This window comes from Leeia oryzae DSM 17879 (assembly GCF_000376945.1).
GTDB lineage: Bacteria > Pseudomonadota > Gammaproteobacteria > Burkholderiales > Leeiaceae > Leeia > Leeia oryzae.
Map to the genome: position 1 here is coordinate 1 of NZ_AQXU01000017.1, position 57,671 is coordinate 57,671.

Below are 57,671 nucleotides of genomic sequence, written 5' to 3' on the forward strand. Positions count from 1 at the left end.
AAACTCTTAAGTTCAATCTTTAAAACTGGCTTACGTACACTCAAAAAAATTTCTTTTCTTGACTGTGTAAGCACTTATTTCTTTGCAGACCCGAAGGTCTTTGTCCGAAACAAGCACTCACACTTATCGGTTGTTCGTTTGTTAAAGAGCAGTTGCAACCAACTTCAAACTTTCGTAAACTCAGCGATTAATCGCTTCGTTTCGTCGTCTGCGTCAGCAGCAGAGATGCGAACTATACGCACCATCTCCACAACCGTCAACTCCTTTTGACGACATCTTCTGCAAATTCACTCCAAATTCACAATAAACCACTGTTTATATTGGGAAATTATTTTAGCAGAATTTTAACACCCAAAGCACTGTCACGTGAACCGGGCCCTGCAAATGCAAAAAACCACCCGAAGGTGGCTTTTTGGGTGCAGCATCAAATGCTTGTTTTACTCGTTCAGTTGCCAGACTTGCGCAACCGCCTTCAGGCTTTCATCAGCCCCTCCCCGCCTTACCCCCCTGACAGGGCACGCATCCATATAATCCAGACCGATCGCCAGCTGTACATGGGTTTCCCCCGGACGGTTGCCGTTGCTGATATCAAAGCCGTGCCAGCCGTCCTCGAGACGGACCTCCGCCCAGGCATGCGTTGCGACATGCGAACTATCGTCTACTGCATGGAGGTAGCCACTAATATAACGGGCAGGCAAACCTAACAGACGGCAGACGGTTAAGAACACATGGGTATGATCCTGACAAACACCACTGCCTTTGGCCAGAGCTTCGCTTGCGGAGGTGGCAACATCCGTCACACCAGACTGATATGGCATATATTCCAGAATGCGGGCGGACAATTGCTCCAGTCCCATTTGATGATTCTGGCTGATTACACCTGCAAATTCTTCCGCAAGCTCTCGAAGCGCATTATCCGGACAAGTCAGTGCAGTATCCCGCAGGAACCACCCCAAAGGTAACAGCGGAATATCAGGTTCTGTGGCAAGCCCGTCCCGAACCACATCAACAACACCCTCTGCAACAATGCGGATTTCTGTATGCGGCTTATCAACCGTCAGCACGGCAACCGAATTCTGGAACATGTCTTTGGTGATAAACCAGGGCATTGGCGTTTCCAGCGTCCAGTTACTGACTTGTTGCAAAGGCCCATTCCGGGGCAACAACCGCAGATACTGTGTACTGAGCAGCGCCGGGCTACTGTATGTATATATAGTTTCATGCCGGATCTTGAGCAACATACATTCTCCTTTGAGGATTTGCGTGTCTGGCATGACGCCATGACATGTTATGCCGCATCAAGGTAGGCCACATGGATCAAGTCTCCTATCTCTTGGATATCCTTCAGAAAACGACCGAGCCAGTTCTGCAAACCTTCATCGAATACTTCTTGTATATCGGTATACCCTAATCGAGCACACACTTCAGCAACTTTACGCTTGGCTAGCCGGCCATTTTCACCCTGAATAAACTCGAAAATGGTATGCAGTTCGTTCATGCAGGCAAGCAGCGCACGAGGCATGTCCTTGCGCAAAATAAGTAATTCACTGACGGTTGCCGGGGTAATTTCTTCCCGATAGATTTGCTGATAGGACTCAAAGGCAGAAATGGACTTCAGGAGTGCGCTCCAGTGATAAAAGTCTGGTGCCTTGTTGTAGTCTGCCGGTTGAATAAGGTGTGAATTAACATTCAGAATACGAGCGGTGTTGTCTGCACGCTCGAGGAATGTCCCTAACCGGATAAATGAATAGGCCTGGTTTCGCAAAATGGTGCCGTAGGTGACACCTCGAAACAGATGTGAGCGTTCTTTGACCCATTCAAAAAACTGCCCTGGGTTCTGGGATTGATTGAGTGCGAGCTTTCTGACCTCAAGCCAGGTAGCATTGATGTTCTCCCACATCTCCGAGGTAATCTGCCCCCTGACCGCGTGGGCGTTTTCTCGCGCGTTCTTCAGACAAGACAAAATACTGGCAGGATTGTCTTGATCCCATGCCAGGAAATGCAGCAGAGCCTCCGGGGTGACTGAGCCATGCTTTTCCTGGTACATCGCCAGTGTCCCGGTGGTAGACAGCGGAGCGGAAATTTCCAAAGTGGTATCCCAGCTTTTTTGACGCAGCAGTGATAGCGTAAAACTGACGTCCAGCATGCGCGCGAGGTTCTCTGCCCGTTCAAGATAACGGGACATCCAGAATAAGTGTGATGCAGTTCTACTTAACATGCTTAATCCTCCAGAACCCAAGTATCTTTTGTGCCACCACCTTGTGATGAATTCACCACTAGCGAACCATTTTTCAGTGCCACCCGCGTCAACCCGCCTGCCACCATGGTGATTTCTCTGCCTGTCAGTACAAAAGGCCTTAAATCGATATGACGCGGTGCAATACCGGAATCTACAAACGTTGGACAGCTAGAAAGAGACAATGTGGGCTGAGCGATGTAATTGGACGGATTAGACTTGATCCTTACCCGAAAATCTTCCAGTTCCTGTTTGGAGGCTGTCGGTCCAATGAGCATCCCGTACCCGCCAGCTCCATGCACTTCTTTCACCACCAGCTCCGATAGATGCGCAAGAACGTAGTCCATTTCTTGCGGCTTTCGGCATTGCCATGTAGTGACATTGTTAAGAATGGGCTCTTCACTTAAATAAAAACGAATCATGTCCGGAACATACGGGTAGATGGATTTGTCATCCGCAACACCGGTGCCGATGGCATTGGCTAGCACAACATTGCCATTGCGATACACCGACAATAAGCCCGGCACCCCTAGTAGAGAGTCCGCGCGGAAGGCCAACGGATCCAGAAAGGCATCATCAATCCGCCGGTAAATGACGTCTACCTGTTTGTGCCCTGCTGTCGTCCGCATATAGACACGGTCATTCTTGACGAACAAATCACGCCCTTCGACCAGCTCTACCCCCATTTGCTGAGCAAGAAACGCATGCTCAAAATATGCACTATTAAAGTGCCCCGGCGTTAATACAATGACGGTTGGATCATCCACATGGGTGGCATGTCGCAATGTTTTTAGCAAGAGACTTGGATAATGCTCTACCGGTGCAATGGTGTGACGGGAGAAGAGCTCCGGGAAGAGTCGCATCATCATGCGCCGGTCTTCAATCATGTAAGAGACACCTGACGGTACTCGCAGGTTATCTTCCAGCACATAAAACCCCCCATCATTGTGACGGATGATGTCTACCCCGGTGATATGGGCATAGATCTGATGCGGGAGTGCAACGCCTTGCATAGCCGGCTGGTACTGAGCATTCTGGTACACCTGCTCTTCCGGGATTAGTCCAGCCTTCAGGATATGCTGCTCGTGATAAATATCATGCAAGAATGCATTGATTGCCGACACGCGCTGGCGCAAGCCTGCCTCCAGATGCTGCCACTCAGCGCCCGGAATGATACGGGGGATGGTGTCAAACGGGATCAGGCGTTCGGCACCACTTTCATCACCATAAACCGCAAAGGTAATTCCGACCCGTCGGAACAGCAGATCTGCCTCCTGATGTTTTTGTGCCAATGTTTTGGGGGATTGCTCGTGCAGCCATTGTGCGAATCGCTGGTAATGGGGCCTGACAACGCCACTGGGTAACAGCATTTCATCAAACAGATGTGCAGCGGGTAAAGTTAAAGCATGCATAATCGGTTCCTGTCAGACAAATGTTCTTCTATATGACCTAAGCAATTCACAGCTACTGTATATACGCCTTATGGGCAAGACCCATACCAATAGTCAGATGTACAGAGGGCTATAGGTCAGTAGAAGCAAAAGCCATACCTGACGAGAAAAACCGTACAGGATAATTTTTTATAGGTAATTTTTGAGGGAAAAGCAGGAAAACATGCAGATAGCACTCACACAGCAAGTGCATAGTGCTCAATGAGAATGCGCGATTCGCACCAGAATGGGGCAAGAAGAATGTCAGTCAGGTGGTAACACCAGAGCATCATTGATATAGAAAGAAATAGCGCCGAGATGGGGCATTCCAGCTTGTTCTGGAACAGCCATAGCTAAGGTGTATGGTAGGCTCGCTGAAGTTTTCTAGATTGCTGCGCACTTTCATTCTCACCTACCAAGTCTTGCATACGAGCAGCGAGAAACACCGCGAGCTTTTGCAGCTTCGCGTCAATTTCAGCGATTTGTGATGCAGTCGGTCTATCTGATGCAGGCAGTGCCATGCACTCATCAATTAACTCAGAAAATTCTGGCAGGCGAGAGACCAGCTCATCTCCGGCATTATTCTCGGTCAAAAGATCGAGATCAGCTAGTATTAGCTGTAGCTGATCCCACTTTTTAAGTAACTCAGACATTAGACTTTGCCATAACTAATAGTGGCGGTAGTGTCACCAGAAGACTTTTGCTGCCCCGTCATACCTGATTTGGACAGCTCTTCCCAGGCCCCTCGCAGTTCTGCCAATAACTTATGAGCCTCGTCCAGCAGGGCAGGATCATTCTTCAAATTGGCTTCCATCAGAGTCTTTTCAACATAAAGGTAGAGATCCTGAAGATTCAGGGCCAACTCACCACCTATCTGCAAATTCAAAGCACCTCTTAATGCAACGACAATATTGGTTGCTTTGGAGATCAAAGCAGATTTCGCTGGGAAATTTTTCTGCTCAATCTCACCCTTGGCACGCATGATAGCTGCCATGGCACCATCGTATAGCATCACGATTAGCTCTACAGGAGAAGCAGATAATACAGCCGAGTCAATATTGACATTACGGTATGCATCCAGCGCACGTGACACCATATACTATATTCCTAGCCTTGATGATGAGAACATTATTATAACCTTGAGATATAGCTTGTCATTTGGGTAATTTTTGAAAGCGCTGTCTCCATCGCCGTAAACTGCTTTTTATATCTTGCTTCAACATCTACGAGACGTAACTCCATGGCATCAATGCGATCTTGTGCATCTACCTTCTGCTTATTTAGGCTATTTGTTCGTGTAGCAATCAAGCCATCACTCTTGGTAATGTCAAACGCCGTGTTGTAAATCTTGTTTGCAAATCCACCACTTGCATCCGAAAACAGACCTTGAACCGCTGAAGGGTTGTCATTGATGGCTTTGGATAACACCGTTGAATCCAAAGCTAGAGAACCGTCCTTCTGAAAGGTGATCCCGATCTGAGATAAATAGGTGTAGTTATTACCACTAATTGATGTCGATGAGCCAAATACCGATCTCATCTGATTCATGATGGTCAGGGAGGTATTATCCGCCTCTAGCCGCCCACCTTTGGAATGCATGGTATCGAAATTCCCCTTGAAGGAATTATATGCATCAACCAATGCTTTAACCTTGGCGGTCATGGCTGCTACGTCTTTTGTAATGGCCAATGTAGAGGTTTTTGGGGTAACAAGATCAGCAGATTTCAGTGTAAGCGTTACACCATCAATCACATCAGAAAAAGTATTGGTACTACGCGTAAATGAGATGCCATCAATTTTGAAAGAGGCATCCTGTGCTGCTTGTACGGTGTCATAAGCGCTTTTGGTAGTATCAAAAACATCCAGACCGGCACCGCCTGTGGAGCTGGTATTTGTGACGGAAATACCGGAGGAAGCACCTGACGACTTAGCGGTGAGTGTTAAACGATTGGTTGTGCCATCATTAATGATGGAAGCAACTATAGATGTATTATTGTTATTGGAATTAATAGCATCCCTGATTTGCTCCAGAGATGAATCACTCGCCAACGTAACATCAAAAGCATTGGTCCCTGAACTGAGATGCAAGCTTCCGGCGGTATTAGCAATTGCCACTGAGGTTGAGGCAAAGGGGTTCGCGACCTTTGTAATCAGTTTGTTAGCTTGCGCCAACAGGGACACACTCAGACTATAATTGCCAGTAGCAGCACTTCCCGTGGAGGAGACAGTTGCGACATTAGTATCGCTGCTTGTAGAAGCACTTAAACTCAAGCTGCTACTGTCTTTTAAAGCAGCTGCGGCAGCTTGGATACCAGACACACTACTAGTGATTACGCCTAAAGCAGAAATGGTTGTAGAAAAACTTTTAAGTTTTGCTTGTAATAATAGCTCTGGCTGGCGTTCGACTGACATCAAACTCGACACAAGACTGTTCGTGTCAATACCACTAATAAGCCCAGTAGATGATGAGATACCCATGATATTGTCCTTTACACGCTCAGCCTGTTCGCCCGAGTCAAGCTTTTTGCTTGGTTAGCAAACTTTGAAACTCTTCTATTCTCTTGGCCAAGTCCATCATGTCTTCAGACGGGATCTGGCGAATAACTTCTTTTGTGTCTTTGTCCATTACTTTAAATACTACTGTGCCACTATCATCATCAATTGATAACTCCAGGGATGCGGCCATTTTCTGAATGGTCTTGTTAATCTGCTCAGCAACTTCTTTCATGCTTTGCTGGTTGGGAGCATCTTGCTGTGCATCTTTGCTTTGCTGCCCAGCCTTGGGGTTATCAGCTTGAGATACTGCCTGAGGAGTTTGACCTTGTACACCAGCAGCAGTTGCACCATTCACCTTATCAGGCTGGTTATTTTTGACTGGTGGCACCGTGTTCATTGGAAGAACAGAGGTGAGATTCTTAATGTCCATACTAACTCTCCTAGCACAAACGCCGGAATCGCCTTTTCAGCGATTCCGGCGCTAACTCATTATAACCCTATTGCTTAACGGAGCAAGGACAATGCTTGCTGAGGCACAGAGTTAGCCTGTGACAGAATCGCAGTACCAGCTTGTTGCAGAATCTGGTTACGAGTCAGTTTTGCAGTTTCTTCTGCGAAGTCAGCATCCTGAATACGGCTGCGAGAGGCAGACAGGTTCTCGACATAGTTTTGCAAGTTTGCAATCACGGCTTCAAAACGGTTTTGAATCGCACCGAAGGTTGAACGTGAGTTTGATACGATACCGATGTCGGCATCAATTTGTGCAATCGTTGCAGAAGCTGCACCAGTATTCAGAACACTAATAGTGCCTGTTGCTGTCAGAGAAGTTGCGTATGAGTTCAAGCCACCACTTGTTGCTGTAGTTGAACCACCCAAACCGGAAGCCAGGAACAAATCACCAGATGCAATGGTAACCTGGTTAGTCGCGCTACCATCAGAACCAACCTGGAATGTAAGACCGGCGGCCGCAATACCACTAGCAGCTGCACCAGTTACAAACAAGTGCGTACCGTTAAATTCTGTTGTAGTAACGATACGTGAAATCTCTTGAGTCAGCTGGTCAACCTCTTTTTGAAGCTGCGAGCGGTTGGTATCACTTACTGTACCGTTAGAAGCCTGAACAGCAATCTCACGGATACGTTGCAAGTTATTACCGATTTGACCCAGTGCACCTTCACCAGTTTGAGCCAGAGAAATACCGTCATTGGCATTTCGGATCGCTTGCTGGTCACCACGGACACGTGAATTCAGCCCTTCAACAATCGCCAGACCGGCTGCATCATCTTTTGCACTGTTAATGCGCAAACCTGATGACAGACGCTGCAAGGAAGTGGAAAGTGCTGAGCTGGTAGTAGACAAGTTACGTTGGGCATTCAGCGAGGCAACGTTTGTATTGACGATAAGAGCCATGATTTTTCTCCAGTTTTTCAGCCACCGGCCGAATTTGCTTTACACGAGAGGGGCACTTGCCTCGCTCTTTGAATACTTTATCGACCCGGCTTTGAAAAACTTTAGGAAAATTTTTAACTTTTTTTATCAATCTGCATTTGTTGCTTCAATGCATTGGCAACCCGGTTCATGACATTTCCCCAATCCCCGAAAGATATCTGCCTGAATTGATAAACAGACGAGTACCAGTCACAGTCTGTTCTGTTGTGGCCCCATCTCCAGTCTGAGTCATATCGATTAAGGAGCCACACCGGCACACCGAGCGCCCCTGCAAGATGCACGACAGAGGTGTCGACAGAAATCAGCAAGTCGAGTTGTTGAAGATACGCGGCCGTATCTGCAAAATCTTCAATATTTACCGTTAAATCTACCAGTTGAAGTTGGCGTGCAGCATCAACGTCTGGTGCAATCCCTTTCTGTAGACTATGAAAAGTAACATTGGGGACAGCAGCCAGGGGTGTGAATAAAGAAAGCGGAATGCTTCTGCGGTTATCCAGCCATTCTGAGCGCGCAAAACCTTGGCGGCGGCTACCTTGCCACACTAGTCCAATTTGCACTTGCTGTCTGCCTTTGTAGGGCGCTAACAGATCAGACCATTTTGCCACCTGTGTATCCGGTACCTGCAAGTACGGAATGTCACACAGTGGCTTGGCCCCCCTATCTAGCCACAATGGCAAGTTCATGATAGGGACATGGTATTCGGTTTGCACATCAAATTTGTCTGCAAACTGGACGTTAGGCCATGTCTGTTTGCACAGGGCGTGCAAAGGGTTTGGGATATCCAGGTAAACCGTCGCCCCCTGGCGAAGTAACATTGGCACATAACGAATAAAATGAAGGCAGTCTCCCAGACCCTGCTCTTCGAATACCAAGATCCGTTTGCCATCAAGTGATTCGCCTTGCCAGAGTGCAGATTTCAGCTCTGGCATACGGCCGTTAATTGCAGCCCGCCATCGCCAAGTATACGCTGGCCATGCCTCTGCGTAGTGCCCCATCTCAAGCAAAACTAAACTTCGGTTCCAGTTTGATAACGCATGATCTGGCCGCAGTGCCAGCGCATTGTCAAAAGCGACTAGCGCCTGCTGCAATTTTTGCTGTCCATGCAGGACAATTCCATAATCACACCAGAGCTCGGTGCTGCGTGGGTCCAGCGCCAAGGCTTGTCTTAGCAATCTTGATGCAGAAACCCAGTCATCCAGATAACGGGCTGCAAGGGCTCGAAGCATGAGTGGTTCAGCGGCAACCGAATCTAGTTGACACGCTTGATCTGCAAACTGGCAAGCGTCCTGATATTGCCCTAGTTCAATACATAGCGCAGCCAAACGGCAATACGGAATAATCGACGCTGGATATATTGACAAGGCTTTATGATATGTAGCAAAAGCCAAGTCATATTTCTCTAGCTCACAAAATGATTTTCCCAGTAAAGACAACGCTTCCAGAGACTCAGGCAACTCGGATGGATATGCCCAAAGGCAATCTATAACCCCCTGCCAATCTTCTTTCATAAACAAGAGTTCGGCTAATACCAAGGTCAGTCGATTGCAAGCATCCTTGGGGGCTTGACCAATCAATCCGCGTAATGCCTGCTCATCTTGCTGGCGTTGATATACCAATGCAAGGTTACCCCACGAATCAAGATGATCCGGAGCAATTTTCAGAATCTCCTGATACAGCGCAACTGCCCGCTCCGGCGCAGATGATTGGCATGCAACAGCCTCACTAAACCAGGCTTGTAATGTATTAACGATATCCTGAACATCCATCATTACTTACCGGCAGGTCTTGTCAATGCAGACAGCCATTCCTGGGCATGATCTTCGATCATGTAATGATCATGAACCCACTGCCGGAGCTGATCACCCTTCTGCGCTGTTGCATCTAGATCTGCAATATGAGACCGAATAGCTTCAATCCAGGCAGAAGCATCATTAGGAACACGGCACACGGGGGCATTATTGGTCTGATATGGATATATATCCGTACAGATCACCGGCCAGCCCAAGGCGCCGTACTCAAGCAAACGAAGGTTACTCTTCGCCTCGTTGAAAGCATTGATTTCCAAAGGCGCAATCGCCAGATCAAGATTAAGTGCAGCAATGCCTTGCGGGTATTTATCATATGTCAGCCACTCGGTATTCACTTCTGCAACATACGGGCGAATGTCATCCGGACACATCCCCTGGAAGACCCAATCCACTTCATGACCGGTGGCTTTGACCACGTCGGTCATCAATGCCAAATCACCTGCATGCTGCTGAGCCCCCACCCAACCAACACGGGGCTTCTTGCCTGCCCGACGCTTGGATACCAAATCTCCCCAGACAGATCGCTCTAGCATGTTGGGTACGACAATAATGTCATCAATCATGTCTTCAGCAAATGTTCTCAAGGGTTCTGTACTGACGATCAAACGGTCGCAAAATTTAAGCGATTTGCGCAGTCGTGCTTTCGCATCACGCCAGTTCTTCTGAAAGTGCCGTTTAAAACTGCTGGCATCAGGGATTTCAGTTAGCAAGTCATCAAGCATTTGAATTCTGAAGACGCTGGGCAAATATTTCTTGTACATCTCCAGCATTCGAATAAACTCATCCGCAAGCGCATTCTGAACCACAAATACATCCGGTGCATTTCTGGCCAGCTCGGTTATGGATGGTAATCTAGCCTTTGATGTCATATTAGACAGGACTATTTCAGCCAATGCAGAACGCTCTAATGTTCTGAAAGGCATATTCACGCGATATTCACCACTTCCCCCGACCAAGGCCATACCTTGCAATCGCGGACGCGCTGACGGAATGTCATCCCAAAGCGGTGTATGCGTGCAATCAATTGTCCCATTGCATTCAGATTTATCTAACAAGCGATGATAATAAGGGTCATTGGCGATAATATCCAACCAATGGGAAAGCATATATTCGCGCTCTTGCCGGGTTTGAATGACCATCATCAGATGTTTTTCATGATCTGAATTTGAATTCAGCGTTTTACCCGTATGGTGAACTAACGTTGAGAACGGTGTCCAGACAACTGACTTATGCAACTGCCTGATGCGAAGACATAAATCAACATCACCATAAAGTACGGCCAGATTTTGCTCATTCATTCCGCCTACTTGCTGGTAGAGCGACTTCCGGACCAGCAAACAAGCACCAGTAACTGCAGAATAATTCTGTACTACTTTTGTTCTATTCAGTGATACATCTTTGTCTACAGGAAAGTTCATATAGGGGAACTGGAAAACTTCATCCGGATATTTCCCGCCAAGCACAATACCAGCATGCTGGATTGTCACGGTTTCAGGAAACACCAAGCGGGCACCAACTACACCAACATCATTACGCTGCGCATGCTGCATCATGCGCTCAAGCCAATTTGCCTGAACAATCTCGGTGTCATTATTCAAGAATAGAATAAAGTCACCACGAGCAGATTCTGCACCCAGATTACATTGGGCTGAAAAGTTGAAAGGATTATCATATTGTATAACCTTTACATTATTCGCAAATCTGCTCTCAATCTCTTCATAATAACTTAGCGTATCTGGATCCGTTGATTGGTTATCAACAATAATCACTTCAAACGCAGGGTATTGAGTTACCTTCATTAAGGTCTCAATGCACGGAGCCAAAAATTCATGCTTGTCTTTATTAGGAATAATGATTGAAACAAACGGTTGTTCCGAATGATGGTACTGTACCAGGAAGGTTCCAGTAACATAGCCCTCTTCGATACTGGCAGAAATGTTATTTCTGTGGAGATGCTCTTCGAGCGCCAACTGCATTGCAGCCACACGAAGGGAGTTTTCTGGCTGATTTTCCGGAAAAGTCATCACGGGTTCAGGAAGGTGCTCTATTGTCTGAGGACCATAGTTATCCAGCATCCTGAAACAGGCTTCATATGTTCTGGCACCGGGGAATGAGGCAAATCCTCCAACAGCGGCGAGAGAGTCAGTACGAAAGAATATAGATGATCCAATGTAATCCTGAGATCTCAACATATCAAGATTGAATGCGGGTTTAAGGACAGGGTCCTTAATCATCCCATCATCAGAAACATAGTCATGATCTGTATAAATAACACAAGCACCACCGTTAAGCAGAAGCCGATCACCCACTTTAAGGAGGGCTGTACTTGTAAGCCTTGTACCGACGGGCAGTATAGTGACCCAGTCTGAAGGCACTTCTGCCAAAACCCCATTAAATGCCTGAGTCAACAGATTTTCATCTTCTACAGTCTCAAGCGTTAACCACCCTAGAACTTCATTATTGATAAAACTCTCATCAGGGGCTTCAAAATCAGAAATGACAATCAGTTTCCAGCCAGAATAAAGCTGCTGACAAAAGCTATCGATTGTATTGGCCAGCAGATTTTGCTGGCTTTGCTTAACAACCATCACAATCATAAACTGGTACTGCTTACTCCACTGCAGCATCATTCTTTCTGCAAGAATTTGCACGGCCAGTTCATTAGGCTGCCTAGCATTAACCCAGCCTTGGTATGAGTTCTCGTTTTTAGGAGTAACATCCTGACGGTTTGATAGCGAATTTATCAAGCTTTGCCGATTAGCTAGAATGGACTCGTTTTCAACCGGATGTTTTGCATAGATTTTCTGATGATATGCGAGAAGCTTATCTGCATTTGCACGCAGTGTATGATCATCTCTAGATCTGTCACTTCTAACTTCAACAGTAGTTGCATTGACTTGATAAAATTCAGTGACTTTAGAAGCACGCAACAGAAAATCCCAATCCTCCAGAATTTCCAGAGACTCATCAAAGTCACCAATCGTATCGATCAGTTCTTTGGTGTGCGACCATGTTGGTGTTGGAATAAAATTACTGACCAATAATTGAGCTCTAGAGTAGGATATGCCCGCATATCTACGCTCTCTGCCAAGCTCGATCAGTCGACCTTCTTTTCTTTCTTGAATTAAATATTCACAATTGGTATAGATGAATTTCTCTGACCTGCCCTTGTAGGCATCGACCAGTTTCTCAAGATGGCTATCAAGATAAACATCATCGTCATCCAGATACGCGATAATTCTGCCTTTGGCTAATTTTAGCGCACGATTACGGGATGCAGCAGCGCCACCGGATTGAGATGAACGTACGTAGGAAATTTGTAATTGATCACTAAAGAAATCTACAATGCCACCGATATCACAACCGCCATCATTATGAATGACTACTTCAAAGTCTTTGAATGTTTGATAAGTCAGACTTTCGAGAGCATTGGCCAATAACCCCGGGCGGTTTTTAGTTGGGATGATGACGGATATAACAGGCCCGGCCCCTTTTCTTAGGTAATCCTTTATATTATTTATGCGACTAAGCAAATGTTGAATTTGATTTTCAGGATAACTGGATGCACGATTGTCCAAATGTGCAATTATTTCTTCTTTAGCTTTTAGCAGATACTTAACAGCAACCTTACGATCAATTATGGACTCAACAATACGTATATGATCTTCAAGAGGAGCAGTTGAGGCATAAAAATCAACTGAGTTATTTCCAGAGTGCTGCCTATAGCATACCCCAGGCTGTTTTCGGAAAATAAAAGCAGGTGAAATTTCTGCAATCCTGATCCAGAGATCCCAATCGATCGCACCTTTCAAATGCAGATTCATCGAACCAATGCGATTGAGTGTTTCCCGTCTTATCACGGCAGCTGATGGCGTAATATAGGAATCAAATTTAAGAAGATCTGAAATTTCATCACGCCCGCCAACATAGTCACTCTCTAAATGTCCAGGGTGATTCAACGTACCTAATGGTTGATCATGCTCATTAATCCATAGGCATGGGGTGTAGTAAAGTGATGACGCTGGATTTTCATCTAGCCGCTTTACTGCTTGCTCAAGATGACCAGGAAGTAATAAATCATCCGCTGACAACATAACAACATATCGACCTGTCGCAAGCCAGGTCGCATGATTCCAGTTATGCTGAACACCTATATTCCAGCGATTACGGATAAGCCTGACCTGTGGATAATCTGCAAAAAATTGCAGCTGTGACCAACTGTCATCCGTAGATGCATTATCAAGCACCAGTAATTCAACCGAAACATTTTGATTAAGTGCCGAGGTAATTGCTGATACGACAAAATTTCCGTGATTATAATTAGGCACGACAACGCTTACATCGGTTCGCTCATGCGGGAAAAGACAATCCTGCACAATTGTACGAGTGATGGTGTTAATAAAGGCATCAGCGCTGAAAGGATAGGCCTTCCCTCCCAGAAAGAACTGGCGAATATTCTCCAGATAGTCGGCATGAACTTCTTCAGTCATGCTTATCAGATAGGTATATAACGCATCAGTATCTGGAAACTTGCCACTATCAATAAAGCAATTATCCGGAATCCAGTCTGCAATATTAGGAGCACCACTATAAACAGGGACCACGCCTGCCTTGAAGCAATCTATGATTTTCTCGGTAATATATCCAGGAAGTTCTTTGGCATTTTCATAACAGAGGGAAAAGCGATAGCCTTTTAAAACTTCGAGCTTATCGTCAATCTTACCCTTATAACTAGGGTAGTCACTAGCACTCCAGCCCATACCGTAAAGATCAAAATGTTCAGGGTGATGCGACTCAAACCACCGGATAACTTCGATCCGCTTGCTGTATAGCTCAAATGGATGGGATACCAGTTTATTACCAGAAATATTGCAGATGAGTTTCTTTTGAAGGTACCCCTTTCTCGCTGTTTCTTCAAAAGGAGCAGTCAGACTCTGCGCTGATTCAATCCAGGGCATTAAATCTGTTACATAATTGACTTTAATGTATCTATGGTTATCCACCAGTCCGTCGTGCCATGTGAATATACGGGTAAATAGCTCATGCAGTGATTGCTGCCAGTTATCAGGTTTGATCAACTCACACTCAAGCAGACACAGATATTTCTTGATATCTAGCTGCATGACGCTGGAAACCAGTGGGCTTCTCATGTTTGGTGCATCAAAAAACAATACGGCATCTAATGTAGAAAGATCTGCAACGAGATCTAACGTAACGAACTCAAGATTATGAGCTTGGCCATATTGATACAGCTGATTGAAAGGCTTTAGCAGTTCATGTCCAATGGGCGCATTTTTATTGAGGAAAATATAGTTATTCTGATAGAACTCCTCATAAAAACCCCATACGCCAATCCTCAGTTTTCGGCCGCGAACATCACCACCTGCAATCTGCAACAATGCAGTAGATGTATTTTCGGCTTCTTTCTTACCGTCTCCAGTGACATCTACAACGCGCCATTGTGGTGGATAGCATGGCTGCAAAACTTCGCCGTAAACTTGCAAAAGCCAAGGATCATCCTTCCTGAAAAACTGGGATGGGACAATGGTTAAACCGTCTTGATCAGCAAGCCTTGAGGCCCAAATCGAGAACGTACTATTTGCCACAATACGATGCCTGGCTTTTGACATCAGGATCATGTCGACAAAGCCGTTGTCTATGCCCTGCCCTCTAACCACAACTTTTGGCGCAGGGATATCAAGGTGTGCTTCGACCCAGTCAGGATCATCCGAAAAACAATAAAAGACAGCATCCGGCTGCTGATCAAGCACTAGCTTGATGGCATCGCGATAATATTGCTGAGGTAACAGGAAGCAATTCGGGTTAGTAACATAATCCCCACGGCGAACATGCAAAGCAACCGCATTTGGCGCAGAGAGATTCATCGCCAACGCTTGTTGCTCAGGGGTTAACGGGTCCATCAGTGTAAAGACAGGCTTCAGTTCTCCCCAAACAGATTCAGAATACCGGTAGTCTGCCCAGTAGCCATCAAGATACATACCATCCTTGACAGCACTGACCAGTGAATCGTCAAATCGAAAACTGGTTTCAGTAATCACGCCCATCGATTTGGCATGCTCGATTTCTTCCAATGAGGCGATCGGGGCTGTAATTTCAAAATTATGCAGACCATAAGGCCAGAGTTTATAACTTTCGAATGCGGTTATATCCAGTTTAAAGGGGACACCAAGTCTTTTTGCACATGCATGTGCAAAAGCATATTGCATCATCTGGTTGCCCAGTCCACCGATAATTTTGACGATAATCATTGCGCATCAACCATTCAGGAAAGATGAATTCATCTGGTTTACATTTTTGTTAAGCTGGCACTTTTTTCGGCACGGAATCTGGCCGAAAGACTTGCCTGATAGCCACATCACGTGCAGCATAGCACATGACAAATACTTGCTGCGCAATCAGGACAAACAAGACCTGTCTTTCAAACAATAAAAGGGGACTCAAGCAAATGAAAGCCGTTATTTTGGCAGGTGGACTAGGCACCCGAATCAGTGAGGAAACCCAAAGCCGCCCGAAACCAATGGTTGAAATCGGGGGTAAACCCATTCTGTGGCATATCATGAAAATCTATTCCCACTACGGTATCAATGATTTTGTGATTTGTTGCGGTTTTAAGGGTTATGTAATCAAGGAGTATTTTGCAAACTACTTCCTGCACATGTCGGATATCACGTTTGATATGGCCAATAACAGCATGGAAGTGCATCATATTCATACAGAACCCTGGAAAGTGACGCTGGTTGATACCGGTGAAGATACGATGACCGGTGGCCGTCTAAAACGGGTCAGAGAATATATCGAGCATGAAGATGCCTTCTGTTTTACTTACGGGGATGGTGTTGGCAATATCAATATCAAGGAGTTGGTAGATTTTCACCGGCAACAAGGCGGACTCGCCACGCTAACGGCTACCTACCCTCCTGGGCGTTTCGGCGCCATTGATCTGCAAGCAGATCAGCGGGTTCGGTCATTTGTTGAAAAACCTCGTGGTGATGGTGCTTTAATCAACGCAGGCTTTTTCGTCTTGTCTCCCAAGGTGCTGGACTTGATCACTGATGATGAGACAATCTGGGAACAAGGTCCGCTGGATACGTTAGCACGTCAAAATCAGCTATCTGCTTTCAGGCATAATGATTTTTGGCACCCCATGGATACATTGCGGGATAAAAATCATCTCGAAGACTTGTGGAGATCTGGAACCGCGCCATGGAAAGTATGGGAATGACTTCATTCTGGTCAGGAAAAAAGGTCTTTGTGACAGGCCATACCGGTTTCAAAGGAGGATGGCTAAGCATCTGGCTGCAAATGCTGGGGGCTGATGTTACCGGTTATGCACTGCAAGCTCCAACAAATCCTTCCATCTTCGAAACTGCCCGGGTTGCAACCGGGATGCATTCGATCATCGGGGATATACGCGATCTTGCATGTCTGCAACAAGCCATTTCAGATAGCAAACCAGAGATCATCCTGCATTTAGCCGCTCAACCATTGGTTCGTTATAGCTATGCAAACCCTGTAGAAACTTATGCGACCAACGTGATGGGGAGCGTTCACTTACTGGAATCCGTTCGCAACTGTTCAAGTGTGCGGGCGGTCGTCATGGTGACCAGTGATAAATGCTATGAAAACCGTGAGTGGCTATGGGGTTATAGAGAAAATGAAGCCATGGGGGGTTATGATCCCTATAGCAATAGCAAAGGGTGTGCAGAGCTGGTCACCAGTGCTTATCGCCAGTCGTTCTTTAACCCCGAGCAGTACGATCAGCACGGCATAGCCATTGCATCAGCAAGGGCTGGTAATGTGATTGGCGGCGGAGACTGGGCCAATGACCGCCTGATACCGGATATCTTGAAAACCCTAGACACAGGTCACGAGGTACTTATCAGAAGCCCTCATGCCATCCGTCCTTGGCAGCACGTGCTGGAACCTCTGGCTGGATACTTGATGCTGGCAGAAAAACTGTACACGGAGGGTGTGCATTTTGCTGAGGCATGGAATTTCGGTCCTGACGATCAGGACATGTGTTCGGTTGGCGCGCTGGTGAAACAGTTACAACCTCTCTTTGGAGACCGGCTGGACATCGCATTAGCACAAACACCTCCGGCCCTGCACGAAGCCGGTCTGTTAAGATTGGATAGCACCAAGGCTCGCACTCAACTTGGTTGGCGACCACGCTGGCGCATGAAAGAAGCTGTGCAGCAAATCCATGGTTGGCATACAGCCTGGCTGGCTGGGAATGACATGAGAACAGTGACCGAAGCCCAGATTCAGGCCTACATGACAGGCAATACTTAGATTGTTATCGGACATGACACAGATGAATACAGAAGAACTCACCCAGTTGCGCCAGAGAATTCTGGCAGACACGGCGCGCTACGCAGAGTCTGCATTGGCACCCAAGACATTTGAACCGGGCGTTACACCAATTCCGGCAGCCGGGAAAGTCATTGGGGCACCAGAGTTGCAAATGATGGTAGACGCTTCGCTGGATGGCTGGTTGACAACCGGCCGCTTTAATGAAGCCTTCGAGCAAAAGCTGGCCAACTATCTTGGCATCAAATATGTTTTAACCACCAACTCGGGATCTTCTGCAAATTTACTGGCATTTTCGACCTTGACATCACCCCGACTCGGTGACCGGGCAATTCAAAAGGGAGATGAAGTAATCGGCGTAGCTGCGGGCTTCCCCACTACAGTGAATCCGATTCTGCAGTTTGGGGCTGTACCCGTTTTTGTCGACGTGCATTTGCCTACTTACAATATCGACCCGGCCAAGATAGAAGCCGCCATCACCCCAAAAACCAAAGCCATCATGTTAGCCCATACGCTTGGTAACCCGTATAACCTTGATGTGGTGACCAGCCTGTGTAAAAAATATGGCTTGTGGCTTATTGAAGACTGCTGCGATGCATTAGGATCAAGTTATCAAAACCAGTTGGTTGGTTCGTTCGGAGATATAGGTACACTTAGTTTTTACCCGGCGCATCACATCACCATGGGCGAAGGCGGCGCGGTCTTTACCAATAATCCAGAATTAAAACTGATTGCAGAAAGTTTCAGGGACTGGGGACGAGACTGCTATTGCCAGCCTGGTAAAGACAATACCTGTGGCAAACGTTTTTGCTGGAAACTGGGTGACTTGCCTGAAGGGTATGACCACAAATATACCTATTCGCACCTGGGTTATAACCTGAAGATTACCGATATGCAAGCCGCTTGTGGGCTGGCACAGATGGAGCGTGTGGATGGGTTTGTAACAGCCAGGAAGCAGCATTTTAGCTGGCTGAAAAACCGTTTAAACAGTTGTGAAGAGTTTCTGATGTTGCCAGAGGCGACAGAGCATAGCGACCCGTCCTGGTTTGGTTTTCCTGTCACCCTTAAACCAGAGTCAGGCATCAACCGGGTAGATGTATTGAATTACCTTGATCAGAACCGCATTGGTACTCGCCTTTTGTTTGCAGGCAATTTGACCCGCCAGCCCTACATGAAGGGACAAGTGTACCGGGTTAGTGGAGAGCTAACCAACACTGATCTGGTGATGAACAACACCTTCTGGATTGGTGTACATCCAGGGTTGACAGAAGAAATGCTGGCCTTTGTGGCGGATAAGCTAGAAACCATTTTGGGTGTAAATTTTTAAAATGCTCTACGCGATTTATTATCCACATAAGAAATCAAGGCAATAGCAGAATATACATATCAAAAGATTCTCGGAGGCAACTTTGCCTATTACCTTCTTAAAATCCAGCATGATTGCTGACCAAAATAGAATTATTGCGGAAGATATTAGCTGGATTATTTCTTCTGAATTGCCGTGGAAGCATCTTGAAAACAAGACTATTCTGGTGACTGGCGGAGGAGGATTTCTTGCTTCATATATTGTGAAATCACTTCTTGACGCCAATAAAAACTTTGATCTTCATTTGCGAGTAGTTTGCATTGCAAGAAATATGCAGAGTATTCAGCGGCGTTTAGCTGACTACTTGCATCTTGAGGCGCTGCAAATCTTTATTCATGATATCACCCTACCTCTTCCAGATAATTTTCCTGGTGCGGATATCATCATTCACAGTGCCAGTCAGGCAAGCCCTAAGTTTTATGGGATAGATCCGGTGGGTACATTACTGGCTAATACAGCTGGTACTATGTATTTACTGGAACATGCCAGGAAACTTGGAACCAGCAAATTTCTTTTTTTTAGCAGCAGTGAAGTGTATGGCTCACCAGCAAACGCTGACAAACCACTGACTGAAACAGACTTTGGCTATCTGGACCCGATGCAAGTCAGATCATGCTATGCAGAGGGAAAAAGAATGGGAGAAAACATGTGCATCTCCTGGTTAAAACAGCACAAAATTCCTTCTGTGGTTGTCAGGCCATTTCATACGTATGGGCCAGGCATGGCCTTAGACGATGGCCGAGTCTTTGCAGATTTTGTCGCAAGTGCAGTCAATAAAAGTACCGTCCAGATAAAAAGCGATGGGTCTGCTATGCGCGCATTCTGCTACATTGCAGATGCAACGCTAGGTTTTCTGACGGTACTCCTGCAGGGAGAATCTGGAGAAGCCTATAATATTGGTAACCCAGAGGGTGAGCTCTCCATCAAGGCATTAGCAAATCTCATTGTTGGTTTATATCCAGAACGAAATCTGAATATACAATTTGATGCGCCAGCTACTTCCCATTACATGAAAAGCCCGACCAATCGTTCTTGCCCCTGCATTGAGAAAGTGCAGCAAATTGGATGGCAACCTTCCATTTTGCCGGAGGAAGGCTTCCGCAGAACAATTTCGTCCTTTCTGACGATGTAACAAACCAAAGGTCATACCGATGAAATCACTCCACAGCACACGACACGAATTTCAGCATGGCCTCATTGATAAGCCTACTTTCATCAGGACGATGTATGAGGAGCACCATTACGCCCTCTATGATTATGCAAGCTATATAGGCCAAACGAATATCAGGAAAATAGAGATCGAAGATAACCAGGTTATCATGACAACAAAAGACCGAGGGATTCGTCTTTTATGTTCCGCAAAAGACTATCGAATTGCGCCGATTGAAATTTTAAATTTTTTAGATTATGAAAAAGATGAATATTCAATGATTGACAATTTATCTGCTGAATGCAGAAGCATCATTGATATAGGTGCAAATATTGGCCTATACGCACTTAATATGGCGGTATCCAACAGATCTGCAAAAATTTTCTGCTTTGAACCAATACCAAAAACCTTTTCTGTTTTACAAGAAAATATACGACTTAACTCAGTTAATAATATTCATGCTTTTAACTTTGGACTATCTGATGAGAATAATGAATTCTTGTTCTATTATTATCCGGAGGGTTCAGGAAATGCTTCATCTGTCAACGTATCCGAAAGGTCGGATATTGAGACGGTAACCTGTCAAGTCAAAAAGATGGATACATATTTTGCGACAGAAGGTATTCATGCCGATTTTATAAAATGTGATGTAGAAGGTGCCGAGCTGCTCGTTTTTAAAGGCGGTCAGACCGTGATTTCCCGGGACTGTCCAATTGTCTTCTCAGAAATTCTAAGAAAATGGTCAGCAAAATTCAATTATAACCCCAATGAAATTTTCACTTTTTTTGCCAACTTAGGGTACCGTGCATTTACTGCAAAAAATAACTATCTGCATGCTTTTTCTGTCATGGATGAAAAAACTGTTGAGACAAATTTTTTCTTTTTGCACAATGAAAATCATAAAGAGCTTATTAAGCGATATGAATATATGACCGCTTAACGCGAGAATCAGAAAGTACACTATGCATGACACAGTGCAATTAGCTCTTTTGATACGCCAAACCTGTCTGACGCTTTGTCACACCAAAAATGCCTCTCATTTAGGTGGGGCATTTTCTGTGGCTGATATCATGGCAGTATTGTACGGGCATAGTCTGGAACATAACCCGCAGCAACCGCGTATGCCAGAGCGCGACCGCCTTTTCTACAGCAAAGGCCATGCTTGTACAGCACTCTATTCGGCACTCGCACATTCAGGATATTTCCCGGTCGAGCAATTATTGAATGAGTTCACCGAGAACGGCAGCTTTTTCACTTCGCACGTCAATCACCATGTACCAGGTGTTGAACTATCAACGGGCAGCCTGGGGCATGCACTGGGTGTGGCAGCGGGAGTTACCTTGGCTGGTGAACGTCGCCATAAAGATTATCGTGTGTATGCCATCTTAAGCGATGGTGAGCTGGACGAGGGATCAAACTGGGAGGCTATCCTGTTTGCGGGGCACCATCATTTATCCCGGCTGACGATGGTCATCGACTACAACAAGATCCAGAGTTTTGGCCATGTTGAAGATGTACTTGGCCTTGAACCGCTAGCAGACAAACTGACGGCATTTGGGTGGGCGGTGGCAGAAGTGGATGGTCACGATCACGAGGCACTGAAAACCGTTTTCTCAATGGCCACTAGCCAACCACTTGCGGTGATTGCGCATACGGTAAAAGGTAAAGGGGTTTCCTTTATGGAAAATCAGTTAGCCTGGCACTATAAGTCGCCCAAGCATGATGAATACGCGCTTGCCTTGGCTGAACTTGGTGGAGCACAGCCATGAGAACCACGTTTATCAACACACTGATTCTTGAGGCGCGACAGAACCCGGATATTTTTTTGCTGTGTGGTGATTTGGGCTACTCTGTGCTGGAACCCTTTGCCAGCGAGTTCCCAGACCGGTTTCTCAACGTGGGCATTGCCGAACAGAACATGATGCAAATCGCGGCAGGCTTGGCATTGGAAGGCTATAAAGTTTTTGTCTACTCCATTGGCAACTTCCCGACACTCCGCTGCATGGAGCAAATTCGCTATGACGTCTGCTACCACAACCTGGATGTCAAAGTAGTGGCAGTAGGTGCTGGTTATGCGTATGGCCCTTTGAGTACATCGCATCATACAACGGAAGACTTGGCCATGCTTAGAAGCATTCCTGGCATGGTGGTGACTGCACCAAGTGACCCAAAAGAGGCAGAGGCGCTGACTCGTTATCATTGCCAATATGCTGGGCCAGGCTACTTGAGAATTAATAAAGCAGGTGAGCCAATCTTGCACAAAACGGCTATTTCGGTTGTCGCTCCACAAATATTGCCGCTATTAGACAGACAAGACTGTGAAACTGTGGTGATTTCTACAGGCGCAATTACAGAGTCTGCGCTAAGTGACATTGAGGAAAACAGCCTTGGGTGGGCACTGTGGAGCATGCCATTTGTTAACCCGGTTGACAGACAAGGCTTGATTCAGCTGGCGAAGCAGTACCAGACAATTATTACGCTCGAAGAACACCAGTTAAACGCAGGCGCAGGCTCTGCGATTATTGAAACATTAATGGATGCATTTGCCAGCGGAGAGCTGCAAACCATCCCGAAAGTTCATCGAATCGCTATTCCCAATACTTTTCAGCATGTGGCAGGAAGCCAGCAATGGCTGCGGCTTAAATCTGGTCTGAAACTTTCCAAATCATAAGCGCTTATAGACTCAACATTGCCTTTGACCTGATGTCACAGGCAATGTTGTTCAGCCATCTATCTACTCCGCCACAGCAGCAGCCGAGCCACTCAGCGCACAAAACTCGTCGGCACAGATAGCCCCCAGAATGGATAGCACCTGTTGCATGTGGTCGTCCAATATTTGGGTGGCAGCGCCGATATCAATGTGGTGTTTGTTTTCGCCTTTGCCGGCTGCGTAGTTGCCGACCAGACAAATCGTGGCATAGGGCACGCCCAGTTCGCGGGCGAGGACGGCCTCTGGCATGCCGGTCATGCCGACCATGTCGGCGCCGTCGCCTTCCAGTCGACGGATTTCTGCAGCAGTCTCCAGGCGGGGGCCTTGGGTGCAGGCATATGTACCGCCATCTACCACGGGAATGCCCTGGCGTCTGGCAGCCAGCAGAATGCAGGAACGGGCATCAGGTGTGTAAGGGTCAGTAAAGTCTACATGCCTGACCGGTTGCAGGGAGCCTTCAAAAAAGGTATTGGCTCTGCCATAGGTGTAGTCGATCAACTGGTCTGGCACAACGAGCGTACCCGGTTTCAGGTCTTTCCGGATACCGCCCACAGAGCCAACAGAGATGATCCGGCTGACTTTTTGTTCTGCCAGCGCCCAGATATTGGCCCGGTAGTTGATTTCGTGCGGTTGCAGGGTGTGCGCATAACCGTGACGTGCCAGAAAAACCACATCCAGACCGTTAATGTCGCCAAAGGTCAAACCGCAAGAAGGTTCACCGTATGGGGTTCTGACCACCTGGCGGCGGGTGATTTTGACGTGAGGAAGCTCATTCAGGCTGCTACCACCGATAATGGCTAACATAGTGTGTCCTTTTATATTCTTGTTATTTCTTGTTATGGGTACAGCATGCGGCGATGCCCTTGCCTGATTCAAACATAGCATTGAATCTGGCAATCTGCAGCACTTAATCGGTCTCTTGGGCCAACAGCGCCAGTAGCCCGGCCTCATCCAGTACGGTCACGCCCAGTTCATTCGCCTTATCCAGCTTGCTGCCAGCGGCCTCTCCTGCGACCACATAATGGGTCTTCTTGGAGACTGAGCCACTCACCTTGCCGCCAGCGGCCTCAATCAGCGCTTTGGCATCATCACGCCCCAGCGTGGGCAGTGTACCGGTCAATACCAGGGTCATGCCCGCCAGCGGTTTGGGCGCATCCGAGTCAATGCCATCAGATTCTGGCCAGCTCACGCCCGCTGCCCGCAATTGCTCGACGACTTCCCGATTGTGTGGCTGGGCAAAGAAGGTGCGAATGCTTTGGGCAACCACAGGGCCGACATCATTGACCTGTAACAGCTCTTCTTCCGACGCATCCATCAGGCGATCAATATTGCCAAAATGCTTGGCCAGGTCTTTGGCTGTCGCTTCTCCAATGTGGCGGATACCCAGCGAGAACAGGAATCTTGGCAAGGTGGTGTGTTTGCTCTTTTCGATGGCATCTACCAGATTGCGCGCACTCTTCTCGCCCATTCGCTCCAGGGCCGACAGTTTCAGGATACCCAGCTTGTAGATGTCCGGCAGAACACGGATGATGCCTTCGTCCACCAGTTGCTCAACCAGTTTGTCTCCTAGGCCTTCAATGTCCATGGCACGACGCTGGGCAAAATGCAGCAAGGCCTGCTTGCGCTGGGCGCTACAGAACAACCCGCCGGTACACCGCCAGTCTACTTCACCCTCTTCCCTGGCAATATCACTCCCGCAAACCGGACAGGCATTGTTAAGATGCTTGCGCAGGTCAAAGACCGGGCCGGTGTTCTGCGGGCGTTTTTCCAGCACGACCGACACGACTTCCGGGATCACATCCCCAGCGCGGCGCACAATCACGGTATCCCCTACCCGCACATCCTTGCGCTGGGTTTCTTCCTCGTTATGCAGTGTGGCGTTAGAAACGGTGACCCCACCGACAAAGACGGGCGCCAGTTTGGCCACCGGCGTCAGTTTGCCGGTACGCCCAACCTGGACGTCAATATCCAGTACCGTGGTCATCTGCTCCTGGGCAGGATACTTATGGGCCACGGCCCAGCGAGGTTCACGCGAGACAAATCCTAGCCTGGCTTGTAGCTGGCGGCTATTGACCTTGTACACCACACCATCAATGTCATACGGGAGCTGATCTCGCAATGCACCGATTTTCTGGTGAAATGCAGCCAGCCCTTGGGCCCCCAGTACGACATCCCGGTGGTTGCAGACCGGGAAACCGAAAGCGGACAAGGCATCCAGCAAACCGCTGTGGGTATCCGGAATCGTCCAGCCTTCTGCATCCCCCATTCCGTAGGCAAAGAAGCTTAACGGACGTTGGGCTGCAATACGGGAGTCCAGTTGGCGGACTGCACCAGCGGCAGCATTGCGCGGGTTTACAAAGGTTTTTTCGTGCAGGTTCCGCTGGCGCTCATTGAGGGCTTCAAAATCATCGCGGCGCATATACACCTCACCACGTACTTCCAGTACTGGTGGTGCATCTCCGAGCAGTCGCAGGGGGATTTGCCCAATGGTGCGGATGTTGTGGGTGACATTCTCGCCCGTTTCACCATCGCCACGCGTGGCGGCCTGCACCAGCACACCGGCTTCATAACGCAGACTGATGGCCAGCCCGTCGAACTTGAGTTCGGTCGCGTACTCGACTTCGGTCAGCAGATCGGAGATTTCCAGTTCACGACGAACGCGGTTATCAAATGCGACTGCGCCGGTGGCTTCTGTGTCGGTTTCGGTCCGGATACTCAGCATCGGGATGACGTGACGCACGGGAATGAAGCCATCCAGCACCGTCCCGATGACCCGCTGGGTGGGTGAATCTGGTGTCAGGCATTCGGGGTGTGCGGCTTCGAGGGCCTGCAACTCTTTAAACAGGCGGTCGTATTCTGCATCCGGCACGGTAGGCGCATCGAGCACGTAGTATTCGTGCGCATAGCGGTTGAGCAAATCTCGGAGATTTAAAATGCGTTCCGCCGGCGCAGGAGCAGCCGGCGGAAGATCAAACAGATCGGTTTGGTTCATAGTGCGAGCGGATGAACTCAGGCGAACAAACGCAACGCGGTCGTACTGCCTGGTTCGATGCCTTTCATGTTCATGGTGCCATAAATGGCACGCAGTTGCTGACGAATGCTGGCAATGCCATGGTCAGTCAGCGGTTTGCGGTTATCATCGACGAGCTTGGCGCCCAGCTGGGTGCTGATTTCGAAAGCCAGATCTGACAATTGTCCGAAAACATTGACCCCATCGCCTACGCGCGGCACATCAAACAGGAAGGTAACGCCTTCGCTGGTATCACGCTGGCCAGGGTGTGGCGGAAACGGGGAGTTGTCGAAATTCACTACGCTAAAAAGATGCAGGCCCTTATCGTTGACCATGTGGTAGGCGCCATCTGCCATCAAGCGCAAACCATTGCGTTCCAGATGACTGCGCAAAGACACCAGCGAGAACGGCGTGCTGTCTGCCAGCACATTCAGGCCGATGGTCACGTCCACATCGGCACAGAAGGTATCCAGTTTCTGGGAGTTGGCCAACACCACCGCCAAAGACGGCAGACGCAACTCGGCGCCGGTTTCGGACGCAAATGTTTCGAGCGCACTGACAAACTGGCGCAGGGTGGGTTCGTCCAGCGGGCCGCGGCGGTCTGCCATTTGCAAGCCGATTTTCAACCCCATGATGGCGAGGTTGGCGTCCACGTCCAGCGGATACCACTCGCCACTGCTCATCAGGGCCAGCCAGGATACCCGCTTGCCGGAGCGATTCAGCTGACGGTGCAGTGCGCGGATCATGTCTACATCCAGCGGGTCGTGTGACAACACTTCTACCAGCATGTCTACCTTGTCGTCTTGCTGGCTTGGATAGGTCAGGACTTCACGGGCGGTCTTCTGGATACTGGCAGCAACAGGTGGCACAGGCGTTGCAGACAAGAAGGATTCTGATGGTGCAGACACTCTGGCAGGTGCTGCCGATGGCGCCTGGAATACAGGCTCCTTACGCACAGGTGCAGCTTCCTGCTTGAATTCTGGCATCCGGTCCATGACCGGCTTGGTGTACACGCCTGCATCCATGTTCGAATCTGGCATGCGGCGGGCCGAGGCAATGGCGTCATCGTCCGGCAGGTCGTGATCCCCCAGCATCTGGGTGGCGCCTTCCATGGGGGTCATGGAAGGATCTAGCAGAACGTCTTGCTGGTAACTTGCAAAAGCGGCTTGGGCGCGCTTTTTGTATCGTTGCTGATCCCACCAGTTGTATAAAACCACCAGCAGAATCACCACGGCCCCTACAGCCAGTAATACCAGTTGCAAATCTGTCATTTAAGAAGTCCTCACGGGCTTTCTAGTATTAATCTTTTTTGTTGATGGCATGACCCGACCGTATGCATGACAGGCAGGCTTGCCGCTACATCTGGCGTTGCATGTTGCCTGATGCACAAATACTACAACATTTTTCCGGCATTCATGCCAAAGCTGGCCTGTATTCCGGCAAAAAATGGCCAGTCATACGGCTTACAGTGCCATTTTAGCCTATAAGCGTCAAACCCGCACATCTGCAACAGCATATTGTCATGCGGTTTGTGCAGCCAGCGCCATGGCCTCGTCCACATCTACGGCCACAATCCGCGAGACCCCTTGCTCTTGCATGGTGACCCCGACCAGTTGTTCGGCCATTTCCATGGTGATTTTGTTATGACTGATATAAAGGAATTGGGTTTCTTCGGACATGCGTTTGACCATGTCGCAGAAACGGCCAGTGTTGGCATCGTCCAGCGGTGCATCGACTTCATCGAGCAGACAGAACGGAGCCGGGTTCAGGCGGAACAAGGCGAAGACCAGCGATAGCGCCGTGAGCGCCTTTTCTCCGCCAGACAGTAGGTGGATGGTGCTGTTTTTCTTACCGGGGGGTTGCGCCATCAGGTGCAGGCCGGAATCCAGGATTTCCTCGCCAGTCAGCTCCAGCTGCGCCCTGCCGCCGCCAAACAGCATGGGAAACAGCTCTGCCAGCGACGTATTGACCTTGTCGAAGGTGTCTTGCAGCAGACTGCGGGTTTCCCGGTCGATCCGCCGGATGGCAGCTTCCAGCGTCTCGATGGCCAGGTTCAGGTCGTTGGCCTGAGATTCCAGATAGCCTTGCCGCATGACGGCCTCGCCCAGTTCATCCAGTGCCGCCAGGTTGACCGCGCCCAGCGTTTCGATGGCCTTGCCCAGACGCTGGACTTCCCGCGCCAGACTGGCCGCCTTGAACTGGGTGATGGACTCGCCCGCCAGCACAGTGTCGGTATCCACACCTTCCAGCACTTCTGCCAGCTGGCTGATGACCAGATGTGACTCTTGCGCCTGCAACTGGATGGCCTGCAAAGTCTCCCGCAGCGGGGTTTGGGCGTGCTCGCAAGTCAATCGCTGCTCGTCCAGCTGCCGGAACTGCTGGTGCCCCTGTTCGAGGGTATCCCTGCACTGTTGCAGTTGCTGTTCCCCCGCTTGTTGCCGGGACAGGGCGCTTTCCAGTTGCTCTGCCAGTAACTGGTCGTTATCGTCGGTCATGTCGAAGAGCAGGTCTTCCAGTTGCTGCTGCAAACTGGTGCGATGCTCTTGTGCATCGGTGATACGGGCAGCTAGCGTGTTGACCTGTTCTGCCAGACGCGTCATCTCGAACCGGGCTTTCTGCACGGCCTGTTCGGCATGCCGGATATTAGTTTGATGCTGGTTCCATTGGGTCTCGGCATGCAGCACAGCCGCTTTTAAAGCGTCCTGTGCCTGCTGGCTGTGCGCGACGGCATCCGGATGGTCTGTGGACTGCGTCTCCAGCGCCGTAAGTTCTGCCGTCAGTTGTTGCAAGCGAAGACTGGCTTCTTGCTGCTGCTGGGACAAGGTGGCCTGTTGCTGATCAAACAACAGCAAACGCTGGCGATTATCCCGCGCGCGGATTTCCAGCTGATGCAAGGCGGTTTGCGCCTGTTGCCACTGTGTCTGGTGTTGCTGCCGTTGAAGGCGGATATCCTGCCACCGCTGTCTGGCCTCTGCCAGTTGCTGCTCGCAGCGCTGCATCTCGTGCTGTGCATCGCCCAGTTGCTGTTGCAACACTTGTTGTTGCTGCGCATATTGCAACGCGGCATCGACAGGGTTCATCGGGTAATAGCGCAGGCCGTCACGGGTAAAAACCCAGCCATCTGGCGACACCAGTGTCACGCCGGCAGGTAATTGTTTACGCGCATACCAGGCAGAAGCGGCATCCAGCAGATAGACGCCAGCTAGCAAGTCATCCAGCTGGCGGGTGATGGCTGAATCCGTCGCAGATACCAGCTGCCGCAGTCGGGTACCGACAGGCCAGACGGGTTCCACCACCGGCTCTGCTTCCCTGTTGGCAAGCCAGCAAGCCGCTGCTGGCGGTGGGGTCTCCGGCAGTGCAGACAGTGCGTCCAGCGGCCGGGCCTGCAAGCGTTCATGCAGTACGGCCGCCAGCGCATGGGTATGGGCGGCGTCAATGCTTAATTGTTGCCATAGCGGCATCCCGCCACCATCAGGGAGGGTCTGCCACCAGCGTTGCAAATCCTGACTGCCTTCCGACGCTTTCAGCAAGGTTTCTGTGGCTGCCAGCTGGCTTTTTAAGCCGGTGTACTGCCCGGAGGCCTGCTCGAACGCTTTTCTGGCTTCCTCTACCCGCTGCTCCTGCTCGGCTTCTGTATCGGTCAATTGCCGGGTTGTTTCTTCTAGCAAGGTCACTTGCTCTGCAGCCAAGGCAAGCTCGCTCTCCAGCGCACTAGAGAGGGTTGAGTCCGGCGCCACCAGTTGTGCGACCTGCTGTTCGATCCTGGTCAGGCGCTGCATCTGCTCTTGCTGCTGCCGCGACAGTTGCGTCTTTTGCTGTAGCGCAAGCGCATGATGCTCTTTGGCTTGCTGCGCCACTTGGCGGGCTTGTTCCAGTTGCTCTCGTTGCGCGTGCAGTGTGGCTTGTAAATCCGGGCCATCCAGCATCAAGGTTTCCAAATGCAGCGTGGCTTCTTCCAGCACCAGTTGCGCTTCTTCCTGAGCCTCAACCAGTGCGGTCTTCTCGGCACCCCATGCTTGTGACTTGCTGTCATGCTGGGCCAACTGCTGCTTCAACTGGGCTTCTTGCTGCAACAGCCGCTGCCGCTGGGCTTTTTGATGCTGCCTTTCCTGCTCCAGGCGCACCACTTGGGCATTGGCATCAAACAGGGCGGCCTGGGCCGCATGCAGCGCATTGTTATCGGCAAACTGTTGTTCACGGATGTCGATCAGTTGGGCTTCCAGCTGGCGCTGTCTGGCGATTTCGGCATCCAGCAGCAACTGGGTGGCGCGCAGTTGGTCATCCAGTTGCTGAAGACGTATCCGCGCATCAAATTGCTTGACCATGGCCAGCAAGGTCTGGGTTCTGGCTAGCTCTTCCTGAAAAGCACGGTATTGTTTGGCCACGGCCGCCTGCCGCTCCAGCCGTTCTATCTGCTGACTAAGCTCCAGGCGAATATCATCCAGTCGCAACAGGTTTTCCCGGGCATCGGTCAGACGGTGTTCGGTTTCCTTGCGGCGCTCTTTATAGCGGGAGACACCGGCCGCCTCTTCCAGAAAGGCACGCAACTCTTCGGGGCGAGCCTCGATGATGCGCGAGATCATGCCTTGCTCGATCACCGCATAGCCGCGCGCGCCTACCCCGGTTCCAAGGAAAAGATCGGTAATGTCTTTGCGGCGAACCACTTGCCCGTTGATATGGTAGGTTGAGGTGCCGTCGCGGGTCAGAATGCGCTTGATGGCGATTTCGGTATAAGGCGCCCAAGGACCGACTACCCGTTGCAGGGTATTATCAAAGACCAGTTCGACACTGGCGCGGGAATGCGGCTTGCGACCACCACTGCCATTGAAAATGACATCCTGCATGGACTCGCCGCGTAGCTGGCGTGCGGAGGACTCCCCCAATACCCAGCGAACCGCGTCAATAATGTTGGATTTGCCGCATCCATTGGGGCCAACCACGGCCACTAGCTGGCCGGGCAATGCAATATGCACCGGGTCCACAAAAGATTTAAAGCCAGCAAGTTTTAGCTGTTTCAGCCGCAAATCGGGTTCCTGCCAGAGGTGTTGATTTGAAAGTGGATAACCCTACCAGATTTTTCGTGCCGAAGGCTATAATCTGCGCATGACAACGTCCATATTCAGCATTCCGTTTGAGCGCCCGCTGCGGATTACACCGGCCAGCGAGGCAAACCCGCCGTACACAGCAAGCTGGTATAACCTGCTGCTGCTGCGCGGCATTGCCCAGCTGCATGAAGCCGACAATGAACCCGGCCATGAGAACCAGCAATTGACACGACTGGAAGGCAAACTGGATGTTGCGCTGCTGTTGCTGGCAGAGGTCGTTGGTCAGCACCATCCCTTGCCGCCCATGGCCCGCTTCAGCCTTGGGACAACCTCACTGACCCTGAACACGGATACAGCCTACACGGCAGGTGAAACCTGTCTGCTGGACATCTATCTGGAAGAACGGCTGCCGCTGGCCCTGAAGCTAAGCGCCACGGTGGAATCTTCCGTACCCGGGGAATGCCGGTTTGCCATTGCCGAGCTTCCCGACGAGGTGGATCACTGGCTGGGACAAATCCTGTTCCGCCACCACCGCGAACAGCTGAGAAAGCAAGGCTAGCCTCCATGCAGGCCGCTAACGCATCCCGCAAGGAAGCCGTGTGGCATGTGTACTTTCCGCTGTTTGAGGGCGTATTGCTGATGGATCTGGCGGGCATTGCCGATCTGCTACGGATGGCCAACCAGCGCCTGCCCCGGTTTGTCTGCCATCTGGTATCGCCGGATGCACAACCGCAAACCACCTCGATTGGCCTGGGCCTTACCGCCAGCGAAGCGCTACCGGACCAATTGCCAGACAATACCCTGCTGTTTGTGCCCAGCTCGCATGATGTCAGGCAATCCATGCGTGCGGCCTCCACCGGGCACGTCATCCGCTGGCTGGCCCGCATTGCACCGCAGGCCAGACGTATACTTACCGTGTGTTCCGGCAGCTTTCTGGCCGGAGAAGCCGGCTTGCTCGACGGATACCAATGCACCACCCACCACACCCTGTGCGCTGACTTGCAGCAGCGTTACCCGAACACCCGCGTACTGGAAAACCGTATCTTTGTGACCGACGGAAAACTCTGGAGCAGTGCCGGCATGACGACCGGCCAAGACATGACCCTGCACTTGATAGAGGAGGTCTGTGGCCCACAGATAGCGGCCGACGTGGCACAAGAAGCGGTCATCTACTTCCGCCGCAATGCCCGTGATCCGCAGCTTAGCCCTTGGCTAAAGCACCGCAATCATACCCACCCGGTTGTGCATCGGGTGCAGGATGCCTTGTTGTGCGAACCCCAGCTTGAGTGGGATACCCCGACACTGACGCGGCTGGCCGGTATCTCCCAGCGGCACCTGAACCGCTTGTTTGAAATGCATGCCGGACTTTCCCCAAGGCAATACCTTAATCATCTGCGCGTCGCAAAAGCCTGCGAATTGCTGCAATCTGCCCGCATGCCATTAGAAAAAGTTGCAGAAGCCTGCGGGTTCAGTTCGGCACAGCAGCTGCGACGCCAATGGCAACAGTCTGGCATGCAAACCTCCCCTGCCCGGTTTGCCATGTCCGGAAATGAAGCAAACCCGTCCTGAATCGACGCGACAAGCCCGTATTGTTTTTTGCATGATGTCACCAAGCCTACAACAGACAGAAAGCCGGACACATGACACGACGGACATGGGCACTGATAGCAATTGCCAGCCTTGGTATCTCTACCCTGGCACATGCTGATATTCTCAAGAACTGGTTTGATGACCCGTTTTTTCAGGTTCGCAATGGCATAGCAGACTGCCCCACACCACTAGGCCCCTACACGACTGAAACGGTCAAAAAACAGGAATCCCACTGGCGGGTGGAGCGTGGCACCAGTTGCTGGATTGCCGGCAAATGCCGGTTGCCAAACTCCTACTATTACGACAAGGACATTGCGGCAGCAGTCAAACACACCATGGACACTACGCCAGCGTTTCAGGCCGACAGTATCTGGCTGATGTTCCAGCGGCGCTTTGTCTGGATTGAAGGATGCATTGCCGACCCGGCAGATGCAGAGGTGCTCAAGGCACTGGTCGCCGCAACGCCGGATGTAGAAGAAGTGATTGTGCATCTGCGCAGCAACCCGCAGGACCCGTTACCCTACCCGCAGATTCCGGCAGATGCCATATTGCAATGACCCGCAATGACCCACATTGGTCGACAACTGCGGTCAGGCGTGCTCTTCTTCCGTATGCGCCAGCTGGCCAGAGAACAGGCTGGCAGCGACAATCATGATGCCGCCAATCCACTCGCGTAAGGACATGACTTCACCCGCTATCCACCAGGTTGTCAGTGCCGCTACGACCAGTTCAAACAGCATGATCACGATGGCCTGTGTAGCGCCGATATAGCGCAGGCCAACCTGCATCAATACGCTGGCCATCACCAGCAGACAGCCAATAAAGATCAGCACGCCCCAGACATCTACAGGCATTTGCGCCAGCACCTGCGGCTGGCCTTTGAACAGTACCGTCGCCAATAGCGCCATGATCAGACAGCCGGACCAGACGCTGAAGGATTTGACGGCCGGGTCGATATGGCTGGCCTTGCGGGATAACACATTATTCAACGCAAAGGCCACGCCACCTGACAAGGCAACCCATTCATAGCCGTTTTTGGGCACAGGCGCACCCAGCGCCGGTTGCCACAGCATGCAAATGGCACCAGCAAAAGACAGGACAAACACCAGCATGCCGTAACGATTGGGCTTCTCACCCAGTGCAAACCAGGCCAAGGCCAGTGTCCATACAGGAGCCAGATAAAACAGTAGCGTGATGCGCATCACGTCGGCATGCAAAATGGCAAATACATACCCGACATTGGACCAGCCGGCAGAAATACCCATCCAGGCGATTTCCTTGCTGAAGGCCCATGGACGCTTCATCACGCCAAACAGCACTACCCCGCCCAGCGTGACGGCAATTGCATAATTGGCAATCTGGGCAATATCCGGACCTATGGCGTGAGCGGCCAGCCAGCGATACGGGAACCACAAGGCGCCCCACACCCCGGCTGCAAACATCAGGCCAAACACACTGAGAATATGGCGGTGACGGGATCTTTCGACCATCTCAAACACGTTAATCTCCAGAAACCCTGCGATGGAAAAAACTTTTCAGCAAAACACGAAAAGCCACCTATAATCGTGGTTTTATCATTTTTTGCATACGATATAATGCTTTGTGATTGCCAGCCAACCGGCACCAAGCAGTTGTATACAATCGACAAGCTCATTCTACGAGGTTTGTGGTCGAATAGCGATACATGCCCCCAGAGCTGACCGGATACGATAGTGCACCAATTGAAATGACTGGAGTTTTAAACATGTCTGTAGATCTGAAGATTAGCCCTGCCCACCAACACCCGTTGCAAGTCGTGATTGATGCCGCATTCGAAGACCGCGCCAACATCACGCCAGCCACTGTCAGCCCGGAACTGAAAAGCGCCATCAACCAGGTCGTGGGTGAGCTGGACCGTGGCACACTGCGCGTTGCAGAAAAAATCGGCGGTGAATGGGTTACCCACCAGTGGCTGAAAAAAGCCGTGCTGCTGTCTTTCCGCATTCGTGACAACGAAGTGATGAGCGACGGCTACAACCGTTACTTCGACAAGGTGGACAACAAGTTTGCCGACTACACGGCAGCAGATTTCCAGCAAGGCGGCTTCCGCGTGGTACCGCCAGCCGTGGCACGCAAGGGTTCTTTCATTGCCAAGAATGCCGTACTGATGCCATCTTACGTGAACATTGGCGCATATGTGGACGAAGGCACCATGGTAGATACCTGGGCGACCGTTGGCAGCTGCGCACAAATCGGTAAAAACGTTCACCTGTCTGGTGGTGTAGGCATTGGTGGCGTACTGGAACCATTGCAAGCCAACCCGACCATCATCGAAGACAACTGCTTTATCGGGGCACGCTCTGAAGTGGTAGAAGGCGTGATTGTGGAAGAAGGCTCCGTGATTTCCATGGGCGTTTACATTGGCCAGAGCACCAAGATTTACGACCGTGAAACCGGCGAAGTCAGCTACGGCCGCATCCCTGCCGGCTCGGTAGTGGTCAGTGGCAACCTGCCATCGTCCGACGGCACTTACAGCCTGTATTGCGCAGTCATCGTGAAAAAAGTAGATGCCAAAACCCGCGGCAAAGTAGGTATTAACGAACTGCTACGCGGTATTTAAGCCATCGTTGTGATCTGCACACGATAAAACCCGGTTTGTGTTTACTGCAGATGGTTTGCGGTAAACACAAGCAAGGGCAATTGATGTACGCTATTATCCTAGGCAAAAATTCTTTTGCTGATATTGCTGGCCAATGCCAAGTCTCATGCATGATAAGTTGACCAACACCCTGTTATTTCAACGGAAGAATCATCCATGTTGACGCTCTACATCGGAAATAAAAACTACTCGTCGTGGTCGTTGCGACCCTGGCTGGTACTCAAGCATTTCAATATTCCGTTTACCGAAGAGTTGCTGCCGCTGAATACCCCGGAAGGCATTGCCGCCCGCCTGGAGCTTTCACCCACAGGCAAGGTGCCCGTCCTGAGAGACGAAACGCTGCTAGTCCCGGAATCACTGGCCATTTGCGAGTATCTGGCCGAACACTTCCCGGATCTGCCGTTGTGGCCAGACCAGCCGAATGCCCGCGCGCATGCAAGAGCCATCTCGGCAGAAATGCACAGCGGGTTTGCCGCCTTGCGGACCAGCATGCCGATGAACGTAAAAGCCCGGTTGCCCGGCGCAGGTTTGACCGAAGACGTGCAAAAAGACATTAACCGGATTATCAGTATATGGGTAGAATGTCGGCTGAAATACAATCAGGATGGCCCATGGCTGTTCGGGAACTTCAGTATCGCCGATGCCATGTATGCACCGGTGGTCAGCCGTTTTCTGACATACGGTGTTGAACTTCCGGAAATCGGCCGGTCTTACATGAAGACTGTGTTGTCGCATCCGGCCATGCAGGCCTGGATGGATATGGCTGCCGTTGAGCAGTGGTTTATACAAAGTGCAGAGCCTTACGCCAACTGCTCGTTTAATCAAGATGAACGTTAATGAAAATATTATTTGACCTGTTCCCAGTCATCCTGTTTTTTGTTGCTTATAAAGTCACACACGAAAACATCTACATTGCCACTGGCGTGACGATTGCCGCCTCCATTGCCCAAATCCTGTGGCTGAAACTGCGTAAAAAGCATATCGACGGCACCTTGTGGTTCAGTGCCGGTCTGGTGACGGTCATGGGCGGTGCCACCCTGCTATTTCACAACAAGTCTTTCATCATGTGGAAACCCAGCATTCTGTACTGGGGCTTTGCCGCTGCCTTGCTGGCCGGGCGTTATGTCTGGCAAAAAAACCTGATTCAAACCATGATGAACCAGCAGATCAGCCTGCCGGCCCCGATCTGGGAGCGTCTGAATATGGCGTGGTCAGTCTTCTTTCTGGTCATGGGGGGCGCCAACCTGTATGTGGCCAAGCACTTTCCCGAGTCTGTCTGGGTGAACTTCAAACTGTTTGGCACATTGGGCCTGACCATTGTATTTATCATCCTGCAGGGCTTTTACCTGGGCAAATACATTCAGGAACCGGAAAGCCAGTCTTGAATACATGCATCCCGGCTGGCACGCCAGACTCCGTCAAACTGCACACACTCGCTTGAAACCCAAGGAAACTACCCCATGTTATACAGCATTGTTGGTGAAGATGTCGCAAACAGCCTGGAAAACCGCCTGGCAGCAAGGCCCGCACATCTGGCACGACTGAGTGCCTTGAACGAGGCTAACCGCCTGCTACTGGCTGGCCCTAACCCTGCCATTGACAGTAATGACCCTGGTGCGGCCGGCTTTAGCGGCAGCATCATCGTTGCCGAGTTTGAATCACTGGAAGCAGCCCAGGCATGGGCCGCTGCCGACCCTTATGTTGCCGCTGGCGTGTATGCCAAAGTGACCGTTAAACCGTTTAAGAAAGTATTGCCTTGAGCAGTGACATTGAAGCCTTGTTTGCCGAACGGCTGGCGCCGTTATCCCCGGAATCCTTCACGCTGACGGACGAAAGTGGTGACCACGTCGGACATGCGGGCAATACGGGCGGCGGGCATTACTGGCTGGCGGTGGTATCTGCCAAGTTTGCCGGACAAAGCCGGCTGGCACGCCACCGGATGGTCATGGACTGTTTTACAGAGCTGATTCCGGCTAAAATACATGCGCTTAGCATCACGGCACATACGCCGGATGAACTCTAACCCGCTGCCAATGTCTAGCCAAGGTTGCCGAAGTCACTGAAGGCAAGTAAATTAGCACCGGATTCGTATCTCGTCATATCCGTCATATTTAGTGTTGTAACCAAACATTTCCTAGAGAGGAATAAAATGCGTAAAACCCTTCTGGCGCTTGCAATTTCTACTGGCGCATTGTCTATGGCACATGCCGCTAATATCACGGTAAATGGCGTGGTCGTGCCTGAAGCCCGCATTGATGCGATGGTAAAAGACATGGTTGCCCACGGTCAGCAAGATACGCCAGAACTGCGTAACATGGTCAAAGACCGTCTGATCCTGACTGTTGCCTTGTCCCAGAAAGCCGTTGAAGCCGGTGTGGACAAACAGCCAGCCTTTATCGAACAAATGGAAGTTGCCCGCACCAACCTGCTGGCCCAAGCCTTTGTGCAAGACTACATGGCCAAAAATGCCGTGACCGAAGTGGCCATGAAAGCCGAGTACGACAAGCAGAAACCGGTTTGGGAAAAAGAAGTAGCCGGTGCTGAGAAAATGTACAAGGCACGCCACATTCTGGTGAAAACCGAGAAGCAAGCCAAAGACCTGCTGGCACAGCTGAAAAAAGGTGCCAACTTTGCAGACCTGGCAAAGAAATTCTCGGATGACAAAGGTTCTGGCATGAACGGTGGCCTGCTGGACTACGCAGCCCCGGGCAACTACGTGAAAGAGTTTGCCGATGCACTGCGCAAGCTGCCTAAAGGCAAGATTACCGATGCACCAGTGAAAACCCAGTTCGGCTGGCACATCATCCAGGTAGAAGACATCAAAGCGCAACAAATCCCTGCTTATGAAGACGTGAAACCACAGATTCAGCAAGCACTGCAACAGCAACAAATGCAGAAATTCCTGGAAGACATCAAAAAGTCTGCCAAGGTTCAGTAAGTGTTTGCATGCAGTTTATCCGTCCTGACGGATAACTGACTGAGAAAGCCAGTCGGCCTTGGTCGCTGGCTTTTTCTTTATACTGGCCTTGGACCATTGGATTGGAACCCGACCGGGCGCCCTGCATGCACAGTCTGCATTTACCTTCTACACTCTTTTATTCTTTATCCAGAACAGGAAGTCTCATGAAATCACGTTTCGCCATTGCAGCAGGCTGCATCATGCTGGCAGCGTTTGCCCAATCTGCCATTGCTGCCCCTGCCCCAGCACAGAAGTCGGCCTCCGGGTTGATTTATCAATCGCTCCGGGATGGCAAAGGCAAGCAGCCAACAGCTACTTCTAACGTGATGGTTAACTACCGCGGCACGCTAGCCAATGGCCAGGAATTTGACAGTTCCTACAAGCGCGGCGAACCCGCCGTGTTTCCGCTGAATCAGGTCATCCCGTGTTGGACGGAAGGTGTTGCCAAGATGAAAGAAGGCGGCAAGGCCAAACTGGTGTGCCCGGCCAATATTGCTTATGGTGCAGCCGGTGCAGGCAATGGCTTGATCCCGCCAAATGCCACCCTGACCTTTGAAGTTGAGCTGTTGAAAGTCATGCAGTAAGTCAGTCGACACAGGAAGCGGGTGCCTCATGGGCCCGTTTCCGGCCAGTATTAGCCCATCATGGTGCCAGACCTGCAGGGACGCGTCGGGACTGATAAATGGCTTCTTTGGTCTCGGCCAGCATCCGGTTCAGGTAACCGATCTGGCCAAGTGAGGCCAGACCGCGGTTAAAGCGCTGCACCAGTTCCGCCGCACGCGGATGCCCACGATAAATCTGTACATGGACGGGCACTTCCCAGATCGCCTTTTCATTGGCCGTCAGCTGACGCTGTTCTGCCGCAGACAAACTTCCCGACATCAGGAAATATCCCGCTTCGTACTCCATGGGAAACAAATCGATACGTCTGGCCAGCAACTTACGCAAGCCGGAAATATCGTCATGCCCTTCATCGACTCTTAGCTGACGCTTCTGTTGTAAGGCGGAGAACTCATCCGAGACAAAATTCCCTTTGGTCACGCCAATCAGATACGGCGACAGCTGGGGCAGTGTCTTCCAGTGGATATTCCGGTCCCTGCGCTGGAAAAATACCATGCGGAAAGTGTAAATCGGCTCGGTATACAGCAGCTTCTCTGCGCGCTCCGGCGTATAGGCCCAGCCATATGCGCCGTCGTATATCCCGGCCATGGGGCCGACAATGCCACGGTTATTGGTCACCGGTACAAAGGTCACCTTGACATCTTCATGAGCAAATACTTCCGCAACAAGCCGGCTGAGAATCCCTTTATAGGGCAGGTTTTCCCCCATATAGGGCGGGTATTCTTCCAGTGTCAGACGGATATTCAGGCGGTCGGCAAAACAGGTGGACATCAACAGCAGGACTCCGGCCAGACAACCCATGACAAGGTGTCGTATCTGGCTGGCAAGTCGATCAACGGGAAGATTGACTGCGTTTGGCTCCATACTTGTCAGTATAGATTCACAGACATGAAAGACAATGTGAAACAGGGATATGGATGATGTAGCTCAAGGGTTATGCAAAGAATGCCTGGCTCAGTGGCGACTTGAAAAACATTCGCACTGCATTGGCCGGATATAAAAGCTAGGTCATCAACATGCTGGAAAGGCTGCGGTTCAACAGTTTAAATCCATGCTGCGCATAGAATGCTTCCAGTTCAGTTGTCTGCGCATGGACCATCAACACAAGTGCTGATGAAGAAGCAGTCGCCACCTGCCGGTAATGCGAGATGGCAGCGTTGACCAATGCACGCCCCAACCCTTGGCCTTGATAGCGAAGATCCACCGCTAAATGCCGCAAATACATCACCCGAATGGCTGGAGGCAGATTCATGCCGTCTTTTTCCTTTACACTTGACGGTGCCATCAGAACCTCTGGCTGGAGAGTGGCATATGCAATGACAGCGCCCTCGCGACAAATAGTCAAGGTATTGGTATAACCAATCAGTTGGCCAGCCAAGGCAGTTTTGATGATCCAGCGATTCAAGCCTTCATTGCCGCAATCAAATGCCTGCGTATCCAGTTCAATATCAAGGGATTGCACGGGTATGACTTGCTGCGGGTGCTCGGCTTTGGAGGAGGATGGTGTTGGCGCTGTTAAACAGATAGAGACATAATCAGACTCATCAAACTGTACTCGGCAACGATGCGCGAGGATAAACTCTGCCCGCTTTACGGCACTAACCTGTTTGAACTCCTCTACGGACTCTCCAATCATCAACGCGACTTGCGTAACTGCAAGTTGATCTCTGGAAATGTGTTTTAACACCCCCGCAGATTCAAAGGCTGTCTGGTTGAGTTCTACAGGTAACTCGCCCAATGTCTTTTCCTCGTTAAACGAATTCAGGTTCTCTATCCTTGATCGCATGGGGGCTGGTTTGACGCAACCACTCAGCATGATTATCAAATAATATCCTATTACCATCATCGACATAACTTTCTGCTGGCAAACCATTTGCCAGCAGAATCTCCCACCGATCAAACTCGAGGTGATAATAGGTTATTTCAGGCAGTGTCCCCAGAACACTAACCCCTGGTTTACCAACCAGGCTCCCCGCAGTAACGAGTTGTTCATCATGAAAAACTGAATGCCCCCAGGAAATAACCAGATCCGTGGTGGGCAGATGATCAGTCAAGGAGCGTGCAGAAATATGCACAGGCCGATTCAAGAAAGCATCTTGCTCTGACAACAGGTTGAAAACGATATGTCGCTTGCCAATCCATTTTAGTGGAGTGATTCCACTCGACGTGATAACCGAATCCCCTACCGTCAGGTCCTCAATTGGCTTTTCCCCTTTATCCGTTAAAATCCGGGTGCCTTTTGCAAAGCAGGTTGCTGATGGAAGAATCGCCATCGAAATACTCCATGTGAATTACTCTTCTTTGTAATATCGGCTTAAACGGCATATTCTTTAGGCCCTTGCGCATAGCACCAAATTACAGAGTAAGCAGTGGATGGAGATCATTCTCGCTATCAGGCCACCCCGTTGGCTTTAAACCAGACAAGGCAGCGTGACCAGCCATCTTTGGCGGCAGATTCGACATAGCTTGGCCGGTAATCTGCGTGGAAGGCGTGGCCTGCATCCGGGTAAATGACAAACTGGGACTGGCTATGCCCTTTGGCCAACGCGGCTTTCATCTGTTCTACCGTATCGAGCGAAATGCCGGTATCTTTGCCGCCATACAGACCCAGCACAGGGGTGGTTAAGGTCGGCGCAATATCCACCGGATGCTTGGGCGTCAGCTCGGTGGATTGGCCAACCAGCCGGCCATACCAGGCAACACCAGCCTTGATCTTGGGGTTGTAGGCGGAATACAGCCAGGTAATGCGCCCGCCCCAGCAGAAGCCGGTAATACCCAGCTTATCCAGATTGCCACCATTCTCCCCTGCCCAGGCAACACACGCATCCAGGTCATCAAACACCTGCTGATCGGGTACTTTGCTGATGACGGTACTCATCAGTGTCGAGATGTCGCTGATCTGTTTGACATCGCCCTGACGGATAAAGAGTTCGGGCGCAATGGCAAGATAGCCAAGCCGGGCAAAACGGCGTGCGACATCGGCAATGTGCTCGTGCACGCCAAAGATTTCGGAAATCACCAGAATCACCGGCAGGTCTTGCTTGTCAGAAGGTTTGGCCACATAGGCGGGGACCGTGCGTCCGTTCATCTGGACGGTAACTGTGCCGGCAGTCAGCCCCTGCGTACTGGTGCTGATCATGTTATCGGCAGTGACTGGCAGTACCGCAGCGGCAAAACCTGCTGTCAGCGTCGCTTTCATGAAAGTTCTGCGATCTGCATCCACGTCCTCTACTGTTTTATTGGTTCCGACATCTGGCATATGGCACTCCTGAAAACGTTAAACGGGATAATCGTTGGGAAAGGCTTTCGTTTCTGATAGCGCTGATGATAGCAGGTTCCCGATGCGGGAAAATATTATGCCAGGGTACCGTGGCAAGCCAATACAGGGGCTAGATGGCGGAACGTGCCTGTAGCAGATAGCGGAGTTCTGACATGACGGATGCCCAATCTCCCGCTTGCGTCTGGCGAAACAGCTGCATATCCGGATACCAAGGCGTGTCAGGGCGGTCTTTCAGCCAGCGCCAGTCTGGCTTGTAGGCAGGCAACAGCAACCAGCAGGGCTTACCCATGGCACCCGCCAGATGTGCGACCGCGGTATCGACACTGATCACCAGGCCCAGTTCAGCAATCAGTCCGGCCAGATCGGCAAAATCCCCTATGTCTCCGCTGGTATCCCGGACCCCCATGGCCTGCATGTAAACAGGGTCGTCCGGCCATGTACCTTTTTGCAGACTGACCAGCTGGATACCAGGCAAATGAGCCAGCGGCGACAGTACATTGACCGATGGCAAGGAGCGGTCTTGGTCATTTTCGAAAGCGGGATTGCCTTTCCACGCAAGGCCGACCGTTATCCCTTGTTTGGGTGCCAGACGTGCCTGCCAAACGGCTTGCTGCTGAGCATCTGCGTCCAGATAGGGAATATGCGCCGGTATGGTCTGCAGCGTAGTCTGGCATAGAAATGGCAGGCTCAACAGTGGCACCCAGTAATCCCACCCGTGTGCAGGAACCGGCAGGCTGATGGGGTAGATGTTGTCCAGGGCCGGCATGCGCTGCAACAACCGCGCTAGTGCGGGCTGGCACAGGATATCTACCTTGACCGCGCCTTTGGCTTTGAGCAGGCTGGCATAGCGGACAAACTGGATCATGTCACCATGCCCGCCTTCCAGACCGATGATGATCCGTTTACCGGTCAGGTCCTCCCCTTGCCAGCGCGGGCACTGAAAGTGCAACCCCAGCGGCTGCGGCCAGTCGCGTGACGCCAGACACTGCCAGCCTTCTTCAAAGCGGCCTTGTTGCAACAGGATATAAGCCAGATTAAAGCGGGCTTTGGCGTAATCGGGCACCAGCATCAAGGCACGACGGTAAGCGTCTTCAGCTTGCTGCGCATTGCCCAGGCTGGCGTGCAATACGCCGAGGTTAAGCCATGCGGCATGCGCATCTGGCTGCGCGGTGATGGCGTGGGTCAGAAGCGAGAGGGCTTCTGTAAACTGCTTTTTAGTGATCAGCAAGGCGGCCAGATTGGTGAGCGTATTGGCATTATCAGGCTGCAAGCCAAGCGCTTGACGATAGGCGGCGGTGGCTTCATCCGGACGACCCAGTTGCTCCAGCACAAATGCCAGGTTGGCATGCGCTTCTGCGATATCGGGAAAGGACTGCAGCACCTGATGCAAGGCTGATGCGGCCCCTGGCCAGTCTCGCGACTGGATGTGCTGATCTGCCACCTGAAACAGCTGTGTTACCTGTATATGCATAAGAATGCCCGTCGGAAAGAGTCAAAACCAGCCTAATTGATCAACGGTTGTCGGGTGCAACGGGTTTACAACTTTTTACCTGAGTTCACATGAGCGGCAAATACATCTGTTGCTGCAAAGCAACATTAACTTCATGCTCGTATATTTAGCCAACGAAATATATGTTGACTAATAGTTAGGTTTGCGTGACAATTGATGCAACGCAACAAAGAAAAGGAAGAAACATCATGTTACAACTGATCACATTTATTAACTGGATTTTGAAGTCTTCAGACGAAGCAGAAAAAGAAGCACGTGATGCCTACCTGGCCGCTTCAAGCGATATCTATGAGCTGGAATACCGCATGAAATCATGGGATCGCCGCGAAGTAGCTAACTAAGCACGCAGTACCGCTAGCGGCAACGCCGCAAATAGCATGCCTGTCACAGGCAGTAAAACCATCCAGCAAGCAATCGTTCTGGATGGTTTGTTGTTTTTGGGGCCCGCAAACGGATCAGGTGTCTTGTGCTTTCCAGGTATCGCACCACGCAGGTAGCACGCTGGCCGGCATGGGCCGGGCAATACCGTAGCCCTGTGCCAGATTGCACCCCAGCTTGCAGAGCATGTCGCCATGCGCCAGGGTTTCTACCCCTTCTGCAATGACGACACGGTTAAACACATTGGCCAGCTGGATAACCCCTTCCACAATCCGCATGTCGTCCGGGTCTTTCAGCATGTCGCGCACAAAACTCTGGTCGATTTTCAGGATATCGACAGGAAGCCGCCGCAAATAGGTTAGCGACGAATACCCGGTACCAAAGTCATCCAGCGCAAAATGCACCCCCAGCTCACGACAATGCCCCAGGATGTCGATGGCCTGTTCCATGTCGGCTATGGCCGCGCTTTCCAGGATCTCCAGCTCCAGCAATGCCGGCGGAACATCCGGATAACTGGCCAGCGTTGCGGCCAGAAACTCATAGAAACCCGGCATCAGCAAATGATTGGCACTGACGTTCAGACTGATGCGGATGCGCAACCCGTCGGCCAGCCAGGCAGATGCCTGCTGCATGACCGTCTTGATGACCCATTCGCCAAAGACGGCTTCCAGATCACTGCCGTAGATTTGCGGCAGGAACTCGGCAGGAGACAAAACCCCTTTCTCCGGGTGCTGCCAACGGATCAGGGCTTCCACGCCAATGATGTCTCTGGCCACCAGATCGACCTTGGGCTGGTAATAGAGGACAAATTCTTCATTGCAGAGTGCTGTACGCAGCATCTGCAGGAACTCGCGATGCGACTGGGCCTTGAGGTCGCTTTCCGGGTCGAAGAGCTGATAACGGTTCTTGCCGGCTTCTTTGGCCATGAACATGGCCTTGTCTGCGTGACGCAGCAGCGTATCCGGATCGACGTTGTCTTCCGGGTATAGACTGACCCCCATGCTGACCGTGGTCTTGAGCGTGAGATCACCCAACCGGATGTCTTCCCGCACGCACGCCAGTACCCGCTCCAGCACCATGATGCATTCTTCATGCGATGACAGTTCAGACAACAACAGGACAAACTCGTCCCCGCCCAGCCTGGCCACCGTATCGTTCACCCGGATAACGCCATTGAGTTTGTTGGTGATTTCGATCAGCAACTGGTTGCCGACCTGCACACCATAGTTGTCATTGATGACTTTGAAATCATCCAGATCCAGACAGCAGACAGCGCACAACCTGCCCTGACGGGCAGAACGCAAAATGGACTGATGAAAACGGTCTGACAACAGACGGCGGTTGGGCACCCCGGTCAGTTCGTCGTAGTGTGCCACGCGCTCCAGCTCGGCCTCGTGGGTTTTCAGCTGGCTGATGTCAGAGAAGATGCCGATATAGTACTGAATGTCGCCAATGGCATCCCGTACCACCGAAATCGACAATAGTTCGGCATACAACTCCCCGGACTTGCGCTTGTTCCAGATTTCTCCCCGCCAGAAATCCTTGTCTTTGATGGTATGCCACATATCGCGGTAGAACGCGGGCGATTGCTGGTCAGAAGACAGCAGGCTTGGCGGACTACCGACGGCTTCTTCTGCCGAATATCCGGTTATCCGGGTAAACGCCGAGTTTACCCGGGTAATGATTTTGTCTGCATTGACGACCATAATGCCGTCATAGCTACTCTCAAACACCACCGCTGCCTCCTGCAAGGCCAGCTCTTGCAGCTTTTGGCGGGTAATGTCGGTATACGTGCCGGACATGATGCTGGGTTTGCCGTCTGGTGTCCATGCAACCACCCGCCCGCGAGAGAGCATCCAGCGCCATTCGCCGGATTTGGTCCGGTAGCGCGCTTCAACCTTGTGTTGTGGCGTCTCGCCCCTGAGGTGCTTTTGGACAGAATCGTTGACCAGACTGAAGTCCTGCGGGTGAACATATTGAGGCCATGCTTCGGTGGAGACGTTCATCTCGCCAGGCGTATACCCCAGCATGGTCTCCAGATGGGCACTGACCTGGAACTGGTCTGTCAGCAGGCTCCACTCCCAGTACCCTTGGCCTGAGCCATCAATAACCCGGGCCAGTTGTTGTTCTCTTTCCTGCAATTTTTCTTCTGCATGCCGCTGCCGGGTGATGTCTCGCGATATCCCGAACAACCCATTGACCTTGCCATTAACATCTCGTACCGTGCCTTTGGTAGACTGGAAAACATAGTCCTCCCCGGCCTGGACCGTGACATATTCTTCACTGGTCAGCACTTGGCCTGATTCCATGATTTGCCGGTCTTTTTGCATGATGTCACGGGCGGATGCCTCATCAAACAGCGCCAGATCGTCTTTACCCAACACATCTTCCGGTGTTTTGTTGACGAATCCGGCGGCGGCCGCATTGATCAGCAAATATTGGCCCTGCAGGTTTTTAACAAAAATGGCATCCGATGAGCCGGTCACAATGCTTTCCAGCAAGTGACGGTTTACTGTGAGCTTGGCTAGCGATTGCCTGAGCAAACCGCTCAAGGTACTGACGGCAATGCCGTTCACGATCAAAAAGGCCCATTGCATGATGACAAAAGGGGATGAAGCCAATGTATGCAGATGAGGCGTAATCGAGAAATCGATCCAGACGGCCGTGATGAGGGTAGACAATAACCCGGGGCCCAATCCGCCGATGAGCGCACTGAGAATGATCGGAAGCATGAACAGCACCATCATGGGATGGTCATTCATGTCGACTTGCAGTTTGCCCCTGAGAACCAGCATGGACAGGGTAATGACCAGTGCAAAACCATACACCAGCCAGGCAGAACGCTTTTCGTTTGCCAGCCCGGTTGTAATGATGCCCAGCAGAGAATCATGCTGCGTGACAGCGGCAGAAGGCACTGCGCGGAGCACAAAGAAGAAGATGGCGGTGGAGGCCAGTACAAAAAAGATACCCTTGGCGGTAGACAGGTGCACCACCGTATTCTTGTCTGCCAGCATTTCCAGCATCTGGTCAGACAGGAATATCCATGCCAGTGCCAGAATCAGATAACTGGTCACTGAAATCAGGATAAACCGGGTGCGAGAAATATTGATCATCAGGGATTATCGTCCAGCATTTTTAACCATTGAACAGCATTGGGTGCATTGCCGGGCAAGTAAGTTCAACTTGGTGGAATCCACATCATCACGTCAAGAAAAACAGCGTAGTAGAAGTACATGCCTGATCACTGTTTTTTAAGTTTGCTTAATGTTGTTTATAGCTTACTTTTGGCAAATGCGAAGTGCCTCCAGGTCAATTTTTTACGTAACAGACATCGGGCGGTGGATTTTTTATCCTGGATACAACAAGAGAAGCCATAGGAAATGAAACATTAATGCACATCATGTTTTTGTTTAGTGCTGTTGATCTGTCAGACCATACGGCACCACTCCCCATGAAAACCGGATGTCATGACGGGTAGACAAACGTGCTACAAAAACATTCCCTGCCACGCACGCCATGCGCAGTAGTTTTGATACGCGGACAAGAGACCTTAGCGACGCCACATGAACGGATAGCGGCCATGACCTGCCAACAGAAAAATGGCAGACGCGCCTGAAGAAGATGAATAGTTGCTAACTGCCGATGCAATAGATGGCATGCACCGCAGTAAAGAAGCTGGAGTCGTCCATATTACGGGGCAGGCTGTTGGTGGGGGCTGCTACGCTGGACAGCAGGACATCGCTGGCGCTGAAGACTTTGGCTTCCAGCATCTGGTAGGTGCGCTGCTTGCATCGCAAGCGGGCATGGTAGTAGATATAGCTGCCATCGTCAGCGGGGACGGCAAAGTACAGATCGGTCCAAAGATCTTGCTTTCTGGTTTGCTGCTGGTCCAGATAGGCATCGCCGAACTTGCTCCAGCGCGAGCCGGTAAACGACATGCCATGGCACAGCATCGGCAGCACCAGCACGATTAACATCAGCAGACGTTTGAACATGGGCAGACCTTTGCTTGGGGATAGGACGAGTGTAACACCCGCCCGCACGATCCCCAATCTAGATCAGAACGCCTGTCGCAGGGTTTGCGCAACCAGCAGACCAGAAGCCGGCTGGCTGACGGCGAACTGCATGGCTTCCCCGACCAGTATCACGGTTGGACTGGGGAGCTTGTGCTGCGCGATATCGTCTGCCAGCTGGCCAATGGTACTGACCAGCCGTTGCTCGTACAGGGTGGTAGCACCAGACACGGCGACCGCCGGTGTACTGGCAGGCAACACGGTTTGCAGCTGTTCACAGATATGGCGCACCCGGTTTAGCCCCATGTAGATGGCCAGCGTGCAGCCGCTACCGGCCAGTGTGGGCCAGTCTGGTTCGGTATCGTCTTGCAGATGGGCGGTGATGAAGGTGATGCCGTGCGCGTGACCACGGTAAGTGAGCGATGCGCTGACTGATGCCGCTGCCGCAGCGGCAGAGGTAATGCCGTTGACGATTTCCACCGGAATGCCGTCTGCCTGCAGAAAGCTGATCTCCTCCCCTGCCCGGCCGAACAGCAGCGGCTCGCCCCCTTTGACCCGGGCCACCTGCTTGCCTTGCCTGGCATAGCGGCGCATCAGCCGCAGGATAAAGGCTTGCGGTGTGGATTTGCAGCCACCCCGTTTGCCCACGTAGATCACTTTGGCCTGCGGGGCAAACTTGGTGATTTCCGGGTTGACCAGATCATCCACCAGCAGGATATCTGCCTGACCAAGGTAGCGTACGGCCTTGAGCGTGAGCAATTCCAGATCGCCCGGGCCGGCACCGATTAACCATACTTTTCCTGTTGCCATGGTGTTCTCCTTGATGGCGTACTGTTAGGCCGTTTGCAAGATACGTGGGGCGTTTTGCAGCATGCGCTTGATTTCCGGCACGCAAGAGCCGCATTGGGTGCCGCATTTGTGCTGTTGCTGCAGGTCTTCAAACGAGCAGCCTTTGGCGATGGACTGTTTGAGCGTGGCTTCTGACACCCCCAGACAGTTGCAGACGGTTTTGGCGGGCTGATAGCTGCCGTCTGGTGGTGTGGCCCTGGGAGCAAACGCCTGAAGGCGCGCCCAGCGCCATTCGCCCCCCTGACGGATGACATCCGAAAGCCAGTCTGCCGCTTTGGTTTCGCCTGCCAGCCTAAAGCCGGTCAGACGGCCGGCATCCCAGCGCCCGCGCTTGTTGATCTGGCGGGCCGGGTCGAGGTAATCCTGCGTTTCCGGGCTGCTGTGTAGGTGAATGGCGGTATCCAGCGCGTTGATCAGTCCATCGGGTTCGGATTCGTCGGCAAAACGCACCAGCAAGGCGGGGTTTTCCCGGCCAATCAGGGTAGCGCTGGCAAAGCGGCTTTGTTTCAGCAACGGACGAATCGCCTGCATCAGTTCGTCGACATCCCCCTGCCGCACAGCTACACATTGCCATGGCAGGTTCACCACATCGATACGGACTGCGGCGTGCTTAAGCTCTGGCTGCAAGGAATATGGGTCGGCCTTGGCCGGCATCAGGCGGTTGGCACCCGGTTCGCTCCAGAACTGGGCGTTCCAGTGCATGGGCAGAAACACGCTGCCGGACGCGACTTCGGCCGAGGCTTCTACCGGCACCAGAATTGACCCTCTGGCATTGGCGACCTTGACCAGCTGACCGGACTGGATGCCACGGCGGGCCATATCGTCTGCGTTCATGGACAGGCAGGCTTCCGCAACGTGCTCCAGCAGTTGGCTGACACGGCCGGTCCGGCTCATGCCGTGCCACTGGTCACGCAGCCGGCCGGTGATCAGGTGAAACGGATAGCGGGCGCTGGTTTTGTCTGCGGTGCCGATGTGGCGCACAGCATGAAAACTGGCTTTGCCGCTGGCGGTAGGAAACACGCCATCACTATAGCGGCGGGCCAAACCGGTAGTCGCCCCCGCCGGGAACGGCCATTGTTGCGGCCCTTGATTTTCCAGCAAGGCGTAACTCAGCCCGGTGATATCCAGATCCATTCCTTCGGTGGTTTTCCGGTGCTCGTTGAAGACGGCTTCCGGGGTATCAAAAGCAAAGCGGCTCATCTTGAACGGCGTCAGGTGCTTTTCCAGCCGTTTGGCGACCTGGGTAGCAATCCACCAGTCCCCTTGTGTCTCGCCTGGGGCGGCAATGGCGGCGCGCACGCGGGAAATGCGACGCTCGGAATTGGTCACGGTACCTTCTTTTTCTGCCCAGCTGGTGGCCGGCAACACAACATCTGCAAACGGCACGGTGTCGGTATCCAGAAAGGCTTCTTGCACCACCACAAACTCGGCGGTTTTCAGGGCCTCGGCAATCAGGGCCTGTTCCGGCATGGAGTGGGCCGGGTTGGTACAGGCGATCCAGACGGCTTTGACCTGCCCGCGGCGAATCGCGTCGAACATGTCTACGGCAGACAGGCCGGGGGTATCCGACAGGTAATCCACGCCCCAGATGGCGGCCATCTCCGAACGATGGGCCGGGTTCTGGATGTCCCGATGGGCAGCCAGCATGGTGGCCATGCCCCCGACTTCGCGCCCGCCCATGGCATTGGGCTGACCGGTCAGCGAAAAAGGCCCGGCACCGGGACGACCCATCTGCCCGGTAGCCAGATGCAGGTTGATGACGGCCAGATTCTTGTCGGTCCCCTGGATAGACTGGTTGAGCCCCATGGAATACAGCGAGGTGACGGCCTTGGCCTGGCCAAACCATTGGGCTGCAGTGATCAGGTCGGTGTCAGAAATGCCGCAGATATCCGCTACCAGTTTCGGCGTGTATTCCCGCACCATGTCCTTGACGGCCTCAAAGCCTTCGGTATGGGCATCGATATAGCGCCGGTCGGCATAGCCTTCCCACAGCAGCAGGTGCAGCAGCCCGTTAAACAGGGCCACATCCGTTCCGGGGTTAATCGCCAGATGCAGGTCAGCCATGGCGGCGGTGTCGGTACGGCGCGGATCGACCACAATCCAGCGCTTGGACGGATCAGCGGCCTTGGCGGCCTCGATGCGGCGGAACAGCACCGGATGCGCGTAGGCCATATTGCTGCCGGCAATCAGCAGCAGGTCGGCCAGTTCCAGGTCTTCGTAGTTGCCGGGTGGGGCATCGGCGCCAAAGGCTTTTTTGTAGCCCATCACGGCGCTGGACATGCACAGGCGCGAGTTGGTATCGATATTGTTGGTACCAATCAGCCCTTTGGCCATCTTGTTGAACACATAGTAGTCTTCCGTCAGCAACTGGCCGGACAGATAGAAGGCCACACTGTCGCGTCCGTGCTCGCGGATGATGTCGGCAAAGCGGTTGGCCACCGTGTCCAGTGCCTCGTCCCAGCTGACCCGCTGGCGTGGCAGGCGGCGGTCTGTGCGCATTTCCGGATACAGTGCCCGGCCGGTGGGGGTCATGGTCAGTGGCAGGGTTCTGCCCTTGGTACATAAACGCCCCAGATTGGCGGGGTGGAATTCATCCCCTTCGATGCCCAGCACGCGTTGACCATCGCTGGCGATACGGACGCCGCAACCCACGCCGCAATAGCAGCAGGTGGAGTGTGTCTGTTGAATTGGCTTGAGTGTCATCGCTGGCCCTGCCTGTCTGTGTCTTTGCGTCTGTCTGATACGGTCTGGCTTAAGCGGTAACCTGCCGCAGCAGGTACACGGTACCGCCTTCTACCTTGACCGGGTGTTTGCCGGCACAGCCTTCATCTGGTGCGCATGCTTCGCCAGAAGAGAGGCTGATCTGCCAGTTATGCAGCGGGCAGGCGACGTTCTCGCCATACACAATGCCTTGCGACAACGGGCCACCCTTGTGCGGGCAGCGGTCTGTCAGGGCAAACACCTGATCTGTCTCGGTACGGAACACGGCGATGTCATCCTTGCCGCTTTCCTTGACGACCCGCGCGCCCAGTTTGGGGATATCGGTCACCTGACACACAACAATCCATTCACTCATGATGCTTCCTTTTCATCATCCAGAATCATGGTCGCCCCGCCCACCGGGGCGACCATCCTCACACCCGACACGGCATCTGCCACAGATGCCGTGTCTTTAGGCCGGCATGGGTATCAATGGCACATATTCTTCTTTCCGCGCCCCGTCGATGCGTGCCTTCCATGGGTCTTGCAGACCGTCCAGCGCAAACAGCAGGCGCTCGAACAAGGCTTGACGGGTCTCGGCGTTCTCCACGATGCGCTGCTTGATATAGTCCATCCCGACTCGGTTCAGGTAATGCACGGTACGATCCAGGTAGTAGGCTTCTTCGCGGTACAACTGCAGGAAGGCGCCGCTGTATTCCTTGACCTCTTCCGCGGTTTTTACCTTGCACAGGAACTGGGCGACTTCAGTCTTGATACCGCCATTACCGCCGATATACAGCTCCCAGCCGGAATCCACGGCAATCACACCGACGTCCTTGATTCCGGCTTCGGCACAGTTGCGCGGGCAACCGGATACCGCCAGCTTGACCTTGTGCGGGCTCCACATATTGGCCAGCATGGTTTCCAGATCAATCCCCATCTGGGTGCTGTTCTGGGTACCAAAGCGGCAGAACTCGGAGCCGACGCAGGTTTTGACGGTACGGATGGATTTGCCGTAGGCGTGGCCGGAGTTCATGCCCAGGTCTTTCCAGACACTGACCAGGTCTTCTTTCTTAACGCCCAGCAAGTCGATACGCTGCCCGCCAGTGACCTTGACCAGCGGTACCTGATATTTGTCGGCCACGTCAGCAATGCGGCGCAGCTCGGACGCATTGGTCACGCCGCCTTTCATCTGCGGAATCACCGAGAAAGTACCGTCTTTCTGGATGTTGGCGTGGGCACGCTCGTTGATGAAGCGGGATTGCGGATCATCCACGGCTTCTTTGGGCCAGGTAGAAATCAGGTAATAGTTGAGCGCCGGGCGGCAGGTGCCGCAACCGTTGCTGGTGCGCCAGTCCATGGCTTTCATCGCGGCCGGAATGCTGGTGAGGTGCTGCTCGCGGATCGCCTGGCGAACATCGGCATGGCTGCGGTCGGTACAGCCGCACACGGCCTTGTTCTTTGGCGTTTCCTGAAAGTCTGACCCCAGCGTGTTCATCAGGATCTGTTCCACCAGCCCGGTACAAGAGCCGCAAGAGCTGGCCGCCTTGGTGGACTTTTTCACTTCGTCCAGCGTAAAGAGGCCTTTTTCCTTGATGGCTTTCACAATGGTGCCTTTGCACACGCCGTTACAGCCGCAGATTTCGTCGCTGTCCTGCATGGCCATGGCTTTGTTCTGGCCCTGATGACCGGTATCGCCCAGGTTGCTGCTTTCGCCAAACATCAGGTGATCACGGATATCCGCAATCGGCCGGCCTTCACGCAGCAATTTGAAATACCAGCTGCCATCAGAAGTATCGCCATACAGGCAGGCGCCGACCAGTTTGTCGTTCTGGATCACCAGCCGTTTGTAGACACCGGCAGACGGGTCGGACAACACAATGTCTTCGGTCCCTTCTCCGCCGGCAAAATTACCGGCCGAGAACAGGTCAATCCCGGTGACTTTCAGCTTGGTAGACAGGACAGAGCCCTGATAGCGGCCGTAGCCCATCAGCGCCAGGTGGTTAGCGGCGACTTTGGCCATTTCGTACAACGGCGCGACCAGACCATAGGCAATGCCACGGTGGTTCACGCATTCGCCCACGGCGTAGATGCGCGGATCGAAGGTTTGCATGGTGTCGTTGACCTTGATGCCACGGTCGCACGTCAGCCCGGCAGATTCGGCCAGGGTAAAGTTCGGGCGAATCCCCACCGCCATCACCACCAGCTGGGCGGGCAGTTCTTCGCCAGAGGCAAAACGCACCGCGCGCACACGGCCATGTTCGTCGCCCAGCAGCTCCTGGGTTTGGGCTTGCAGGCGGAACTGCAAACCACGCTCAGCCAATGAGGCTTCCAGCATCTTGCCGGCGGTTTTGTCCAGCTGGCGTTCCAGCAGCCATTCGCCAATGTGCACCACGGTCACGTTCATGCCGCGCAGTTTCAGGCCATTGGCAGCCTCCAGCCCCAGCAAACCACCGCCGATCACCACCGCGTCGGTGTGTTCTGTGGCGGCGGCAATCATGTCGTTGGTGTCCTTGATATCGCGGTAGCTGATCACGCCTTTCAGGTCTTTGCCCGGTACCGGCAGGATAAACGGATTAGACCCGGTCGCCAGCAGCAGACGGTCGTACTCGGCCTCGGTGCCGTCGCTGGCAATCACCTTGCGGTTGATGCGGTCGATTTTGCTGACCATCTTGTCCATGTGCAGGGTGATGTTGTGCTGCTTGTACCAGTCCAGATCGTTCAGGATGATCTGCTCGATGGTCTGCTCGCCAGCCAGCACGGGCGATAGCAAAATCCGGTTGTAGTTCGGATGAGGTTCGCTACCAAACACGGTAACGTCGTACATGTCTGGCGCCAGGGCAAACAGTTCTTCCAGCGTCCGCACACCGGCCATGCCATTGCCAACCAGGACTAATTTGGGTTTACTCATCGTTCTTCCTCTTCTCTTACTAAGGGCCTGTTCACACTATTTTCTTGAGTGCGAACCGGGTAAAAACAGCGTCAATCTAGGCGCGCGACGACACCCAGACTGGACGTCTGGGTGAGGAGCGCAACAACGAGTGGCGCTGTTTTCACCCGGTTCCCTTCGGGTTGCGCCCAAAAAAGTTATGCGCTGCGTTGCGAAGCCTTGCCGGGGGCCTGCCCCGACGACGTTTCGCGCCTTGCGCATAATTTTTTTGAGCTGCAACGCATCTCAAAAAAATAGTGTGAACAGGCCCTAAACGTGGTGCACTGCGGGGTGATGGCGCTCAGTGCAACAGCCATGCGTACAACAACAAAAAATTGATCAACAACGACACCAGCGCGATGGTTTGCCAGACCCGCAAGGGCTGGCGTTGCATCAGCGGCATCCGTCTTGGCATCAGCGACATGCTTTCGCCGCGCTCCAGTGCCAGGACAAATTCCTCAGCCGTTTCAAAACGCCTGGCAGCAGTCGGCGCCACGGCTTTTAACAGCACGGTTTCCAGCCAGGCCGGCAAGTCCGGCCGGTACCTGGCTGGCGATACCGGTTCTCCAAAATGCGGCCGTTGAAACGGCTCTATCTCGCCATACGGGTAGTGACGGGTCAGCAACCAGTACAGCGTTACCCCGGCGGCGTACAAATCGGTTGAAGCCGTCGCCACCTCGCCCGCCAGCAACTCCGGCGCCATGAAACTCGGCGTGCCGGGCATGTTGTCGGGCCGTTCTTCGGTCACGCCCGGACAACAAGCGGCGCCAAAGTCCAGCAAACGCAAGCGGCCATCTGTGCCCCAATGCAGGTTCTCCGGCTTCACATCGCGGTGCAGTACGTTGCGGCGATGCAAAATCCCCAGCGCCTTGCCCAGACGAATCCCCATCTGGATCACTTGCGGCACGGTCCAGCCATCCGGCTTGTGACTGGCCTCCGCCAGCGATGCCCCGGCGTATTCCTGCATCAGCAGATACAGGTGCCGGCGCTCCGGATGCAGATGCAGCTCCGGGAAGTAATGGCTGGCCAGACGCCGCAACAGCCATTCTTCGGTCAGCAAAGCCCGCTCCGCCTGCACATCCCCCTGCCCGCTCGGTGGCAGGGTTTTCATCAGCCAGGGGCGGCCTTCGGCATCCCGCACCCGGTACAGCAAACAGTTGCGGGATTCACGCCATAGCGACACCACCTGCAAACCGTCGATCACGTCACCAGCCTGCAAGCGGGGCGGTACCGGCAAGCTGCCCAGCCCGACCAGCTCGTCTCCCAGCGACCGGGCCGGCAACTGCTGAATATCCACCACCAGCGCGGTCACGTTGTCTTCGCTACCGGCCTGCAGCGCGTTGCGTACCAAAGTCTGTGCTGCACCTGCCGCATCCGGAAAATGCTGTACCAGCTCATGCAACCGGCTATCGCCCAGGGTTTCCCACACGCCGTCGGTCACCAGCACAAAGCGGTCGCCCACCTTGAGCTCGCCCTCGGCAAAATCGGCCATTACCTGCTTGTCCAGCCCCATGGCCCGTTTCAGAACATGCTGCAAACCGGGCTGAGCCCAGCTGTGATCCACGCTCAGGCGTGTCATCACACCATCGCGCAGCAGATAACAGCGGGTGTCCCCCAGGTTGGCCAGTACATAGCGCTGACCACGCAGCACCAGCCCGCACAGGGTGGTCATCAGCGGTTGTACGGTCTGGGACAACAACCACTGGTTCTGGGCCTCAATCAAACTTTGCAAGGCAGGGATCACATCCCAGGTATCGGGCAGGGTGTAATAGTCTGCCGCCAATTGGCGCACGGTGGCTTTGGCCGCCAGAGCACCATCGGCGCAGTCGCTCACGCCATCGGCCAGCAACAGCAGCAGGCCTTTGTCCTGTGGCAGCGGGGCTTCAGGTTCCACCACCAGCCAGGCATCTTCGTTGGATGCCTTCTGGCCGGCCTGGCTGTCTATCCCCCACGCGATACCGGGTAACATCGGGTCAGACTTTCGCCGTGGTCATGGCGGCAGAGCCCCAGGTAGTACGCCACCGTTGCTTGACGTTGCTCAGGCCGACCCAGGCGATGATGCCCAGGCTGGCAAACAGCCACAGACCGACCGAGTAACCGCCGGTTGCCTGCTTCACGGCACCCAGACCGGCTGCCAGCAAGAAGCCACCCACGCCACCGGCCATGCCGATCAACCCGGTCATCACGCCGATATCCTTGCGGAAGCGCTGCGGCACCAACTGGAACACCGCACCGTTACCCATGCCCAGGAACAGCATCGCCAGAATGAACAGGGTCACGGCTGTACCGGCACCGCCAAAGCCAAAGCCGGCGGCGGCAATCAGCAGAGAAGCCGCGGTATACACCACCAGCAGGGCACGCACCCCGCCAATACGGTCGGCCAATGTGCCACCCAGCGGACGCATCACCGAACCGGCAAACACACAGGCGGCGGTATAAAGACCGGCCACTTTCGGATCAAACCCGAACTGGTCGTGGAAGTACGCTGGCAAGCCGCTGGCAAAACCGGAGAAGCCACCAAACGTCACACAGTAGAAGAACATGAACCACCAGGCATCTTTGTCACCCAGCACCTTCAGGTAGTCGGCCAGCTGTTTCTTGGGCGCGTCGCCTGGTGCATCCTTGGCAAAGATCATGTACAGCACAAAGGCAATCGCCACCGGGATGGCTGCAAACGCAAACACGTTGCCCCAGCCAAACATCATCGCCAGTGCCGGTGCAAACAGCGCGGCCAGCACGGTGCCAGAGTTACCGGCGCCAGCAATGCCCATGGCCGTGCCCTGGTGCTCTGGCGGATACCAGCGAGAAGCCAGCGGCAAGGCCACGGCAAAGGATGCCCCGGCGACGCCCAGAAACAGGCCCAGCACCAGCGCCTGGTTCAGAGAGTGAATGCCAAATTGCCATGCACCCAGCAAAGCCACCATCACGATCACCTGGCCAATGGCGCCGGCCATTTTGGGTTTGACGCGGTCTACCAGCACGCCCATGAACAGGCGCAAAATGGCACCGGCCAGAATCGGGGTTGCCACCATCAGGCCGCGCTGTTGCGGGTTCAAGTGCAAATCGGCTGCTATTTGCAGCTGTAATGGGCCCAACAGGTACCACACCATGAAACTGAGATCGAAATACAGAAACGCGGTGAGTAGTGTCGGTGTGTGTCCCGCCTGCCAGAA

The 57,671-nt window shown here is 52.3% G+C and carries 46 protein-coding genes (1 of these 46 running past the window's edge); 18 read left to right on the top strand and 28 right to left on the bottom strand.

All coding sequences use genetic code 11. The annotated features are described in order from the left end of the window. Positions 1-437 precede the first annotated feature (437 nt). The 10 genes from F552_RS0104190 to F552_RS19950 all read right to left on the bottom strand — a co-directional run bounded on the left by F552_RS0104190 (position 438) and on the right by F552_RS19950 (position 15,688). Positions 438-1,274, bottom strand: a complete 837-nt coding sequence (locus F552_RS0104190) for a transglutaminase family protein (RefSeq protein WP_308417737.1) — start codon at positions 1,272-1,274, stop codon at positions 438-440. A gap of 14 nt (positions 1,275-1,288) precedes the next feature. Continuing rightward, on the bottom strand, positions 1,289-2,218 hold the full coding sequence (locus F552_RS0104195; protein ID WP_026182382.1) for an alpha-E domain-containing protein: 930 nt from the start codon (positions 2,216-2,218) through the stop codon (positions 1,289-1,291). A gap of 2 nt (positions 2,219-2,220) precedes the next feature. Next, positions 2,221-3,648 carry a circularly permuted type 2 ATP-grasp protein gene (locus tag F552_RS0104200; RefSeq protein ID WP_018150473.1) on the bottom strand — a complete coding sequence of 476 codons (1,428 nt, stop codon included), beginning with the start codon at positions 3,646-3,648 and terminating at the stop codon, positions 2,221-2,223. Between the two features lie 371 nt (positions 3,649-4,019). Next, positions 4,020-4,319, bottom strand: coding sequence for a hypothetical protein (locus F552_RS0104205; RefSeq protein WP_018150474.1), 300 nt, complete (start codon positions 4,317-4,319; stop codon positions 4,020-4,022). Next, positions 4,319-4,762 carry a flagellar export chaperone FliS gene (gene fliS, locus F552_RS0104210; protein ID WP_018150475.1) on the bottom strand — a complete coding sequence of 148 codons (444 nt, stop codon included), beginning with the start codon at positions 4,760-4,762 and terminating at the stop codon, positions 4,319-4,321. Before fliS ends, F552_RS0104205 begins: the two co-directional genes overlap by 1 nt. Positions 4,763-4,797: 35 nt before the next feature. Then, positions 4,798-6,144, bottom strand: a complete 1,347-nt coding sequence (gene fliD / locus F552_RS0104215) for a flagellar filament capping protein FliD (protein ID WP_083917425.1) — start codon at positions 6,142-6,144, stop codon at positions 4,798-4,800. 37 nt (positions 6,145-6,181) lie between these two features. Beyond that, complete coding sequence (locus tag F552_RS19945) at positions 6,182-6,592, bottom strand: flagellar protein FlaG (RefSeq protein ID WP_051078257.1); 411 nt, start codon at positions 6,590-6,592, stop codon at positions 6,182-6,184. A gap of 74 nt (positions 6,593-6,666) precedes the next feature. Then, positions 6,667-7,572: a flagellin N-terminal helical domain-containing protein gene (locus F552_RS0104225; protein WP_018150478.1), complete on the bottom strand. Its 906-nt coding sequence runs from the start codon at positions 7,570-7,572 to the stop codon at positions 6,667-6,669. A 113-nt stretch (positions 7,573-7,685) separates the two neighbouring features. Then, positions 7,686-9,380: a tetratricopeptide repeat-containing glycosyltransferase family protein gene (locus F552_RS0104230; RefSeq protein WP_018150479.1), complete on the bottom strand. Its 1,695-nt coding sequence runs from the start codon at positions 9,378-9,380 to the stop codon at positions 7,686-7,688. Further along, positions 9,380-15,688, bottom strand: a complete 6,309-nt coding sequence (locus F552_RS19950) for a glycosyltransferase (RefSeq protein ID WP_018150480.1) — start codon at positions 15,686-15,688, stop codon at positions 9,380-9,382. Before F552_RS19950 ends, F552_RS0104230 begins: the two co-directional genes overlap by 1 nt. 197 nt (positions 15,689-15,885) lie before the next feature. Between F552_RS19950 and rfbF the strand changes: the two genes are divergently transcribed. The 7 genes from rfbF to F552_RS0104275 all read left to right on the top strand — a co-directional run bounded on the left by rfbF (position 15,886) and on the right by F552_RS0104275 (position 22,937). Further along, on the top strand, positions 15,886-16,662 hold the full coding sequence (rfbF, locus tag F552_RS0104245; protein WP_018150482.1) for a glucose-1-phosphate cytidylyltransferase: 777 nt from the start codon (positions 15,886-15,888) through the stop codon (positions 16,660-16,662). Then, positions 16,644-17,732: a CDP-glucose 4,6-dehydratase gene (gene rfbG / locus F552_RS0104250; protein WP_245546654.1), complete on the top strand. Its 1,089-nt coding sequence runs from the start codon at positions 16,644-16,646 to the stop codon at positions 17,730-17,732. The genes rfbF and rfbG overlap by 19 nt, the downstream gene beginning before the upstream one ends. Before the next feature lie 22 nt (positions 17,733-17,754). Further along, positions 17,755-19,077 carry a lipopolysaccharide biosynthesis protein RfbH gene (gene rfbH / locus F552_RS0104255; RefSeq protein ID WP_026182384.1) on the top strand — a complete coding sequence of 441 codons (1,323 nt, stop codon included), beginning with the start codon at positions 17,755-17,757 and terminating at the stop codon, positions 19,075-19,077. An 82-nt stretch (positions 19,078-19,159) separates the two neighbouring features. After that, positions 19,160-20,248, top strand: coding sequence for an NAD-dependent epimerase/dehydratase family protein (locus F552_RS0104260; protein WP_211208219.1), 1,089 nt, complete (start codon positions 19,160-19,162; stop codon positions 20,246-20,248). Positions 20,249-20,267: 19 nt separating this feature from the next. After that, positions 20,268-21,206 (top strand): FkbM family methyltransferase, encoded by a 939-nt coding sequence (locus F552_RS0104265; protein WP_018150486.1) that lies wholly within the window; start codon positions 20,268-20,270, stop codon positions 21,204-21,206. Between the two features lie 7 nt (positions 21,207-21,213). Beyond that, on the top strand, positions 21,214-22,035 hold the full coding sequence (locus F552_RS0104270) for a transketolase (RefSeq protein WP_281168673.1): 822 nt from the start codon (positions 21,214-21,216) through the stop codon (positions 22,033-22,035). After that, positions 22,032-22,937, top strand: coding sequence for a transketolase family protein (locus tag F552_RS0104275; protein WP_018150488.1), 906 nt, complete (start codon positions 22,032-22,034; stop codon positions 22,935-22,937). The genes F552_RS0104270 and F552_RS0104275 overlap by 4 nt, the downstream gene beginning before the upstream one ends. A 63-nt stretch (positions 22,938-23,000) precedes the next feature. On the opposite strand, the gene F552_RS0104280 is transcribed toward F552_RS0104275, so the two are convergent. The 4 genes from F552_RS0104280 to smc form a co-directional block, all read right to left on the bottom strand. Further along, entirely contained in the window at positions 23,001-23,780 is a 780-nt protein-coding gene (locus tag F552_RS0104280; protein WP_018150489.1) for an S-methyl-5'-thioinosine phosphorylase, read from the bottom strand. A 103-nt stretch (positions 23,781-23,883) separates the two neighbouring features. Beyond that, positions 23,884-25,968, bottom strand: a complete 2,085-nt coding sequence (ligA, locus tag F552_RS0104285) for an NAD-dependent DNA ligase LigA (RefSeq protein ID WP_018150490.1) — start codon at positions 25,966-25,968, stop codon at positions 23,884-23,886. A gap of 17 nt (positions 25,969-25,985) precedes the next feature. Further along, complete coding sequence (locus F552_RS19955; protein WP_018150491.1) at positions 25,986-27,257, bottom strand: cell division protein ZipA C-terminal FtsZ-binding domain-containing protein; 1,272 nt, start codon at positions 27,255-27,257, stop codon at positions 25,986-25,988. Positions 27,258-27,506: 249 nt separating this feature from the next. After that, entirely contained in the window at positions 27,507-31,010 is a 3,504-nt protein-coding gene (gene smc / locus F552_RS0104295) for a chromosome segregation protein SMC (protein WP_018150492.1), read from the bottom strand. Positions 31,011-31,089: 79 nt separating this feature from the next. Between smc and F552_RS0104300 the strand changes: the two genes are divergently transcribed. The 3 genes from F552_RS0104300 to F552_RS0104310 all read left to right on the top strand — a co-directional run bounded on the left by F552_RS0104300 (position 31,090) and on the right by F552_RS0104310 (position 33,178). Then, positions 31,090-31,590, top strand: coding sequence for a PilZ domain-containing protein (locus F552_RS0104300; RefSeq protein WP_018150493.1), 501 nt, complete (start codon positions 31,090-31,092; stop codon positions 31,588-31,590). A 5-nt stretch (positions 31,591-31,595) separates the two neighbouring features. Further along, entirely contained in the window at positions 31,596-32,600 is a 1,005-nt protein-coding gene (locus F552_RS18515; protein WP_018150494.1) for a GlxA family transcriptional regulator, read from the top strand. A 71-nt stretch (positions 32,601-32,671) separates the two neighbouring features. After that, positions 32,672-33,178, top strand: coding sequence for a BON domain-containing protein (locus tag F552_RS0104310; RefSeq protein ID WP_018150495.1), 507 nt, complete (start codon positions 32,672-32,674; stop codon positions 33,176-33,178). Between the two features lie 33 nt (positions 33,179-33,211). Here F552_RS0104310 and F552_RS0104315 read toward each other — a convergent pair whose 3' ends face one another. Further along, the gene (locus tag F552_RS0104315) at positions 33,212-34,111 is read right to left on the bottom strand and encodes a DMT family transporter (protein WP_026182386.1); all 900 of its coding nucleotides are present in this window, start codon (positions 34,109-34,111) and stop codon (positions 33,212-33,214) included. Positions 34,112-34,365: 254 nt separating this feature from the next. Here F552_RS0104315 and dapD point away from each other — a divergent pair, with 254 nt between their 5' ends. From dapD to F552_RS0104350, 7 genes are all read left to right on the top strand, one after another. Next, complete coding sequence (gene dapD, locus F552_RS0104320) at positions 34,366-35,220, top strand: 2,3,4,5-tetrahydropyridine-2,6-dicarboxylate N-succinyltransferase (protein ID WP_018150497.1); 855 nt, start codon at positions 34,366-34,368, stop codon at positions 35,218-35,220. A 195-nt stretch (positions 35,221-35,415) separates the two neighbouring features. Further along, entirely contained in the window at positions 35,416-36,096 is a 681-nt protein-coding gene (locus F552_RS0104325) for a glutathione S-transferase family protein (protein ID WP_018150498.1), read from the top strand. Continuing rightward, a complete protein-coding gene (locus tag F552_RS0104330; RefSeq protein WP_018150499.1) occupies positions 36,096-36,644 on the top strand; it encodes a septation protein A in 549 nt (182 codons plus the stop codon). The genes F552_RS0104325 and F552_RS0104330 overlap by 1 nt, the downstream gene beginning before the upstream one ends. A 75-nt stretch (positions 36,645-36,719) precedes the next feature. After that, entirely contained in the window at positions 36,720-37,019 is a 300-nt protein-coding gene (locus F552_RS0104335) for a YciI family protein (protein ID WP_018150500.1), read from the top strand. Next, positions 37,016-37,282: a BolA family protein gene (locus tag F552_RS0104340; protein ID WP_018150501.1), complete on the top strand. Its 267-nt coding sequence runs from the start codon at positions 37,016-37,018 to the stop codon at positions 37,280-37,282. Before F552_RS0104335 ends, F552_RS0104340 begins: the two co-directional genes overlap by 4 nt. Positions 37,283-37,408: 126 nt before the next feature. Then, positions 37,409-38,197, top strand: a complete 789-nt coding sequence (locus F552_RS20905; RefSeq protein WP_018150502.1) for a foldase protein PrsA — start codon at positions 37,409-37,411, stop codon at positions 38,195-38,197. Between the two features lie 185 nt (positions 38,198-38,382). Further along, a complete protein-coding gene (locus F552_RS0104350) occupies positions 38,383-38,802 on the top strand; it encodes an FKBP-type peptidyl-prolyl cis-trans isomerase (RefSeq protein WP_018150503.1) in 420 nt (139 codons plus the stop codon). 58 nt (positions 38,803-38,860) lie between these two features. Here F552_RS0104350 and F552_RS18520 read toward each other — a convergent pair whose 3' ends face one another. From F552_RS18520 to F552_RS0104375, 5 genes are all read right to left on the bottom strand, one after another. After that, the gene (locus F552_RS18520) at positions 38,861-39,610 is read right to left on the bottom strand and encodes a substrate-binding periplasmic protein (protein WP_051078259.1); all 750 of its coding nucleotides are present in this window, start codon (positions 39,608-39,610) and stop codon (positions 38,861-38,863) included. A 232-nt stretch (positions 39,611-39,842) separates the two neighbouring features. Beyond that, complete coding sequence (locus F552_RS0104360; RefSeq protein ID WP_026182389.1) at positions 39,843-40,577, bottom strand: GNAT family N-acetyltransferase; 735 nt, start codon at positions 40,575-40,577, stop codon at positions 39,843-39,845. 13 nt (positions 40,578-40,590) lie between these two features. Next, entirely contained in the window at positions 40,591-41,112 is a 522-nt protein-coding gene (locus F552_RS0104365; RefSeq protein ID WP_018150506.1) for a Hint domain-containing protein, read from the bottom strand. Positions 41,113-41,231: 119 nt separating this feature from the next. Continuing rightward, on the bottom strand, positions 41,232-42,098 hold the full coding sequence (locus F552_RS0104370) for a dienelactone hydrolase family protein (protein WP_018150507.1): 867 nt from the start codon (positions 42,096-42,098) through the stop codon (positions 41,232-41,234). Positions 42,099-42,228: 130 nt separating this feature from the next. Then, positions 42,229-43,590: a tetratricopeptide repeat-containing glycosyltransferase family protein gene (locus tag F552_RS0104375; protein WP_018150508.1), complete on the bottom strand. Its 1,362-nt coding sequence runs from the start codon at positions 43,588-43,590 to the stop codon at positions 42,229-42,231. 227 nt (positions 43,591-43,817) lie between these two features. On the opposite strand from F552_RS0104375, the gene F552_RS20325 reads away from it, so the two are divergent. Next, the gene (locus tag F552_RS20325; protein WP_018150509.1) at positions 43,818-43,970 is read left to right on the top strand and encodes a DUF3563 family protein; all 153 of its coding nucleotides are present in this window, start codon (positions 43,818-43,820) and stop codon (positions 43,968-43,970) included. Positions 43,971-44,084: 114 nt separating this feature from the next. Here F552_RS20325 and F552_RS0104385 read toward each other — a convergent pair whose 3' ends face one another. From F552_RS0104385 to F552_RS0104425, 8 genes are all read right to left on the bottom strand, one after another. Next, positions 44,085-47,120, bottom strand: a complete 3,036-nt coding sequence (locus tag F552_RS0104385) for an EAL domain-containing protein (protein WP_018150510.1) — start codon at positions 47,118-47,120, stop codon at positions 44,085-44,087. 519 nt (positions 47,121-47,639) lie between these two features. Next, positions 47,640-48,002 (bottom strand): hypothetical protein, encoded by a 363-nt coding sequence (locus F552_RS0104390; RefSeq protein ID WP_018150511.1) that lies wholly within the window; start codon positions 48,000-48,002, stop codon positions 47,640-47,642. Positions 48,003-48,065: 63 nt separating this feature from the next. Beyond that, positions 48,066-48,830: a uroporphyrinogen-III C-methyltransferase gene (gene cobA, locus F552_RS0104395; protein ID WP_018150512.1), complete on the bottom strand. Its 765-nt coding sequence runs from the start codon at positions 48,828-48,830 to the stop codon at positions 48,066-48,068. Between the two features lie 24 nt (positions 48,831-48,854). Beyond that, positions 48,855-51,572, bottom strand: a complete 2,718-nt coding sequence (locus tag F552_RS0104400) for a nitrate reductase (protein ID WP_018150513.1) — start codon at positions 51,570-51,572, stop codon at positions 48,855-48,857. Between the two features lie 49 nt (positions 51,573-51,621). Beyond that, the gene (gene nirD, locus F552_RS0104405; RefSeq protein WP_018150514.1) at positions 51,622-51,945 is read right to left on the bottom strand and encodes a nitrite reductase small subunit NirD; all 324 of its coding nucleotides are present in this window, start codon (positions 51,943-51,945) and stop codon (positions 51,622-51,624) included. 96 nt (positions 51,946-52,041) lie between these two features. After that, positions 52,042-54,480, bottom strand: a complete 2,439-nt coding sequence (gene nirB, locus F552_RS0104415; protein WP_018150515.1) for a nitrite reductase large subunit NirB — start codon at positions 54,478-54,480, stop codon at positions 52,042-52,044. Positions 54,481-54,799: 319 nt separating this feature from the next. Continuing rightward, a complete protein-coding gene (locus F552_RS0104420; protein WP_018150516.1) occupies positions 54,800-56,467 on the bottom strand; it encodes a bifunctional protein-serine/threonine kinase/phosphatase in 1,668 nt (555 codons plus the stop codon). Between the two features lie 4 nt (positions 56,468-56,471). Then, positions 56,472-57,671, bottom strand: the 3' portion of a protein-coding gene (locus F552_RS0104425; protein WP_018150517.1) for a nitrate/nitrite transporter. It continues 12 nt past the right edge of the window; 1,200 of the gene's 1,212 nt are visible here — the last part of the coding sequence; its start codon lies beyond the right edge, outside the window — the gene reads right to left on this strand; its stop codon occupies positions 56,472-56,474.

What these genes read in the sequence shown, in the direction of transcription:
- F552_RS0104190 (WP_308417737.1), bottom strand. Translation starts at nt 1,274, where the DNA reads ATGCCAGACACGCAAATCCTCAAAGGAGAATGTATGTTGCTCAAGATC.
- F552_RS0104195 (WP_026182382.1), bottom strand. Translation starts at nt 2,218, where the DNA reads ATGTTAAGTAGAACTGCATCACACTTATTCTGGATGTCCCGTTATCTT.
- F552_RS0104200 (WP_018150473.1), bottom strand. Translation starts at nt 3,648, where the DNA reads ATGCATGCTTTAACTTTACCCGCTGCACATCTGTTTGATGAAATGCTG.
- F552_RS0104205 (WP_018150474.1), bottom strand. Translation starts at nt 4,319, where the DNA reads ATGTCTGAGTTACTTAAAAAGTGGGATCAGCTACAGCTAATACTAGCT.
- fliS (WP_018150475.1), bottom strand. Translation starts at nt 4,762, where the DNA reads ATGGTGTCACGTGCGCTGGATGCATACCGTAATGTCAATATTGACTCG.
- fliD (WP_083917425.1), bottom strand. Translation starts at nt 6,144, where the DNA reads ATGGGTATCTCATCATCTACTGGGCTTATTAGTGGTATTGACACGAAC.
- F552_RS19945 (WP_051078257.1), bottom strand. Translation starts at nt 6,592, where the DNA reads ATGGACATTAAGAATCTCACCTCTGTTCTTCCAATGAACACGGTGCCA.
- F552_RS0104225 (WP_018150478.1), bottom strand. Translation starts at nt 7,572, where the DNA reads ATGGCTCTTATCGTCAATACAAACGTTGCCTCGCTGAATGCCCAACGT.
- F552_RS0104230 (WP_018150479.1), bottom strand. Translation starts at nt 9,380, where the DNA reads ATGATGGATGTTCAGGATATCGTTAATACATTACAAGCCTGGTTTAGT.
- F552_RS19950 (WP_018150480.1), bottom strand. Translation starts at nt 15,688, where the DNA reads ATGATTATCGTCAAAATTATCGGTGGACTGGGCAACCAGATGATGCAA.
- rfbF (WP_018150482.1), top strand. Translation starts at nt 15,886, where the DNA reads ATGAAAGCCGTTATTTTGGCAGGTGGACTAGGCACCCGAATCAGTGAG.
- rfbG (WP_245546654.1), top strand. Translation starts at nt 16,644, where the DNA reads ATGGAAAGTATGGGAATGACTTCATTCTGGTCAGGAAAAAAGGTCTTT.
- rfbH (WP_026182384.1), top strand. Translation starts at nt 17,755, where the DNA reads ATGAATACAGAAGAACTCACCCAGTTGCGCCAGAGAATTCTGGCAGAC.
- F552_RS0104265 (WP_018150486.1), top strand. Translation starts at nt 20,268, where the DNA reads ATGAAATCACTCCACAGCACACGACACGAATTTCAGCATGGCCTCATT.
- F552_RS0104275 (WP_018150488.1), top strand. Translation starts at nt 22,032, where the DNA reads ATGAGAACCACGTTTATCAACACACTGATTCTTGAGGCGCGACAGAAC.
- F552_RS0104280 (WP_018150489.1), bottom strand. Translation starts at nt 23,780, where the DNA reads ATGTTAGCCATTATCGGTGGTAGCAGCCTGAATGAGCTTCCTCACGTC.
- ligA (WP_018150490.1), bottom strand. Translation starts at nt 25,968, where the DNA reads ATGAACCAAACCGATCTGTTTGATCTTCCGCCGGCTGCTCCTGCGCCG.
- F552_RS19955 (WP_018150491.1), bottom strand. Translation starts at nt 27,257, where the DNA reads ATGACAGATTTGCAACTGGTATTACTGGCTGTAGGGGCCGTGGTGATT.
- F552_RS0104300 (WP_018150493.1), top strand. Translation starts at nt 31,090, where the DNA reads ATGACAACGTCCATATTCAGCATTCCGTTTGAGCGCCCGCTGCGGATT.
- F552_RS18515 (WP_018150494.1), top strand. Translation starts at nt 31,596, where the DNA reads ATGCAGGCCGCTAACGCATCCCGCAAGGAAGCCGTGTGGCATGTGTAC.
- F552_RS0104310 (WP_018150495.1), top strand. Translation starts at nt 32,672, where the DNA reads ATGACACGACGGACATGGGCACTGATAGCAATTGCCAGCCTTGGTATC.
- F552_RS0104315 (WP_026182386.1), bottom strand. Translation starts at nt 34,111, where the DNA reads ATGGTCGAAAGATCCCGTCACCGCCATATTCTCAGTGTGTTTGGCCTG.
- dapD (WP_018150497.1), top strand. Translation starts at nt 34,366, where the DNA reads ATGTCTGTAGATCTGAAGATTAGCCCTGCCCACCAACACCCGTTGCAA.
- F552_RS0104325 (WP_018150498.1), top strand. Translation starts at nt 35,416, where the DNA reads ATGTTGACGCTCTACATCGGAAATAAAAACTACTCGTCGTGGTCGTTG.
- F552_RS0104330 (WP_018150499.1), top strand. Translation starts at nt 36,096, where the DNA reads ATGAAAATATTATTTGACCTGTTCCCAGTCATCCTGTTTTTTGTTGCT.
- F552_RS0104335 (WP_018150500.1), top strand. Translation starts at nt 36,720, where the DNA reads ATGTTATACAGCATTGTTGGTGAAGATGTCGCAAACAGCCTGGAAAAC.
- F552_RS20905 (WP_018150502.1), top strand. Translation starts at nt 37,409, where the DNA reads ATGCGTAAAACCCTTCTGGCGCTTGCAATTTCTACTGGCGCATTGTCT.
- F552_RS0104350 (WP_018150503.1), top strand. Translation starts at nt 38,383, where the DNA reads ATGAAATCACGTTTCGCCATTGCAGCAGGCTGCATCATGCTGGCAGCG.
- F552_RS18520 (WP_051078259.1), bottom strand. Translation starts at nt 39,610, where the DNA reads ATGTCCACCTGTTTTGCCGACCGCCTGAATATCCGTCTGACACTGGAA.
- F552_RS0104365 (WP_018150506.1), bottom strand. Translation starts at nt 41,112, where the DNA reads ATGGCGATTCTTCCATCAGCAACCTGCTTTGCAAAAGGCACCCGGATT.
- F552_RS0104370 (WP_018150507.1), bottom strand. Translation starts at nt 42,098, where the DNA reads ATGCCAGATGTCGGAACCAATAAAACAGTAGAGGACGTGGATGCAGAT.
- F552_RS0104375 (WP_018150508.1), bottom strand. Translation starts at nt 43,590, where the DNA reads ATGCATATACAGGTAACACAGCTGTTTCAGGTGGCAGATCAGCACATC.
- F552_RS20325 (WP_018150509.1), top strand. Translation starts at nt 43,818, where the DNA reads ATGTTACAACTGATCACATTTATTAACTGGATTTTGAAGTCTTCAGAC.
- F552_RS0104385 (WP_018150510.1), bottom strand. Translation starts at nt 47,120, where the DNA reads ATGATCAATATTTCTCGCACCCGGTTTATCCTGATTTCAGTGACCAGT.
- F552_RS0104390 (WP_018150511.1), bottom strand. Translation starts at nt 48,002, where the DNA reads ATGTTCAAACGTCTGCTGATGTTAATCGTGCTGGTGCTGCCGATGCTG.
- cobA (WP_018150512.1), bottom strand. Translation starts at nt 48,830, where the DNA reads ATGGCAACAGGAAAAGTATGGTTAATCGGTGCCGGCCCGGGCGATCTG.
- F552_RS0104400 (WP_018150513.1), bottom strand. Translation starts at nt 51,572, where the DNA reads ATGACACTCAAGCCAATTCAACAGACACACTCCACCTGCTGCTATTGC.
- nirD (WP_018150514.1), bottom strand. Translation starts at nt 51,945, where the DNA reads ATGAGTGAATGGATTGTTGTGTGTCAGGTGACCGATATCCCCAAACTG.
- nirB (WP_018150515.1), bottom strand. Translation starts at nt 54,480, where the DNA reads ATGAGTAAACCCAAATTAGTCCTGGTTGGCAATGGCATGGCCGGTGTG.
- F552_RS0104420 (WP_018150516.1), bottom strand. Translation starts at nt 56,467, where the DNA reads ATGTTACCCGGTATCGCGTGGGGGATAGACAGCCAGGCCGGCCAGAAG.